Below are 45,359 nucleotides of genomic sequence, written 5' to 3' on the forward strand. Positions count from 1 at the left end.
AATTACATACAGATGGTATTGAATATCTTCGATTGAGCAATCATCTGGCAATTGGTTCAGCAGAGATTGAACTTTTTCTTTTGTGGTATTCATAGCCTGATTTTTAGTTCATTAATAAAGCAACTGAACGCTCTGGTCGGTTGTAGAGTCCGTGATTAACATTAATATAACTCCAATGTGGCATTGATAGCCTATCCATCATGATAAGCTATCAATACTCTGTTCTTCCTCTGAAAGATACCTAGAAGTTCTCGAAGTTAGCGATCGCTCTTTTCGACAAGTCTATTGGTCAAAAAACTTACTTCAAAGTTCCCAAAACGGGCGCTACCTCAACCTCGGAAATTTGTGGAACCAAGAATCCCTTCGCATAAATCTGGGGATTTGTTTGCGAAACTATGGCATAAGACTGGCGAAGATTAGCATTGACTGCGACAGTCTTCACGTCGTACATCTGCATCGCCATTTTGGGATAGAAACCAATACCAATAATCAACACCAGAAAACAGGCAGCGATAAACACCTCACGCGGTCTAGCATCGTCGTAGACTGCCTCTTCTGGCACGAAGCAGTCTGTACCAAAACAAACTGTTCCGTCATCTTCTTGATTTTCCAAGCCTGCATTATCAATGTCGCAGATGAGTGCTCCACCGTCACCATAAAATACCTCTCGCAGCATGGAAAGTAGATAGATAGGTGTGAGGATGACTCCAACTGCGGCGAGAAAAACCGTGACGGTGCAGAAAGTCGAACTGTAAACGTCACTGCTTGTCAGACCAACAAATACCGATAGTTCGCCAGGAAAGCCGCTCATACCCGGAAGTGCCAGGGATGCCATCGCGGAGATTGTAAACAGGGCAAAGACTTTGGGCATGGCTTGACCAACACCGCCCATATCTTTCATTACCATTGTGTGGGTGCGATCATAAGTAACACCTGCTAAAAAGAACAGCACCGATGCAATCAAACCATGCGAAATCATCTGCAACATCGCGCCGTTGATTCCCAAATCAGTGAAGGACGCAATCCCAAGCAGGACAAACCCCATGTGAGAAATCGACGAATAAGCTAAACGCCGCTTCATATTTGTCTGAGCAAAGGAGTTCAATGCACCATAGATAATATTCACAACACCCAGAATCGCTAAAACCGGCGCAAAGTAAATGTGTGCATCGGGAAGCAACTCAAGATTCAGGCGAATCAGCCCGTATCCGCCCATCTTCAGCAATACACCAGCCAAAATCATCGACACAGGAGAAGATGCTTCGCCGTGAGCATCAGGCAACCAGGTATGCATTGGGAAAACAGCAAGCTTGACACCAAATGCAATCAACAACCCTGCATAAAGTAGCAGTTGTAGACCAAGGGGATATTCTTTCCTGGCGAGGGCGGTTATATCAAATGTCATATCACCGCCGCCGTATAGCCCCATTGCTAGGGCTGCCACCAAAATAAATATAGAAGCTGCTGCGGTATACAACAAAAATTTCGTAGCCGCATACCGACGCCTTTGCCCACCCCAAATGCAGACTAGTAGGTAGACGGGAATCAACTCTACTTCCCACATAATGAAAAATAGGAGCAAGTCTTTGGCAACGAACACCCCTACCTGTGCGGAATACAGCACCAGCATCAAAAAATAAAAGAGGCGGGGTCGGTGATCAACTTGCCAAGCCGAAAACATCGAGAGTGTGGTGACAAATCCTGCTAGAAGCACAAAGGGAACTGAAAGTCCATCGACTGATACCGCCCAGTTCAAACCTAACTGAGGCACCCAAGCATAACTCTCTACGAGCTGAAAACTAGCACTACTGGCATCGTAATGCTTCCAAAACGCGTAGCACATTAAAGCAAAGTCTGCGATACCTACACCAAGTGCATACCACCGCACGCGCTTGCCATCTTTATCAGGTAGCACAGGGATGAGCAGGGAAGCAACGAGTGGCAGCAAGACAATCGCGGTAAGCCAGGGAAATTGATCCGCTATCATGTATATGAGGAAAAATACTTATTTGTCAATTATGTCATTCTACTAAACTTTGTAACAAATTCTTCATAAATATTTTTTCCAGTTAACCGCTTTTGGGGACTGGGGACTGGGGAAGAAAGATTATCGCCTGGTCTTGTGTACGCACTTGATGATGGCTATTTAGTTGCTCACGGTACTAATCCAGCCCGCAAAGCACGGACAGCAGCCTGTGTACGGTCAGCAACACAGAGTTTATTTAGAATACCTCGAACATGAGTTTTTACAGTACCGACTGTTAGATAAAGCCTTTTAGCAATTTCTGCATTGTCACACCCAGCGACAATCAACTCTAAAACATCCATCTCCCGATGAGTTAAAGGATAGCTGACTATACTTTTCTCAACATCTGGGTCAATACCTTCAATCAAGACTCTTTTTCCAGCTGCGCCTCTGCTACCATCGGGGAAATCTTGACGTATTTGCTGTAGTACAAGGTCTGCGATCGCTGGATCGATCCATGATGCACCTGCATAGGTCGTTCGCACAGCCTCAACTAGTCTTTCAGTTTCGATATCCTTCATGCAATAAGAATCTGCACCTGCTGCAAATGCTGCTAAAACTGCCTGTTCGCTATTTTGCATGGTTAAAATCAGCAGCTTTGTTGTATAATCTTCATTCTCTGCTTGATATTGCCTAAATGTGCGTGTTAGCTCAATACCATCCATGTCAGGCAAACCAATGTCAATAGTAGCAACATCAGGCTTGAGAGTTTTCAGAAGCTTGATGCCATCGGCTGCATTGGCTGCTTCACCAACAATGTTTAACTCTGGCTGGGTTTGCAAGGCAGCCCGTAAGCCGATTCTCGTAAGGTTGTGATCTTCAATCACGAGGATCTTGATTTCACTCATAGTTGCTTAATTTTACTGTTATCTATCTAAAGTACAGATTAAAATAATCTCGTTCTTCTATTCGGAATTTTATACAAAAAGCAATGCGTTTGGTATTATTCCCCTAAATTCATCTACCATTGGACATAAATAACCTGATCTCGGAAGTTTTTCTAAAGCAATTTCGATATAACAATCAATATAATTCAATCAAAAACCTGAGAATAGATGTTTTATGGTAAACAATTTTTCATTAGACATCTGAATATTTATTTGAATCATATCTGTCGTCGGGGCACAGCAATGCTCATTGGTGTCAACTTAAGCTAAAACTCCTTTTCAAACCTCGTTAAGAGCCGAATGGCTGGAAATGCACCTGATTGTGGTGCCGCCCCCCATTATCCATTAAGAGTCTGAGACTTCTTTTCGAGACAATCTTTAAATGCTCCTTCTAGACTAACTTTCACGTTAAGTTTACACGTATGAGCTTTTTCTGTGCCCCTACTGCGTAGTCTATTTAACTAAAAATAGCTGTTATTATCAATTCGTACATTAAATAAATAAAGCAACAGTATAATTACTTAAAAAGAAAAATATTTAATTCAGGAAACTTTAAACCCTTAATAATCTCAGCACTAGTCAAATAAGCTATTACTAGATTTGCTAGGGATAGCCAAGCACTTCTTTTTTTTATTTAGTAGCCATGTCTTTAACTAAAACTGTCAAAAAAGATAAAATTCTCGTTGTTGATGATGTTTTTGACAATTTACTGGTCTTAGAAGCAGTCCTAGAAGATAAGGACTATGAGATTAACTTGGTGGAAGATAGTAAAATTGCTCTGGCTATGGTTGAGGAGTCACCGCCAGACTTAATTCTCTTAGATGTGATGATGCCGGAGATCGATGGCTATGAATTTACTCGACGCGTCCGACAGAATCAGGCGTTGCCATTTATCCCTATTCTACTGCTCACGGCTCACTATGAGTCTAGCGTTGTTGAAGGACTCGATGCTGGTGCAGATGATTTTATTCGTAAACCATTCGATCCTGATGAACTACATGCACGAGTGCGATCGCTCCTGCGCCTCAAGCATAGTATCGACGAACGAGATCAGATGGCTAACCTGCGGGCAGATTTTGTCTCTCGTTTTACTCACGATTTACGTATACCCCTGGTAGCCTCCAACCGCGTATTAAAATTATTGCTGGAAGGCAGGTTTTGCGAAGTTTCGCCACAATTGCAAGAAATAATTGATACCATGATTGGCAGTAATCAAGACCTGCTGGAAATGGTAAATACCTTGCTAGAAGTTTATCGTCATGAAGCGGGCTGTAAAACTTTAAAAATTTCTCCCTGCAATATTCAAGAATTAGTTAGTGAAGTTTCCCAAGAATTAACTCCCTTAGCTGAAGAAAAAGGATTAGCTGTAAACCTTGATAAAAGTGAAACTGCAAGCACCGTCATGGGCGATCGCGTAGAACTGCGGCGAGTTTTTACAAATATCATCGGCAATGCCATCAAGTTTACAGATAAAGGTTCTGTATATATTCACTGTTATCATACTCCGGTAGCTGTGGCTATTGATATCCAAGATACAGGGCCAGGAATTTCTAAACAAGATCAGGCAATATTATTCGAGCGATTTCGCCAAGGTAAACACCAGCGTTCTGGTAGTGGTTTGGGACTATATCTATCTCGCTACATTATCGAAGCACATCAAGGCACAATCGATGTCACATCTGAACCAGGGCAGGGTAGTACATTCACTATCCGTCTACCTGTAGCTGGCGAAAACTAAAAAGTAGGCAGACAAAAAATTATTGGTATGGTGCTGCCCTTACAAACTTTTGTAGATACCTGCTTTTTATGATAAGTAGGTAAGCACAAACAAACCTAACTATCTAATGAAATACAAAATGTTTGAAACCTCTGCGATTTCTTCTCTACGAGACGCTTTGCTAACGTTTCACTTCTCTACGAGACGCTACCGCGAACGTTCTACTTGCAATGACCAAATAATTCATAATTCATAATTCATGATTCATAATTAAAGAATGGGTACAGTAGCCCACACTAATTTTTAATGAGCGTGGTCTTAAAGAGCGTGGAGGTTCATTAGCTCAGACTGATAGGGCAGTGCGAAGGAGCCTGCGAACGTCTTTAAATTATGAATTACTAATTATTAATTATGAATTACGTTGGTCTAGTTATGAATTTTCCCGCCTACCTACTTAATTAGAATTACTGTGCTATTTATTCAGCACTAACTTCTTTTTGTTGTATAAAACAAGTAATCCAAAAAAACCTAATCCTAATAAAGCTGAAGGTTCTGGCACGGAGATGTTTTGTGCTGTGAAGCTGGTTTCATAAGAAATAGTCAAATTCCCCTTAGATGGAAGTGAGTAGCTAGCCTCAATAGGCTGCTCTAGCCCTTTTTGAGTAATGGGTATGGAAAAAGTGCCATCTAAGTTTTTTGCTACTACTTGACCAAGATATTCTACTGTAACAGCATCGGTAATTGGTTTACCTTCAGATAATACCTGAACTAGTAAGCTTCCACCTGGAGCAATAGCTAAAGGGTTTTGTAGAGGTAGAATTTCTAATGGCAAATTGAATGGTTTGGCTAAAGCATCAGACCAATCATAAAAAGCCTTGGTGTATTTGAGGTAATGACCAACATTATCATACTTAGGAATGTCCTGTTCTGTGATGCGGAGAGATTCATTATTCGATAATGTGGCAAAATAGCCATTATCAAAAAAACCTTGGATAGCTGCTACATTTTTACCAGCAGTTAGAGATAAAGCATCTTGTTTTTGATTTAGATCAAAAGGAAGAACTTGTTTGTTAATATCATAAACTATTGCTTGTTTTAATCTAGAGATTTCATAAGGTTCTGGGCCATCTTCTGGATGTCCAAACAAAATATCATATTCGCCATTTTTGTAATCAAACCAGACAACATGCGCTGATGCTGGTTGGATAAAGCATGGCAAAATAGCTGCTGCTATGAGCAGCGTTTTAATTTTTGGCAGAAACATTCTAACTCCTCTAATTACTTGGTTTAATTTACTACTAACGTTTTCAGAAAACCACATTTTTTTTTACAGGGCAATCCCCCTAACAGGGATAAACTTTTAATATTTAGATTTTCTTAAGATTATTTAAATAAGTAATAAAGCAGATTTTAGTTTTTATATCTGAATTTTTATACCTAGTTTTTGGCGGAGGGTTTCAACCATCACAAGTTTGGTGGGTAATAGCACAGCTTCAACTCTTGCAAAGGCCGCGCCAACAAGTCCGCGTCCCTTGCGCTATGCTGCACTAGTAGTACTTGTGATTAATTTATGAGCAGGAACAAATATCCACCTTTATTTGTAGCTTCTTACTTGTAGGATTTGTGAAGGTATTTATGCGATCGCATTCTAGTACTCAACCAAATACAAACTCCCAATATGTAGACTCTAGGATGCAAGCTGATACATTTGTTAACATTTCATCGGATTTCCTATATTAATTCCAATGATTGTGTTTGCAGGGTTTAATATTTATAAGAAACACCGTGCTGCTCTTATTTGCCAATAAATTGCCTCTTGAGAGATGTGGTATTTGGATATAAATAAAAAAGAGCTTGAAGAAAAAGAATATAGACAATGAAGTACTTATTTATAGTTTGGGTGCTTATACTCTCTTTAGTCGCTCCTAGTGCAGCGATCGCTAACGACAAGCCGCTTTACGTCTACGCTCAAGCAAGACAGCCCTATACTTTAATACCTGGAGTTGGGACAATCCACCATCCAGTTTCCACTTCTAATCCCCAAGCGCAAGAGTTTTTCGATCAGGGATTAAATTTGATTTACGCCTTCAATCATGATGAGGCGGTGCGTTCTTTTCAATACGCTGCCAAACTCGATCCACATTTGGCGATCGCATATTGGGGTATTGCTCTGGCTCTAGGCCCTAATATTAACTTAGCAATCGACCCCAACCGAGAATTAGCTGCTTACCAAGCGGTACAGCAAGCTTTGGCACTTTCCACCCAAGCATCTGCCCAAGAACGAGACTACATTACCGCCTTAGCAAAACGTTACTCTCAAAATCCTGATGCAGACTTATATCAACTAGCGCTTTACTACGCAAAAGCAATGGCAACCCTAGTCAAGCGCTATCCTGATGATTTGGATGCGGCGACGCTTTACGCTGAAAGCTTGATGGATCTGCATCCTTGGCAGCACTGGACTAAAGATGGCAAGCCACAGCCAGATACAGAAGAAATTGTGGCTATTTTAGAATCTGTTCTCAAACGTAACCCGAATCATACCGGAGCTAATCATTACTATATTCATGCGGTGGAAGCCTCGCCTTTTCCAGAACGGGCGCTTGTGAGTGCCAAACGACTCCCAAGCCTAGCGCCAGGGGCGGGACACTTGCTACATATGCCTTCCCATATTTATTTTCCTCTGGGAGATTATCAAGGGGCAATGCAGGCAAATAAGCAGGCGATCGCTCAAGATGATATTTACATCAAAAAATATCAAGTCCAGGGCACTTACCCCATGATGTATTACAACCACAACGTATATTTTCTCATGGTGGCCAGCAGTATGGCAGGAAGATATAAAGATGCCCTGCAATCGGCAGAGACGTTAGTCGCAAATGCTACTGCTATTGACCCCTATGCACCAATGCTTGAGGGATTCCTGGGCAGCAAAATGCTGATTCAGACACGCTTTAGTGACTGGGATGCCATCTTGAAAACTCTTGCCCCCGATGAGAAATTGCCCACCACTACAGCACTTTGGCATTTTGCTCGCGGCATGGCAAGCGCAGCCACAGGCAAACTTGAAGATGCAGCAAGCGAAAGTCGGGCATTACTGGCTGCCAAACAGGTAATTTCCAACGAAGCAACTATTGGATTCAGTCCTGCCAGTCCTATTTTAGACATTGCCTCAAAAGTTCTAGATGCCAAAATCGCTAGAGAAAAGCATGATTATGAATCTGCCATCAAATTACTAGAAAAAGCAGTAGTAGCAGAAGATGCTCTCGATTACGCGGAACTACCAGACTGGTACTTTCCCACGCGGGAATCTTTGGGCGCTGTGCTTTTGGCTAAGGGCGACTATAAAGAGGCCGAGAAAGTCTTTCGTGCTGATCTAAGGGACTTCCAAATAAAAAAATACCCCAAAAACTGACGAAAAAACTCTCTCCTCCTCATTCCTCTGTGTCGCGCCAGTTGCTACAACGGGGAGCCACTGCGGTGGACGGGTTCCCCGGCATAAAGCAAGTGGCGTGGGAACCCCCGCAATGCACTGGCTTCTCTGTGCCTCTGTGGTTCGTTTATTTGAGTAATTTATTTCTTCGCGTCCAACTCTTGGAGAGGCTACGCGAACGCGTCCTTCTCCCTTGGCGTTAGCCTCTCCCTTTGGGAGAAGGGGAGACGCTAACGCGTAGCTTGTCCTCCGCAGGAGTACGCGGTTCGTTTTTCTTTCTTGTACTTAAATAGGACTTACGCAGCGATAACGTATTTCCGTCATTGCGACCGTAGGGAAGCAATCGCAAACCCTTTATTTTCGTTGCGAGTGCGTAAGTCCTATTAAATATGGTTTAGCGCATCTTCATACAGAATTGGTATAAGAGCAAGCCTACGGTGTACACACAAGTCCTAAAAAGCTAGCTTGATCAGGCTTGACTCGTTCCCATGTAGAGCATGGGAACCAGAGAACGAGCCTCTGACTCGTTGGCGCAGCCTAAAAACAGAAGAGGCTGCGCTATGTAACTCTCTTCTCTACCAGACGCGCAAGGGACAAAGCATGAATTTTGAATTTTGAATTGTTAATTGTTGCCTGACTTTGCCTTTCATATTAAAATTTTGGAGTAATGCTTTATGGTTAATGCAGTCAAAATTTCAATTCGGATATTAAAGATGCGCCCCTGCATGTCTGATTTCCTGTATCACCCTACAGAATTTATCTTCTTCCATTTCCAACCCTTTTTGCGGTGGGCTGTACTTATGGTAGGTGGGGGCGGGCGATCGCACCGAGGCGATCGCATCACTGGTTAACTATCTGTTAACTATCTACTGGATGCAGAGAGTTAGCTCGTATGTCATCCTAGATTAAGAGAGTTAATTGGGTGATATCTTTGATTTTAGTATTGAAAGGCTTTTTCCTTTTAGTATTTACAGACTTCCCAGAGAAATTAAAATCTCTACACAGTGATGATTTTGGAGAGAATCGATGTCAATTTATGTAGGTAACCTCTCTTATGACGTTACACAAGAAGATTTAAGTGGTATTTTTGCAGAATATGGTACTGTAAAGCGAGTTCAAGTACCTACTGACCGTGAAACAGGTCGTCCGCGAGGCTTTGCTTTTGTGGAAATGGGAACTGACGCTGAAGAAACAGCTGCCATTGAAGCTCTCGACGGTGCTGAGTGGATGGGTCGTGACCTGAAAGTGAATAAGGCTAAACCCAAGGAAGATAGAGGTGATAGAGGTTCCTTTGGTGGTGGTAACAGAGGAGGATACGGTGGCGGCGGTGGCGGACGCGGCGGACGCTACTAACCTTGGAAACAAAAAAATTTACCTAGAGTCTTAAGGTCAGACAAGGAGTCTGTCTTTTTTTTGCAATGTTACCGCCTGCATACCGATTGATTAAGTCAACTTAGTAGGAGAAATAATGACCCAAGTAATTGTAGGTGACAATGAACACATTGAGTCAGCCTTACGGCGATTTAAGCGAGAAGTTTCCAAGGCTGGAATTTTTCCAGACATGAGAAAGCATCGTCATTTTGAAACGCCCCTAGAAAAACGCAAGCGCAAAGAAGTTGCCAAGCATAGACAGAGTAAGAGAAGTTTTCGTAATTAAGGACTGATATAGATGTAAACGAATGCCCTCATAGATTCTATGAGGGTTTTCCTTTTGCCTATTTTAAAATCAGGAAACCTAAAGAAACGCTAAAATCAAGTCAGCCTTTGTATTGTAGCGGTTGTGTCCCACATCACTCAGAGGGCGGTTCACTGCATAAATCCTGATTGTCAACGTCCTTATCCTCAGCCTTGGGGAAACAAATTTTGCAACAGCTGTGGCGCACCGCTAGAGTTGTTAGACCGCTATGTTCCAATTCAGCCATTGGGATCGGGAGGATTTGCTCAAATTTACACGGTTTGGGATGAAAAAACTCAAACCGAGAAAGTGTTAAAAGTGTTGGTAGAAGATTCACCAAAGGCACTAGAATTATTTACCCAAGAGGCGGCGGTTTTATCTAGCTTGCAGCATCCGGGTGTCCCCAGAGTCGATGCTGACGGATATTTTCACGTAAAACTGTTTAATCCCAAACCGCATCAACTGCCTTGTCTGGTAATGGAAAAAATCAATGGGCGGACTTTAGAGGAGATATTAAAAAAGTTTCCCCAAGGGTGTCCAGAGGATTTGGTTTTAAACTGGTTTGCCCAAGCTATACAGATTTTACAGGAATTACACAAACGTCAGATTATTCACCGGGATATAAAACCTTCTAATTTAATGCTGGGCACCTCTTCGCCATCTGTAACCCTGCCTCAAGGGCAAACAGGGGGCGATCGCCTGGTACTAATTGATTTTGGCGGGGCAAAACAATTTAGCGCCTCTAAACTGCGTTCTCAGTCTAGTTCCACGCGTTTATTTTCTTCTGGGTACAGTCCACCAGAACAGGTGACTGGAGGTATTGTCGGGCCAAGTGCCGATTTTTATGCCCTTGGTCGAACGATAATTGAGCTACTAACAGGCAAGTACCCGCTAGAGTTGGAAGATCAGCAAACGGGGAAATTGCTCTGGCGAACTACGATAAATGTCAACCCCCAACTAGCAGATTTGCTAGATGAAATGGTGCAGGCGGATGTGCGATCGCGTCCGCCAAATGCAGCGATAATTCAAAAACGGTTGGCGAAGATTTCTCAACCATTACCGCCGCCAGGGTTGTTTTCTCAACTGCGGGACAACGTTAAGCAAGCTTCAACGCAAGCATCCCGGAGATTTACACTGCTAAGGCAAGCTATTGAACAAGCTTTAGCTAAGTTTAGCCAAGCTGTAACCAAAACCGTTATTTTCATCGCCAAGGCGATTATCAAAATTTTCCAAGCTTGTTTGGCGACGATTTGGGCGATGATCCTGAGTAGTATCGGCGCTTGTTTTGGTGCGATCGCAGGTTTTATTTTGGCATATCGCACCAGCTTGGGTCGTCAGGTTGTGGAATTTATTTGGAGTCAGCAAAACCAATTAGTGCCAAATACTCAACCTGTCTTCGGGGCAGATATTTTGGTATTCGTCGCAGCAGGCTGGGGAACCGCTTGGGGACTGACAGTATCCGGGTGTTTTGGTCAACGACGGCGGTTTTTAGTAGCGTCGCTGATGGGCATGATTAGCTATGGCTTCGGCTGGTTGATTTTGCAATTAATTACACCAAAAGATAGCGGCGAGGGCTTAGTGGCAGTGATTTTACTCGCAGTTTCCCTACTCACCTTGAGTTTAGGTCTTCGCAGCCATCACATAGTCTACGCTGTGTTCGCTGCCTTTGGTAGTGCGATCGCCTATGCAGTTTTGATTAGTTTGAGGTTAGCACCGACTATCTGGGAATTTTCTAGTCAACCAGGCTGGTCGGAGTTATACAAGCCTCTGATTTTTTTTGGTTCTGTAGGTTTGTTTATCAGCTTCTGGTTAGGAGTGAGTTACTACCTAATTGTCCCTGGATTGCGCCTTTTGGGATGGCGTTAAAATAATTCGTAATTAATCAAGTGCCCAAAAACAAGATCCCCCTAGTCGTATTTTTCATCGAGCTAGGGGGATCACATATCTAGTAGTCTATAATTGGTTCGGTATAGTTGCTTACGAATCGATTCTATAGCCTATATTTCAGTTTGAGTAGTTTTACGATTAGAATTCATAGTATTTTTACACCTTCTTAATCAATGCTTCATCCCTATTCTTCCTTAGGGAAGCGGTATATGTAAATATAACAGTATGCAATGTGCGTAAATTGTCCTTTTTGGGGATATCAGTAAAAAAGATGAAACTTAATATTGTTGCTACCGTCGTCCTGTTAGCTTGTTTTGGGTTTGCAGAGCAAGCCCTTGCATTAAATCAGCTAGACTTGGATCAATTGAAGGCAACAAGTGCCTGTCCCCGGTGTAATTTGAGTGGTGCTGACCTAACTCGATTGAATTTAGCTGGAGCAAATTTGCGAGGGGCTGACTTGAGCAGTGCTACATTATCTCAAGCTAATCTCACGAATGCCGATCTCACCGGTGCAAATTTAGAAGGTGCGATTCTGAATTCGGCGAATCTCAGTGGTGCTTCTTTAACAGGAGCAAATTTGAAATCAGCATCCCTGGAAAATGCCGATCTGTCTTATGCCGGTTTCATCAGCGCCAATTTGGAAGCAGCAAACTTAAAAGATGCTAAATTGCAGTTTACCAATTTTCGGGGGGCTAACTTCCGACTAACAACTATGGCTAATGGTGTCGTCACCTCCGAGAAAGCTTATGACTGGTCGTTAGAGCGTCAAAATCTTAGAATATGTAACCAGTTCAAACCCGAAAATACCTTAGGCACAACCTGTTATTCAAGATAAACTACTTTAATTGGGCATTGGGCATGGGGCATTGGATATTGGTTATTAATTCTTCTCCCCCTGCTTCCTCTGACCCTCTGCTTGTTCTCAACTATCCTTATATGGATGGCAAAGAGCATTTTGTTTGTTAACAATTCTTTATCATGGGAAAAAGCCTGTAGATTAATTGAATCCATGCTTACCCATATTAAAGACTTAGCAGCAAAACTAGCGCCCCGCTTAATTGAAATCCGCCGCCACATCCACTCTCACCCAGAACTTAGCGGTCAGGAGTACCAAACAGCAGCTTTCGTGGCTGGTGTTTTATCTTCCAGTGGTCTGCACGTACAAGAGGGAGTTGGCAAAACGGGCGTGATTGGAGAACTCCAAGGCACTAGCCAAAATGACCGTTTATTGGCAATTCGCACCGATATGGATGCCTTGCCAATTCAAGAGCGCACGAATTTGGAATATGCCTCTGGCGCAGAGGGTATTATGCACGCTTGTGGTCACGATGTCCACACCACCGTGGGGTTAGGAACAGCGATGGTACTGTCCCAAGTGGCAGAGGAGTTGGGTGGGAAAGTGCGGTTTTTATTTCAGCCCGCGGAGGAAATTGCTCAAGGGGCAAGCTGGATGGTGAAAGATGGGGCGATGGAAAACGTCTCGGCTATATTAGGGATTCATGTTTTCCCTTCTATCCCGGCAGGATCTATTGGCGTGCGTTACGGGGCATTGACAGCGGCCGCTGATAATTTAGAAATTCTGATTATGGGAGAATCTGGGCACGGGGCGCGTCCCCATGAGGCGATTGATGCAATTTGGATTGCTTGCCAAATCATTACTGCACTGCAACAAGCCATCAGCCGGACACAAAATCCCTTGCGTCCTGTAGTATTGAGCATAGGGAAAATTAACGGTGGCAGAGCGCCGAATATTATTGCTGATAAAGTGCAGTTATTGGGAACCGTGCGATCGCTCCATCCCGAAACCCGCGCCCATCTCCCGAACTGGATTGAAAACATTGTATCTAATGTCTGTCATACCTACGGGGCAAAGTATGAAGTTAATTATCGCCAGGGCGTACCCAGCGTCCAAAATGATTATACCTTGACGCAATTATTACAATCAGCCGCAGAAGAAGCTTGGAGTAGCGATCGCGTTCAAGTCTTACCCGAACCTTCTCTTGGTGCTGAAGATTTTTCTATGTATTTGGAACACGTCCCTGGTTCCATGTTTCGCTTGGGTGTCGGCTATAAAGAAAGAATCATTAACCACCCGTTACACCATCCCCAATTTGAAGTCGATGAATCTGCCATTATCACTGGCGTTGTAACTATGGCCTATGCCGCCTATAAATATTGTCAGCAAAATTCGTAAACAAAAACTCCCAGCACATAAATAAGCGCTGGGAGTTTTTGTTTAACTAACTTTTTTTAGCGGCTATAGAAAGCTCGAAAGCATCCTACACATTCGATTCGCTAACAACGCCCAATTTCTCTTGAATTCGGGTCTTAGCGGCTTTGAATTCAGTAGCCAGTTGCTCGGTTTGCTCAGTGCTCAAGTTGTTGCGAATCGCAGCAAACATTGTGCTTTCTTCTTGACGAATGTGGTCGCCAACAGCTTGCATAAGCTGTGTAACTTGATCTTTGAATTCAGATGAAGAAGGGCTGATACCCTTAATTTGCTCTAACACCCGCTTCATCTCAGCTTGCTCGTCAAACAGTTCTTGGGTGTTATCTTGACCGTAGAAAGGACGTACTCTTGGATATACTACTTCCTCTTCAGCTTCGGCGTGAGCAGTTAGATCCTTGTAAATTTGACCGAAATACTCTTGGATCTTCTGTGGATTGTCGCTTTGCAGAAGTTCGGTAAATAGGGTATTTACCTTGTTGTGATCGAGGCGGATGACATCCTGGATATTTAGATCCTTTTTATCACTGCTTTGGGTAACAGCACTACCTACTACACCACTTACCGCAGCCATAGCGTCTTGAACCCGTGCCCAAATTCCTTGATCTGCATCTTGTCCAGTTAGTTCACGGACACCCAGAATTTCCAGAATACCTTTGAGTTGTTCTTGATGAGCGCGGTTCTCAAAATTAACGGTATTCAAAGGTGTGATCGCTAGTAAAACGTCAGCACCAACTTTTTGAGCAGCCTTGTGAACTATCAAGCCACTCATTACTATTTGATGTTTCAGCAATTCATGCTGAGATACTTTTTCATACAGGCTTAACTCAGAACCTTTGAACAATTCACGAGCTATTTCAATGAATTCTGTAACATTTTTTTTGGGTTCAGCCTGAATTCCATACTGACCAATTACAGTTTCTAGAACGCCAAGATTTTTTTCGTCATCTTTGATGAAATTCCGAATGCGATCGCCAATCTCGGCATCAAGTCCTTGGCTCAAAAGCAATTGCTCATTTTCGATGACTAATTGTTGGAGGGCTTTGATACTTGCCAATTTTACAGCAATAGCATTGCGTTTCGTATCATCTAAAGTAGCTACCATCCGTGTTCTCCTCGGCAAAGTGTTCGTAATTCTTACTGATATAACCTTGACACAGAGGTTAGGGAGATTCCATCTTTCTTTTGAGCGATCGCGTTCACAACTCAGGGTAGAGAAACATAAATTTTCGTTACAATTTTTGTCTTTATACTTTTAGATAGATAATATTTAAATCTGCATTCTATCCCCAGGCGGATAAAATTCAGGCGGATAAAATATTAATAATCTAAGATTTCTTTAAGAACGCTCTTTAAATCCACCTCAGTAGGGCGTTTTTCAAATTGCTCGTGGCTATAAATCCACACAAGCTTGATTACACAATCAATTGTATTGACTAAATACATTAATCTAATTTGTCCTGAAGCGCCTTTGGATACCTTCAACTCTAGCTTGTGAAATGACCATCCTTGAGGTAATTCAATCTTTCTAGGCAAAGGTTCGTTACGAGAATTGATGGGATATTGATCATCAATTAAATCTTCCAAAACTTCTACGATACACTCAACAAAATCCGACCTATAGGCTTTTGCAAGTTTTTTGAAAGAACGGTTGAAATTATCGGATTTTTCAATCGAGAAGGGAGTTGAGCCAGTCACGCACTTCTCCTTTACGAATACGAGTTGATGATTCCGAAGTACAAGCGTCCTTTAAAATTTCTTGCATTACGAATTGATAAGCCGGATGGTCACGCTCTATTTGGTCTAGTTTCTGGTGTCCCAATGCTTTCAAGTCTTCAAGAAGAATTGCCTTTGTTGAGCTAGCTTCAGGTAGCAAACCCTTACGCGCCTTTTTCCAAGGAAACTCCAAGTGGGTCATACCACTAAGTTGATAAGCATGGTAGCCACCAAAATATTCCCATACTTCTTCTAGAAGTTGTCTCTTATCCTCAGGCATCTCTAACAGGAATTCTTGACTAGGAATAGGTAATTGTTTAGCTTCAAATTCACTATAAAACCTGTAAGCCGGAGGACAAACAGGCCCATAGCGCCATGCTTGTATTTCTTCTTCAAACAATGGCTCATCATACATCGCCAAATGTAAGCTTTGCGCGTAATACAAAAGCTTTTGAACCTTCATATTGGTCATTTCTGCTTCTATACTGTCTTCGTAAGCTCTGACGATGAAGTAGCGAGCCACATTTAGACAATCAATCATAATCAGACTCGCAAATTAAGACTGGTTAACTATCTTAGCTGTTTTTAACGATCACTTACACTTACTATTTTAGTACATTTTTACTATTGAAAATCAATTTACTACTACAGGACAGCGTAAATCCAGCTACCATCTCAATTAACTAGACCAGTTGCTGTGAGCAACTGGTTAAAGGTAAGCAAACTTCGGCATCAAGTCTCAATATTTCGGAACCCCTTTTAGGGTGACGTTTACTCAGGCGATCGCAATGCAGCCTTAACAAACCTCACCGCAATTGTGACGATTACGCTAGAATTGTTAAAGGTTCTTTACAGAGTTTGCTGATCATCCCCAATTCTGTTAAAACAGCCTAGCATTCAAATGTAAATCTTATAAACCCCCTCTAGAGTTCACCAAAAGCTTCTATGACGCTCCCAATTCGCAACGTCGCCATTATCGCCCACGTTGACCACGGCAAAACCACCCTGGTTGACGCACTCCTCAAACAATCCGGCATTTTCCGCGAAGGCGAAGACGTTCCGGATTGCGTTATGGACTCCAACGCCCTAGAACGGGAACGGGGTATTACTATCCTGTCCAAAAATACAGCAGTTCGCTACAAAGAAACACTAATCAATATTGTTGATACTCCTGGACACGCTGACTTTGGTGGTGAAGTTGAACGCGTACTCGGCATGGTTGACGGATGTCTTCTGATTGTCGATGCCAACGAAGGCCCCATGCCCCAAACACGCTTTGTTCTCAAAAAAGCTTTAGAAAAAGGGCTGCGCCCCATCGTTATCATCAACAAAATCGACCGTGGTCAAACTGACCCCCATGTTGCTGTCGATAAAGTATTGGATCTGTTCTTGGAATTAGGGGCAGATGAAGACCAGTGTGATTTTACCTATCTGTTTGCCTCCGGTATGGCAGGTTTCGCCAAAGAAAGCTTGGAAGCAGAATCGGTAGATATGCAACCCCTGTTTAACGCGATTCTGCAACACGTTCCACCACCAGTAGGTGACAGCAATAAGCCTCTACAATTGCAAGTCACAACCCTAGATTATTCTGAATATCTAGGACGGATTGTGATTGGCAGAATTCACAACGGTACTATCCGCTCAGGACAGCAAGCAGCTTTAGTAACAGAAGATGGTACTATTGTCAAGGGTAAGATTACCAAACTGATGGGCTTTGATGGACTGAAGCGCATAGAGATGGAAGAAGCAACCGCAGGTTATATTGTTGCGGTGGCTGGTTTCGCTGATGCTTATATTGGGGAAACGATTACTGACCCCAATGATCCGCAAGCTTTACCACTAATTAAAGTAGATGAACCAACCTTGCAAATGGCCTTCTGGGTGAATGATTCGCCCTTTGCTGGTCAAGAAGGCAAATTGGTGACATCAAGACAAATACGCGATCGCCTATTCCGCGAACTTGAAACCAACGTTGCTTTGCGTGTCGAAGAAACCGATTCTCCCGATAAATTCCTCGTTTCCGGTCGTGGTGAACTTCACCTGGGTATCTTAATTGAAACCATGCGTCGGGAAGGCTTCGAGTTTCAGGTATCTCAGCCACAGGTAATTTACCGCGAAATCAACGGTCAACCTTGCGAACCTTACGAACTCTTGGTGTTAGACATTCCTGCTGATGGTGTGGGTAGCTGTATTGAACGCCTGGGACAACGCAAAGGCGAAATGCAAGATATGCAACCAGGTAGTGGCGATCGCACCCAGTTAGAGTTTGTCATTCCCGCCCGTGGTTTGATTGGTTTCCGGGGTGAATTCATGCGGATGACTCGTGGCGAAGGCATCATGAACCACAGCTTCTTAGATTACCGTCAACTGAGTGGTGACATTGAAGCCCGTAACAAAGGCGTTTTAATCTCCTTTGAAGAAGGCGTTTCTACCTTCTACGCCATGAGAAATGCCGAAGATAGAGGAGCATTCTTTATTGTTCCCGGCACAAAGGTTTACAGAGGCATGATTGTGGGAGAACACACTCGTTCCCAAGATTTGGAACTAAATATCTGTAAGACCAAGCAGTTAACCAATCACCGGGCTGCTGGTGGCGATGAATTGGTGCAACTGCAAGCACCGATAGACATGAGCCTAGAGCGTGCTTTGGAATACATCGCCGCCGATGAATTGGTGGAAGTTACACCCCAATCGATTCGTCTGCGGAAGATGTCGAAGAAGTTGGCGAAACGCTAAGTTTAGTTACTTGATTGATTTAAAAAGCCCACTAATGTGGGCTTTTTACTTTGTTGTATTAGAAAGATGAGTATCCTGATAGTCAAGTGGGTAACATAGCACTAAATAACTTGTTATGTTCACACCTTAATGTCTATGTCGTGGAATTCTACAGTTTTTAGTGTCTGTGCTTCAGGCAATTCTTGGTTCTGGGCTGCTTGGTGTAATATTGATGATGCGTATAATTTTCTAGAGAAGCCTAAAAAGCAATTGGAGATGGATTGCTTATTCTTTGCTGAAGCTCCTTCCAAAGAAGATGCAATTAAAACAGCCCGTAAGCTATTAGGTACTGAAATTAAACAAATAGGCAATGGATGGGCAGCAGAAGTTTGCAAAGAGATTGACAAAAAACCTCACATTGATACTGATGAACCTAAAGTAGTCACTAAAGTAGTCACTAATGAGCTTCAGGAATGTCTACAGCAGCTTCACTCATTGACTGGATTGAGTGATGTGAAGTCTACCGTTCAGGAGTTGGTAAATATTGCAAAAGTAGCCCAGATGCAAGCTCAAGCAGGTATAAAAGCTCCTTTAATCACCAGACACCTTGTATTCACGGGAAATCCCGGAACAGGCAAAACTACAGTAGCTAGGATTCTAGGTGAAATATACAAAAATCTTGGTGTTCTATCAAAAGGACATTTTCTTGAGGTAGACCGGACTGATTTAGTTGCAGAATACTTGGGACAAACAGCACCTAAAACAGCAAAAGTAGTTGAATCTTCTCTAGGTGGTGTACTTTTTATTGATGAAGCCTACTCTCTTGTTCCAGATGGACATGGCGATATGTTTGGACAAGAGGCAATTAATACTCTCTTAAAAATGATGGAAGACCACAGAGAGGATCTGGTGATTATCGTTGCAGGATATAAGGAGGAAATGTCTCGATTTATTGAATCTAATCCTGGTCTAAAGTCCAGATTTGCCAGGTCAATTAATTTTGAAGACTTTTCTCCGCCTGAGTTAGCCGAGATTTTTAAAGTCAGGTGTGAACAGCACGGCTATCTGTTCTCAAAGAAAACTCTGGAAGCAGTGCGTCATTTAGTCAATCAATTTGAACGTCAAATCGGAGAACTTGGAAATGGTAGATTTGTGAGAAATATCTTTGATCGTTGTGTGGCTATTCAATGTAACCGTTTAGCAGCATTAGCCAAACCATCAAAGGAAGAACTGAAAACTTTCTTACCTGCTGACGTTCCTACTCATGAACAACTAGCGCAGTATCTTCTTTGAGAGTGTCAGTGTAGACCATATTAACTTATTAATTTATACGATATGTCAGCCCATGCAATGGAAGAAATGGCTGAGGATATGCTGACGATTTTAGATGTGGAAGAGGCAGTTATGAGAGGTCAAGTCATCCGGGTTAAAAAAGATGATCCGAGAGGAACAAAATATATAGTAGTAGGAACTGCATTAGATCAACAAACGCCTGTTGGGATTGTTGGGCGTTTCGCAAGCAACGGACGTATCTGATTATCACTGTTTATGAAATCATTGAGCTTGAAGGGTAGCCGTATGTATGAATATAAGATGCGAGTATTGCGAAGGAACTGTTCAACCTCGAATTGTCAAGCGCGAGGCATTTAAACATAGAGATGGATTCGTCATCCTGGAAGATGTGACGATTGGTGTTTGTGATACCTGTGGCAATCCGTACTATTCTGCCGATATTCTTCATGCGGTTCATGCTGTTGCAACTGGAGCGAAACCTCCTGAAAGAACCGAACAAATTCCGGTCACTCATCTAGAATCAGCATAATCAACGCCGCGTAATGTTAGATCCTCAAGTTGTTGGTAAAGACAAATTGCTAGCCAGTAAATATTTTTACGGAAACCATCGCCCTAGCCGTGCATTTAATCAAATCTTTGAGTAACAATGAAGACGACTGAAAAAGGCAATTATCATGACTATTCGTGAAACTACCATTGCAAAATTGCAGCAACTTTCCGAACCACTCCTGCAAGAAGTGACCGATTTCATTGATTTTGTTATCCACAAACATCAAGTTAAAATTGCTGACAGTCAGCCTGATGAAACGCTTGTGGGAAAATGGTCACAATGGTTTGAGGCTGTAGATTCTCTAGACGTATCTCCACCTGAACCAGTCAGCAACTATCAGCAACTCCTATTCAACAAGTATCGCCAACAAGGGTTAGAGCTATGATCCTGTGCGATGCAGGAGTCTTATTGTGTTTAGTTGATTCCACTCAGCCTCAGCACAATGCTTATAAAATTGCAGTAATACGTTTGGCAAAGCCTCTCGTCACAACCTGGTCATGCCTGACAGAAGCCATGTATCTTGCCCTGCATCGTGGCGGCTGGCAAATGCAAAAACAGTTGGGGCAACTTCTTTTAGATAAACTGCTGACCGTTTACGAGATTCAGGAGAGTGATTACAGCCGTTTGTTGGCGCTGATGGAACAATACCGCGATCGCCCAATGGATTTAGCAGATGCAACGTTGGTTTTGACGGCTGAAAAGACAGGGTATCGTCAAATTCTCACCCTCGATTCTGATTTCTTGTTTTATCGAATTGGTCATCAAGACACCTTTGAAATCATTTCAGTCTGAAGCAATGAGTAACCAAATCACGATTTAGATAAGGTTTAGCAACGCTAGGATGTCCGTTTGAATGAACTGCGCGTCACCGATAGCGAAGCGTTAGCGAGTCTTGCCTACGCAATGGAGTAAATCATAAAAGAGCGATCGAAAACAAATCAATTATTTTCAAAGCTTATAATAGTCATGCTGGCAAAGAGTATGTCACAATTCAGGCAGGGATTGCTAGAGGTGAACGCGATGCCCCCACTACTCGACCCAACTACCGACCAACGCATTGTCCATTATGGGACGTGGGAACAGTTTAAGTTCATCCAAAAGGGTTTTGACGGTTCTCCTGGTGTGCGACTGTTTTACTATGACGATACAATCGAGATTCTCATGCCGGGACGCGAACATGAAATTTTTGCAAGTATCATCGGTTATTTAGTGACAACCTTTCTCGTCGAAAAAGGCATTTTCTTTCAGCCAACCCGATCAATGACCCAGGAAAAAGAAGGGGTTGTCTCGGTTCAAGCGGATGAGTCCTACTGCATTGGCAGCGTTAAACCGATTCCAGATTTGTCCATCGAAGTCGTTTTTACCAGTGGTGGTATCAGCAAGTTAGAACGCTATAAAATTCTGGGAGTACTGGAAGTCTGGTTTTGGGAAGATGGGCTGTTAACGCTCTATCATCTGCATGACGGCAGCTATGAACGCGTCGATCGCAGCCAACTGCCCGGACTCAATGACCTCAATTTGGATTTACTGAGACGCTGCATTTTCATGGCTGAGACTGATGCTGGAGAAGCTATTAGAGCATTTCGTCAAGAGATTTAACGCGTAGGCGAGCTTTTCGTAGACATCGCTCTTTTGCATATTTTCACACAAAGCGATCGCCAAACATAGCATAGATTACAGTGCTGCATCTACGCCCGTCGTAGACATGGACTCTCACTACTGCTTTCATTTCACAAAAATCAGATAAGACTGATATTTTTAAGGTAAATAATTTTCATCTAATAATTGAACAAGAGTGTAAGGGCATTTTTCTAGAAAAATATTTAAATCGGTTTTAATTTTCACAAACTCAACCGCACTTTGATAAATATTCTCTAAATCATCCTGTAACTTTTTTGTTAAATTCGTTGTTAAATGATTATTTAAGTCATATCTAAAGGTTTTAATTTCTCCAATCCAATGACGATAGTTTCTTTCATATTCAATCTGCCAATATTGAAGTAATAATATATGAATAATGATTTGCCTTAAAAGACCTTTGCCTTTAGCTAAATCTCTTCTACCCAAACTGATTAATTCCTCAATTAAGTTTTCTAAATCAAGTTGGCTAAACTGTTTTTGTTTTAATAATTCAATAGTTTCTTCTAACCATAAATTTTCATCGGTTTCATAGAGTTGTTTTAATTTGGTAGTAATTGTCATATTTTTACCTTCTACTTATCTTCCATCATTTAATCATCATATACAATTATAAATTTACAGATGCAAACGACCAAAATACAGAAAACTGGTTAGATTGTGCATACAATTCCTAACTGACTCCACCAAAATGCTTTTGAAGATGCAAGTTTTTCAATGGTGCTTTAATTTCACACAAACTCGACACGTCCCACCATCTCTTCAGGTGTCATCACCTCATACATCAAAACCAAAGTTTCAATGATTTCACCAATTGAACGAGTTCCTTTCTTGCAGTAGGTAATACCAGGATGATCAAGCCTAGAACTTGCAATAATCAAAAAATCTGCATCTTGGGTGAATAGTACTCGCTGTGCTTCCTGAATAAAGGCTAACTGGACTTCATCGCTTTGAGTACGTAATTCCACATCATTGGTTGTTGTCACATCAATTCCATAACGGCGCAAGCCAAGGGCAATTGCAGGATCGACATTTTCATCAAGATGAAAGCGAATTCGCTCACTCATTCCTCAACTGTCTGAGTTTCTCTTGAAGACGCGACGGATGATTTTGCTTCAGTATCTCAACTAACTCATTCTCTTCTGCTGTACGGCGATCAATCTCGTCTCGGTGATCAAAGTAATAAGCCATTGCTGCATAAACAGATGCCAGTGACAGGTCATACTTACCAGCAATCTCTACCAAGGAATATCCTAGCTTTAAATGCATCATCGCCACATCTTCTACAGCAATGCGTGTATCAGTAATGCGGGGCTTCCCACTCCGCACATCAGAAGAGATTTCAATATGCTCCCGACTGACTAACTGCATCAAAGAATCTTCCACCTCTATTCCATATCTTAATAATATGTGATTGCTCCTCGCCGTTGATATTCTGGTGAGTTTTTTAACTTAAAATGGTGAATAATCTGAATAGAGGTTTTCTATGAGCATCAGTCTCACACCCGATCAAGAACGCTTTATTCAAACCAAGCTCCAGTCTGGGAAATATCGCTCCGCAGAAGAAGCCCTTGAAATTGCCTTACGGTTGCTTGATGAATACGATCGCGCCGATGCTAAATGGATCGAAGATGTGCGAGAAAAAATTGATGCGGCGATTTTAGCTTCAGATAAAACGCCTCCTATTGATGGAGAGACATTCGTAAACCAAGTTCTAGAGCGGTTTCGACAAGGACATCAGGCGCAAGCATGAGTCGCTACGTCATCAACATTCTTGCCAGCCGAGATAAGTAGAGCGGTGTGAATAATTCAAGGTTTGTAGTGAGGGCTTCAGCCATCATTTGAGGACTTTAGTCCTCACTACGAACTAATCTCAAGATTTTTTACATTACTTAATCTAGTTTGATTTATTCTCACCGACTTACTTATCAATGAAATTGCCGATTACTTTGCTGAAACTAGCGTTGAAGCAGGAGAACGATTTTTCAGTGAATTCAACCGCAAGTGCCAACAACTTGTTGCCTTTCCAAACAGTGGTAAAAGTTACGCAAAAATTCGTCCAGACCTCCGAGGTGTATCCTTGCAAGGCTATATCGTTTTCTACAAAGTGCTAGATGATGGTATTGAAATTCTACGGGTTGTAAGTGGTCGTCGTAATTTTCCATCTCTTTTTGAGGAATCCAACTAAAAGCTTTTTTGCCGAACCCCTGAGACACTGTGAATTTCGGGTGGTATTGGGTTAAAAAAGAAACATGAAAATCATCAAACCCATCACCAATTGGTTAGAAACCCGCGCTTGTACCCCTGCATACGGCGGTTGGATACTAGCAGCAACGGCTATTTGTTTTTTTGGGGCAGGTATCAATACGATGGCTGGCTGGCTGTACGCCATTAGCGGCATTAGTTTTGCTCTTTTAGGTGTAGCAGCCATCTTACCGCCGCGATCGCTCACAGGTCTATCCATCACCCGCCGTCCCATTCAACCTGTATCAGCAGGCGACGATCTGATGGTGGAATTAGAAATCCGCAATCAGACACAGCAGCCTGTAAGTTTATTGAAAGTTGAGGATATACTACCCTTCGTCTTAGGGAAACCAGTACAAAAGGCAATCGAAACAATTTCTAGCCAAGGTAGTTACCGTTGGCTATATTACCACCCTACCCAGCGCCGGGGCGTATATCGCTGGAATACAGTAGAACTGGGTTCTGGTGCGCCTTTGGGATTATTCTGGTGTCGCCGTCAGCGTGATTGTGCTGCAATGGCGATCGTCTATCCTACAGTGTTACCCTTGGTTACATGCCCCCTAGTAGACGAAATGGGGCAAGAAGAGAGCAAAAAAGGCGATCCTCGTGGTAGACCCTTGCAGACAGCGACAACGGGGCTGGTGCGATCGCTACGCCCTTATCGTATAGGAGATCCTACCCGTCTGATCCACTGGCGGACTAGCGCCCGCTATGGAGAATTAAGGGTGCGGGAGTTAGAAATGGTCACAGGTGGACAAGAAATAGTTATTGCCCTTGACAGCGCTAGTAATTGGGAAGAAGAAAACTTTGAACAAGCAGTAATTGCCGCAGCTTCACTGTATTTTTATGCACAGCAACAGCAATTAGAGGTGCAACTCTGGACAGCATCAACAAATTTAATTAAAGGCGATCGCTTTGTACTAGAAACCTTAGCAGCAACCACAGCCCTAGAAGATGCCAGTTCAGTAGTTCCTAAAAGCTATCCCTTGATTTGGCTGACTCAAAACCCCCTGAGCCTTGCTACTCTTCCTCAAGGCAGTCGCTGGGTTTTGTGGCCAAATATTTCCTCACCACTAGAACCAGAGGTAATCAATTGGGAGCATCCTGGTATAGTTTTACAAAGCGATGTCTCCGACGGGCTACGCCTACACGCACTACAACCCCAACTGCAAAAAACATTAAATTCGTATTAATCAATACCTTCACCAAAAAACCATACCCTAGAAGGGCTATACGAACAAAGCCTACCTCCCAAGATTGTAAAGCTTTTAGCTTACGGAGGTGTAGCTCTTGTTTGTATAGCCACGACTTCTAGTTATTCGCGCAAGGTGCAAGGTTTGAGTTAACTTTGCTTTAGCTGTTTACGTCTTAATACTGAACCAGCACTTAAAGTAGCTATTGTCAGTAGCGCTGGTAGAAATGTAGGTTCAGGAACAGATGTAACTTTTTCATTAAAGGTAAAGTTATCTAGTGCAAACTGTGTCCCGCCACCACCCGTCTTTATCAGATAATCTGGCTCAACTCCACCAAATGACGTAAACTTTAATTCATCAACACCAAAATAATCAAAATTAACTAAAGTTGGCTGTGTCGTATCTACAACCACAGTTTTTGAATACAAGGTTGCACCGCTCTTTAAACCTTGTACAGTAACCGAAAGACCATTATTCCAAGTAGCTGATAGGTAAAGACTGTTGAAGTCAAAAACACTATCACTTACTAGGGCTGGGTTTCCAAATCCGTTGAAAGCCACATAGTCTCCTGAAACTCTGCCATTGTCTTCGCCTGTACGTGTAACTTTAGAACTTGAGCCATTTACATAGTAAAAATTATCCCAATTAAATCCTCCGTAACCATTAGGAATCGGCTCATAATATGAAATAGGCGCTATATCGTCAAATGTTAAAACAGTTGCTTGTGCTACGGCTCCTATTCCCAAAACGATGACTGTTGCTGCGATCGCAGCAGTCGATAACTTTTTCGCAACAGTTGAAATACTCATATGGTAGTAGTTGTAACTCTTGATAAGTTTGTGCTTTTTTTTGTCACACATTTCACAATATACACTAACTCGCAAAAAGCAAGTATTATTACTTAGTTATTTCATGAAGTCTCATAAAGTTATGATCAAGAGAATTCAGCAAAATGTATAAATAAACAAAGCCTGACATAAGTCTGCTTAAAGGATCGCCCTTGGCATCTTGCCTTAGAGGCATCACAGCGTCGTTTGTTGATGAGAATAAATCAACCTCTTGACTTTTAAATTCTGCCTGAAGATGCAACTTGAATTTTGATTAGCTTATAAGTTAGGCTTGTAAGATTTCTGAGATTTTGTCTGATCCCAGCACCCCGGACATATCAGCCTTCGTAGCAAAGTAAAACAATTTGAGCAAGTAAAGTTGGGGAAATACACCCAGTAATCCCTTAGTGAGGCTGAGGTACAATGCAAAGAAATATTTAAATTATGAGCGACATGATCACATCAGAACATAACACAAAATCCAGCGATAAAAGCCTAGAGGCAATGCGGCATTTTTCCGAACAATACGCCAAGCGTACTGGAACCTACTTCTGTTCTGAACCTTCTGTCACCGCAGTTGTGATTGAAGGACTAGCCAAACATAAAGACGAACTAGGTGCGCCTTTATGTCCCTGTCGCCACTACGAAGATAAAGAAGCTGAGGTTCACGCCACATATTGGAACTGTCCCTGTGTGCCAATGAGAGAACGCAAAGAGTGCCATTGCATGTTGTTCCTCACCTCTGACAACGAGTTTGCTGGAGAAAAGCAAGAAATCTCTCTCGAAACAATTAAAGAAGTACGAGAGAGCATGGGATGAGCGAAATCATGCCCCAAGAGTTTTGGCAAGGCGTAGAACAGTTCAATTCTGGTCAGTTCTATGCCTGTCATGACACTTTAGAGGCTCTGTGGATTGAAGCTGGCGAACCAGAAAAAACCTTTTATCAAGGCATTCTCCAGATTGCTGTGGCACTGTATCATTTGGAGAATCTTAACTGGCGAGGTGCAGTAATTCTACTGGGAGAAGGCAGCAATCGCTTGCAGCGTTACCCATCTAGTTACGGCGGGATTGACGTAGATGAGCTATTGAGTCAGAGCGCAGTGTTGTTGGCGACATTACAAAAAATAGGGCCAGACAAGATTGCCGATAGTGATTTAGGTGAAAATCAAGTCTTATCTTTGCCTAGAATTGTGCTAACGACTGATTAGACATAGGAGCGAAATTAATTTCCGTTGCCCGAAATCCTTGGTAGGCACAATTCATGTAGACGCATTCGCAAAGCGTCTCGTAGAGAAGCCGCTTAAGGCAGGGTATTGTGCCTACGTCATTTTCACTGCGATGTCTATTAGTAAAGCTTACTCAGATGATTTCGATTAGTGTTTGGGGGATGTTTGAAAAGTATGTATTATTGTTAACACCAAAATATCCTAAACCTCACGCCCTATAAGGGGCAGGGCTGATTCATTCCCCAAAGAGCTTTAAAAATCAAGGGTTATAGCGATTAAAAATTAGTTATTTTGTTACCGACGTGCCGATGAAACCAACTATTTTACTGATATTTCAGTGCTTAAATGTTCATCTCTTCGTCACGCTTACTTACAATTTTCTTGCTAACCATCTTGACAAATCCTGTTTGAAATGGAATGAATCAGCCCTGCTATAAGGGGGGTTTCAAAGCCTCTCGACCTTTCTCTTAGAGGAATGGAATCGGGGTTTTTTACTATACTTTATAGACTTTTAAAACAACCTTTTGGAGGAAAACTTCACCTCTGCACTCTGCTCCATGGCTGTTTTCCCCTACCTTGCTTAGTGAAAAGTTGAAGTTTGAAAAAGTAGCTGCAATATTCGGCAGAATACCTAATTTTTTAACTTACCGCATTTTGAGCTTGGATGTTTGGGTATAGATATTGGCATTCCGAGTTCAGAGCATGGAGTTTCGAGTTCTGAAACTCAAGTTCCGAGTTCTGAAGCTGAAGTTCCGAGTTCCAATATATATAAGCTGTAGTGCATTTCATACCAATTACCTGAAACCTTGAGGTTGGGGGTAACGTCACTATTTGAGGCAGTAGTTATCGTAAATCACTCCAGATTGTATATTTCATATCTGGATAAAGTACTTGAGATAATTAGAATACAAGCTCAAATCCTGAATCCCAAATTGCTATGATGCCCTGCTATCAATTGCCAATATCACAGATGCGTCGCTTTGGATTAGCTTTAATGCTGCCAGTTGCACTCTTGGGCACTTTTGTCTTCCCTAACCAAGTGCAAACCGCTACTGGACAAACATCTGGAGGAAATCGCCCCCTGACTATCCGCGCTGATGTGCAAGAATATGACGCTAAAAATCAAGTAATCACCGCTCGCGGTAATGTGCAAATGTCGTATCCTGCTCGCCAGATTCAGGCAACATCTGCCCAAGCACAGTACTTTAGTAAAGAACGCCGAATTGATTTCAGTGGTAACGTCTATATTTTGCAACAGGGGGGTAACAGTATCCGGGCGGAGAAAGTAACCTATTTAATTGACGAAGGACGATTTGTTGCCTTACCCCAATCCAACCGTCAGGTAGAGTCCATCTACATGGTGCAGGAATCAGATAATGATGGACAAACTGCGACACCTGCCCCAAAGACACCAGGATTCAAGCGTTCTAATTAGCATTTACCACCAAGAAAGAGTGCCTCCAGCGTGAAAATTGTTTTAGAGAATATTCACAAATCTTACGGCAAGCGAGTAATTGTCAATCGTGTCAATCTTTCTGTTGCTCAGGGCGAAGTCGTTGGTTTACTAGGCCCCAATGGGGCTGGTAAAACGACGACCTTTTACATTGCCACAGGTTTAGAAAAACCCAATCAAGGAAAAGTCTGGCTAGGTAATCTGGACGTTACGGCAATGCCAATGCACGAAAGGGCGCGACTGGGTATTGGCTATCTAGCACAAGAACCAAGTGTTTTCCGCCAACTCTCGGTAGAGGATAATATTCTGCTGGTGCTAGAGCAAACTAATGTGCCACGATGGGAGTGGTCAAGACGACTCAAAACTTTACTGCGGGAGTTTCGCTTGGAAAAATTAGCCAATAGCAAAGGAATTCAACTTTCTGGTGGTGAGCGACGGCGGACGGAATTAGCAAGGTCTTTAGCTGCTGGACAAGAAGGGCCAAAATTTTTACTTTTGGATGAACCATTTGCCGGAGTTGATCCGATCGCAGTCTCAGAAATTCAGCAAATTGTGGCACAACTGCGCGATCGCGGCATGGGAATCTTAATTACAGATCATAATGTCCGCGAAACCCTAGCGATCACCGATCGCGCCTACATCATGCGCGAGGGACAAATTCTCGCTTTTGGCGCTGCTGACGAACTCTACAGCAACCCCCTCGTGCGGCAATATTATTTAGGGGATAATTTCCAAGTCTAAATTAACAATTATTTAGTTAATATTTTCAAAGGATATTTTTATTGTTTCTTCTTAAGCAGAAATTTCTTAATTATAGGACTTACGCAAAAATCGCCAACTGCGCTTAATTTATCGAACCGCCAAGACGCCAATAACCCCAAGAATCATAGAGTGTGCGTAAGTCCTAAATTAATTTTATTCTGCTTTCTCAGATATTGAGAATTGAATTTTGATATAAAACATAAACTTTGCTTTACCAGGGTTTGCCAATTTTTAACTTTTCAAGTCGCTTATGATATCAAAGAAGCTCACGTCTTTCTACAGCCTCCATTCGCTGCTGCCTCTGACGATCATGGATCGCTATCTTGCCAGCGAATTGTTAGCGCCGTTTTTTTTTGGTGTCGGAGCTTTTTCATCACTTGGCGTTACCATTGATGCTGTATTTGATCTCATCAGAAAAATCGTAGAATCTGGGCTACCCATAGACATTGCTATTCAAGTTTTTTTGTTAAAATTTCCCAACTTTATCGTTTTAGCCTTCCCCATGTCTACGCTGCTGGCTACTTTGATGACCTACAGTCGTCTTTCTAGCGACAGCGAACTAATTGCCCTGCGTAGTTGTGGAGTCAGCGTCTATCGCATGGTGCTAACTGCTGTGATGTTGAGTCTTGTGGTTACAGGAATGACATTTGTATTTAACGAACAAATTGCACCAGCAGCAAATTATCAAGCGGCGATGACTCTGGATAAAGCTCTCAAATCAGACAAGCCAACTTTTAAACAGCAAAATATTTTCTATCCTGAATACCAGGATGCTGTCCAGCCGGATGGCTCTAAGAATAGGATATTGACACGCTTGTTTTACGCCGACCAATTTGATGGTAAGCGGATGAAAGGTTTGACGATTATAGACCGTTCAACAAAAAATCTGAATCAAATTGTGGTATCAGAATCTGCCCAGTGGAATCCTTCTCAAAATGTCTGGGATTTTTACAACGGTACGATCTATTTTGTCGCTGCCGATCGCTCTTATCGCAACATTGTCAAATTTGAACACCAACAACTGCAACTACCGCGCACGCCCTTAAGTCTGGCAGAAAAAAGCCGCGATTATGGTGAGATGAATATTGCCGAAGCACTAGATCAACTACAAGTAGAACTTCTCGGTGGCGATCGCCAAAAAATTCGTAAACTCGAAGTGCGGATTCAACAAAAAATCTCCTTACCTTTTGTCTGCGTAGTTTTTGGCTTGGTAGGTGCAGCGATGGGAAGTATACCGCAGCGAACTGGAAGAGGCACCAGCTTTGGGATTAGTGTCATAGTTATATTTTCGTATTACTTAATTTTCTTTATTAGTGGTGCGATCGGGCAAGCAGGTGTCCTCTCTCCCTTTATGGGGGCTTGGTTGCCCAACTTTCTTTTTTTGGGAATAGGTCTATTTTTATTGATCCGAGTTGCCAAACGGTAAATTGAGGAAGTGCTACAAATAAAAACCTCACCCTATCCTGACTTTAATCCCTCTCCTTACCAAGGAGAGGGACAGGTTTTGCGTAGCATAACCAGGGTGAGGTTTTCTTAAGCTATTCAATAAACCGTAAATTGCGTCCAGAGAAACTTGTGTGTACACCGTAGCCTTCTAAAAGAGAGGTCAAATTCCAGCCATCGAACTCACATTCAATTACGGATGATAATTTCGACATTCCGGTGCATCTGGGTTTTCCTTACAATATTCTTCAAAAGAGACCTTGGCTGATACCATACCCTCAGCTTTCTGATGAGCTGCTTCTGCCTGGAGTTCTTCTACCTCATCCCAGGCAAGTGCACAGGGTTTAGAATAAGCACCTTGGGATGTGCAAATAGCACGAGCCTGCTCAATTGCTTTTTGAATTCTCTCCTCCAGCAGCAGCGCTTGTGGCGCTTCCACAAAGTCGCTTTTGGTCAAAATGTCGGTAATCGAGATGATGCCCAACAGCTTGCCTTGAATCACAGGTGCCCTGTGGATACCAGTGTTAGCAAATAACCGCGCTACATATTCCACACCCAAATCAGGATTTACCACAATGCAAGGTTTACTCATAATTTCGTAAACCCGCACTTGCTTCGGGTCTTTACCGTAGGCTGCTATTTTATAGACAATATCCGTTTCTGTGACAATACCATAAGCATCATTGTCATAGCGACGATCCACAACCAGCGATCGCAATCCTTTTTCTTTCATCAGCCCCACTGCTTCAGCAACAGTCGCCGAACCGCGAATGGTAACTACATCTTTGGTCATGATATCTTCAGCTTTCATCATTGCTGTAGTCTCCTGGTTAATAGTCCGGTGCAGCACAGCGCCCTCAGAGGCATATCAAAGCATTGCAGCGCACAGTTTGCTAACTAGAAAGTAAAAAGTTGAACTTTTGTCCAGCCACAACAATAAATTAGACCAGTTGTCAACTCCTGATGTTATCCAGTGTTACCGATACCCAAAAACTAACCATAAATTGCCATAAGTTTCTAGAAAATCTTGCCAAAGGACTCCAGCCGCTAAAAAGTAAATTTTTGACTACTACATGTCTATGGGTAATGACTAATAACTTATGGAGAAGTTAGGATGAAATCACCATTAAAAGTTAAGTTGAGATATTTCCTGTTGAGGAAAGCAAAAGCTTTAAACAGCAACCTCTTCAGCTTCCATGAAGTTTTCCCGATTTCGAGTAAATTTCAATTACCTATCCCATGCCACATCGTTATTATCCTCCCGCCTACTTACGCTATCTCAGAGCCAGGTTATGGAATCTTGGGCGACCTCGTTTTTGGGGAACTGCAATTTTTTTATCTGTAGTAGGGCTAGTAGCCTGGGAATATCGGTCAAACCCAGATATTTTCGTTTATAAGCAAAAAAACGAAGTCGTTTCACAAAAGCCTACTGATTCCTCACTGTCAGAAGAAAACAGAGCTATTGCAGCGGATATTGATAACTTGCCAGTTTTATTTAATGACTTTCAGCAAGGAACTCTCTCAGTAACAGCAAATACCCCTAAGGAAAACACTAACGGAAAAAAGAGCAAAGACTTATTAGGGGATGTAATTAACACACAAAAGTCTGCTAGTGATACCAAATTAAATCCTGGTTTAGGCGTTAACGGCGGCACCTCGCCAGCCGTGGAAAATCCCTTTGTTGTACAAACAGAAAATCTATTGCGTACTGGGACGGTTGATACTAATAACCAGTTTCTAGGTCTCAAGACCTCAAAGGCGGCGTCTGAACCAACAGGGGGGGAACAAACATCCTCTAGCCTGGATAGTCTGGGTATTGGATTGACTAATCAAACCAACAAGAATCAAAATTCTTTATCTATCACCCCTCTGCAAGCGGCGCTCAACCAATCGACAAACCAGAAATTGTCTAACTTGAATGGTAGCGCAATTCAGACAAATGCCTTGGGCCGCGTCTCTGATCCAGGAGTAACGCTAATGCCACCCATCAACAGCTTACCCAGTCAGAATTCTCTACCAAGTACTGGGTTAACTGCTGGGACAGGCTACACGTCAACGGGTACGAACTTACCACAAAATCCCTACAGTAATTTAAATAAGGGTCAGGTATTACCTAGTAATGGGCTAACTACTGGTACAGGTTATACTTCAACGGGTACGAACTTACCGCAAAATCCCTACAATAATTTAAATAGTGGTCAGGTAGTGCCTAATGTATCACCAGTGACACCCCCAGTCACCCCTCTGGCACCAACTAATATTGCACCTTACTCTAGCCAGAGTCCAAGTCAAGGCGTTGTCACCCCTACAAACCCTGTAGGATATGGGAATTATGGTATGCAGCAGCCGACGCAACTACCACAGTCATATGGGAATTATGGTATGCAGCAGCCGACGCAACTACCACAGTCATATGGGAATTATGGTATGCAGCAGCCGACGCAACTACCACAGTCATATGGGAATTATGGTATGCAGCAGCCGACGCAACTACCACAGTCATATGGGAATTATGGTATGCAGCAGCCGCCACAACTACCACAGTCTAATTACCAATATCTTCGCCAGCTTCAACAGAAGTATACAGGTAATGGACAAAGGTAATTTTAACAAGGTAATGGGGTTTAATTCCCCAGCAAGACAGGCAGCAAGTATGTAAGTCTTGTTCTAAATCCCCTATGCATTACTTAATTACGAATTACGAATTACGAATTACGAATTATTTAAGCACGTTGGCTGGATAAATTCTAGCTAAGGTGATTGTGGGCTATTTGGAATAATCGGAACTTCTGGTGTTTCGGGTTGTTGCTGTTGTCGTTGTAAATATTTACTCAATACATAAGCCATATCCCCACGGGTAATGGGTTTTAATGGGGAAATATTGCCTTGAGCATCTGTATTGAGAAATCCCTCAGTAGCTACTGTAGCGATCGCTTTTCTAGCCCAAGCTGGGATAGACTTTTCATCTGGATGTGAAGCAAGAATCTCATTAACAGCGTCATCGGAAAACTGAAATACACCATAAGCCTGGGCGAAAATAGCCAGAGCTTCTGCCCTTGTCACCTTTTGATTAGGGAAGAATTCATTGCCCCGATAGCCTTTCATGATGTCAGTTTTTAAGACTGTCTGTATATCATTAAATGCCCAATAAGAACGAGGAACATCTGGAATAGTTAAATTTTCTTTGTTAACAGCTTGTCGTTTATCTAGCCGAAATGTTTTTACCATAATCGACGCTAATTCTGCCCTACTCAGTAACCTTTCTGGATAAAATTTGCCATCGGAAAAGTTTGTCATCCATTTGACAGCAGTTACCTGTTGAATGGAATCAGATGTTATTCCAGAAGTAGGTTCTGGCACTTGAGCCTGAGCAATTGCTGGGGAGTTTTGTAGTAGTGCTACTAAAGATAGAGTAATTGAAAGCTGACGCATCATAATAACCACTTTTAGCTGCTAAATGAATTTAAAAAACTATGTTACTGAGGTTAACGCAAAATTTGGTGTTCCTAATAACCTGTAACTCAGTTAGTGACGAACTTTGGCTGGGCAATGTTGCATATCTGCTTGTTGTGGGTTATGTGTTTAGACTGCGAGTACCAAGTGAAACGTGAGGCTGACTTGAAAAAGTTTTGAGTAGGGTGTGCAGCCTAGCCCTTTTAAGGTGGGTGCAAGTATGGTGAAACCCTTATTTTTCAAGCTAATTTATTTTGCGATCGCTTGTAGTTAGTCACTTAATTTTATTCCTAATTCACGCAAGTATTTATTAATACACTTCTCAGCTTCAGCACGTTGAGCCTCTAATTCGCGCAGCTTGATAATCTCCGCCTCAATATCAATTTTGTCATTTTCATCCTTGGGGGTTAGGACATAGCGGTTGATATTGAGAATATATTCATTAGCAGCTAGTTCTTCCAGAGCTACGACTTTAGCATATCCCTCTTCATCTTGAAAGGCTTGGTAAGCTGTGATTATGTGAGTGATATCTTCTTCACGCAAGTAATTTTGATTACGGCTCTTTTGATATTCATTACTAGCATTAATGAACAAAACTTTATTTCTACGGTTTTCTTGCTTATCTCGATTAAAAATTAAAATCGCTGTAGCAATACCAATGCCGTAAAGTATGTTTGGTGCAAGACCAATTACTGCTTCAATAAAGTTAGATTCAATAATCCTTCTGCGAATAACACCCTCAGAGGCTCCACGAAATAAGACTCCAAGTGGCACTAATACCCCAGCTTTGCCAGTATTTTGGAGTGTTGCTAGTATGTGTTGAATAAAAGCAAAGTCACCGCTTCCTTTAGGAGGTATTCCATAGCGAAAGCGGTCATAAACATCAAATTTAGCTAGCTCATCACCCCAATTACGGATGCTAAAGGGAGGATTAGAAATTACCCTGTTAAAAAGCATTAAGTTACCGTTTTCTATCAGTTGTGGTTCACGGATAGTATTTCCCAAGTGAATATCAAAATCAAAAATGTCGTGCAAAAGTAAATTAATTTTGGCAAGGCTAAAAGTATTCTGGTTTATATCTTGTCCATAAAGTAGTAAATCATTTTGCTTACTTCCCAAATGTTTTATTTGCTTGATAGATTCAGTTAACATACCTCCCAATCCACAAAAAGGATCACAAATACTCATTCCTGGTTGTAGTTCAAGCAGATGCACTAATAGTTGTGCTACCTTCTGCGGAGTATGGAATGCTCCATATTCTTTTCCCAGATTATCTGCAAACTTTTCTAGGAGGGAGTCACAAACCTTTCCCAGTAAGTCTGTTTCAACAAAGTAGCTATTCTGGAGTTTGATATACGATAAATAAAAAATGAACTCACTTAGGACTTTATCCTGCTCTCTCAAACTAACTCGACTGCTTATATTTTCAAAGTCATAACTAATAAAAATCCCTTGTAGTTCTTTTAGCTTTGTGTTGTAGGTCTCAATAGCTCTACCAGCTTCATTAAGTACCTTGCCAATATTTCCAGTTATTTGCTGCAAATAATTCCACTGCGAAATTACAGGAATAAAAAAGCGTGGTTTGGCTTTATAAGATTCTTCCTCAAATAAATCAGATAAACGCTTGATAAGCAAAATTCTGAAAAAACAGTTAATACAATCACTCGGACTAAAAACATTCTGTAGGATAACAGCCCCAGACCAAAGTCTGTCTTCTAAATTTTCTAAAGTAATCATTGCTGTCCTTCCAAAGTTTGAAAAAGAGTAAATTCTGATAAATTATTTCGTGTGTCTAAAATTTCCAAGGTAATGCGGTTAGCTCGTTCAGTAGCTAAAAAGAGTTTAGCTAATTTATTTTGAGTCTCCAAATTAGGTAATGGAATCTTGAGACTACGTAATTGAGAAATTGGAATCAACTGAATGGTAGAAGATTGCAAGTATAAAGTGACTAGTTGCTGTTCTAGCCATTTTGAACGCATCAAAACTGCCAAATATACAGGATCAATTTGTACTATGGGGCGGATAACAGCCACGTTATTACTCGCCAAGCTACCTTCTAATTTATCTGTAACTACTGACGCCTTCAGGAGTGTACCTCGGTTGGAAATTACCACATCACCAGTTTTTATTCGATACCGCTCATGATCAGATAAGCGTAACTGAACCACACTTGGGTTACGTTCAATGTATAGGTACTCAAGATCAGACAAGCTAACAACGCGCTCTAGTATACCGTTATCGTCTGTGTAACGGCTAAGTGTAATTCCTTGGAATATTTCCCCTATTTTCTGAAGAGGGAGAACTAAATGAGACATAAATTTTCTAGGCTACTGCTAAACCATTTTTTGAATTAATCTTATTATTGCACAAAGTAGTTCGATTACTGTGTTGACACTTTAGCACAGAGCTTGCTAGTATATCCCCAAGCAGATTGTAAAACCATGAAAAAACGCAACCGGAGTAGCAGTCCAGCAGCGTTGTCTTATTTCAAAAGTTTGTAATTTGGTTGTCCATCCATTAACGGTCAGGCGCAGTGCTTGTTGACCGTCAATTTAATATGAGGAAAAAACTTTTATGATCTCTCCACCAAATAATCCTAACTCAGATGACTTTCAGTCAGACCCTTTGACATTTTTATCTATGGTGATTAACCGAGAAGACGGGCGCGAGTTTCTCAATAAATCCGTCGAATTTCTCGCGCGGATTAGCTATATCCAGCAAGACCAGGCCGAGATTCTACGCCAAAAAAAGGCTGAGGCTGAGGTACACCAAAAGATTGAAACTGAGGCTAAGGCTTGTAAAATCCTCATGGCAATAACCATAGAACACGCCAAGAGTCAGGGACTTGACCCTTATAAAGACTTGGACAAACTCCAAAGCAAAAGCTATAACCAGCTTTGTGCTTACGTTAAGCAGCGTTTTCCAGAACTGAATAATCGTATCCCTCTATCTCCCGCTTAACGTTTCATAATTTTTACTATGGAACACCAAGATGTCTCACAAATGACACCTTGGTGTTCCATTTTCACCAGCAAAAATTATTCACAAGCTTTTGAATGTAAAACCTCTAGTCTTATTAAAGATAGAAATTTCAATGCATCTTTAAACTTGAAAAAGTATCTTTCTTTCGCTTGGCTCGACCGAAAACACCTGTCGATAAAGTGTCGCTGACGGTCTTTTCTGAAGCTAAAAATAAACAGTAAAAGGTGTGTAACTTAGGTTATGTTCATCTAAGATAAGTTTTATGGAGCAGTTTTGGGAATGACAGCAGCAGCAGATCCCGTAAAGTTGATGAAGCAAGAAGTTGGCAAAGCCGCCGCAGCCCTAGTCAAGTCGGGTTCCATTGTGGGGTTGGGTACGGGGTCAACTACAGCATATACGATTCAGTATTTAGGCGATCGCCTCAAGTCTGGTGAACTCAAAGATATTATTGGTATACCTACCTCGTTTCAGTCAGAAGTGCTGGCGAAGCAATACGGTATCCCTCTCGCCACCTTAGATGCTATTGACCACATCGATATTGCCATTGATGGGGCAGATGAAGTCGATCCGCAGAAGAATTTGATTAAAGGCGGTGGTGCAGCACATACCCGCGAAAAAGTCGTAGACTACCTGGCAGAACAGTTCATCGTCGTGGTAGATAGTGGAAAGTTAGTAGACCGATTAGGTTCTAGTTTCGCTGTACCCGTGGAAGTGATTCCAATGGCAATTACTCCTGTTACCAATGCCATCAAAAAACTCGGTGGCAAACCAGAACTCCGCATGGGTGTAAAAAAAGCTGGCCCAGTGATTACTGACCAAGGGAATTTTGTCTTAGATGTCAGATTTGACTCCATTGAAGATCCAGTCAGCTTAGAAAAGACATTGAATAACATTCCTGGCGTTCTGGAAAATGGTATCTTCGTTAACTGTGTCGATTTAGTTTTGATTGGTGAAGTCAAAGATGGTCAGCCATTAGTGCGGCAACTGTAAGAGTTCTAGATTTTGGATTTTAGATTTCAGAGACATCTAAAATCCAAAATTAAGCAATCGATCCAGTTCATCGAAACACCAATCTAACTATCAATATTCGGTTGACCAAATAATTATTAATTCATAATTCATAATTCATAATTAAATGGGTTCAAGCTCCCACTGATAGCGAACGCGCAGAGCGTCTGGTAGAGAAGCCTCTTCGAGTCCGCGTACTCCTGCGGAGGACAAGCTAGCAAGAGCGTCTGTCTGCGACACCCTGCGCGAACGTAGAGAGCGTCTTGCAATTATGAATTAGTAATTATTAATTATGAATTAGATTGACATCCTCCCACGTCTAAAGGCGATAGGATTCCAAGAATCACTATCAATTTTGGCTAGAGTAACCCAAAATTTATAGTCTTCATCGCCCGAATATGCGATCGCTGCTTTGCCCACATCTTGCCCAATAATTATTAAATCGCCCTTTTCGTCAACTCTGGGTTAATGAATCGTGAAGTTTCTCCCCATTCTTCAAAAAGCCTAATTTTAGCTGAGGTGGTTTGGCAGCCGTCTTTGGTGATAATTTTCTGTCTGCATTGAATCTACTGCCCATGTTATTTTCTTAGAGAAAGGTGGGCAGTGTTCACCAATACGCTTTGGATCAGATAATCTACATACCAATAACTTCTGTAGAGACCGTAATTTTACAGTCTCTACACGTATGAAATTTTTACCAACAATCTTAACCGATATAAATTTGGATTTTTGAATTAAGTACAGGAGTGGACTACTTCGGCTGAATTGGTGTTAGGGCTACACCTTGATAATAATGTCCCAAAATTTGCAGGTGGTTTACTCCTTGCCGAGCCAGATTATAAGCTCCCCACTGACTCATGCCTAAACCATGACCAAAGCCAAGCCCTTGCAGTACAAAACTACCATCGGCTCCCTTGGTGACGGTAAAGCGGGTACTTTTTAACTTCAGGGCTGTCCGCACTTCCTCGCCCTGTAGCACCTTCGTACCCTTGTTGCCGACAATTTTCAAGACTTTAACACTGCGGAAAGGCGAGTATGTCTCTGGAATCATATCCTTGACATTGCCCACCTCAGGAAATTTAGCGCTAATTTCAGTAGGTGAGAAGGTTTTCACCCAATTACACTCGCGGATATTTTGATCGTAGTCTTGAACAGCACGTAGGTAAGGTTCGTTGCTTCCCCAAACGTCTTCTACGTTTTCGGTGTGTCCTCCAGAACAAGCGTGGAAGACTGAGAGAATAATCCGGTTTTTGTAAGTTAGTACCTGCCCTAATGTGGAATCAACTGCGGCGTAAGTAGCAGGAGATTCACTAATCACACCTTTGTAAATTTGCCAACGATCCGGGGTATTGCCTAAATCGTAAACGGGATTATTCCGTTGTTTTTCACGTTCGTAGAGGGCATAAGTACGGGCTGCGATCGCTTGGGCTTTTAAAGCTTCTTGGGGCCAGCTAGCATCCATTTCGCCACCAAGAACGCTGTAGAGATATTCTTGGTCATCAACCCAGTTAACAGCGGTTAAGCCTTTTTCTGTGGGGACAACCAGAGTTCTACCCCGATACCAGCGTGAGCCTATATAAACGTATCCTTTACCAGTTGGCTCAATCCAAAATAAACCAGACTGCCACTTATCTAAAGCAACTCCGCCAGGAATGGCTTGGGCATAATATGCACTCATGGCTGGCAACTGTCCGAGAGTCCGGCCGGTACTATCCTTGACGATTCCAGTGGTGGAACTGCCCACTTTTACCTGATTAACCCCTCTCTCAATTGCCACACGCAGGATTACAGATGCTTGGGCTGGGGCAACCAAAGCTATCCACAAAAGGATACTTACCCACGAATGACGTACTTTAATCTGGGAAAATAAAGAGCCTAAGTAAAGTTGGAATTTCATGCTGATCATCTAATCACACTAGTATCTAATTGACGCTCTGGATTATGGCGTCTACTACTTTAAGATGAGACACTTCTCCAACGTAGGAGGTTGCCACCTCCTACTAATTATGCATTTGGCTTTAGCTATAAGGTAGAAATCAGTTAATCTTGACACTGCTCTTGGCAAAAGTGTCTATCTCTGGTATGTGCGATCGCAAATACCAGAAGTTCCCAGAGGTACTTCATCCTACAAATATCAGCGCGGTTGCATTTAAAAACCGTCCAAAAGGGACGCGGGCATACGGGGAAATTACTCTTTGCATCCCCCGAAATTCTGAGCGACAAAAGCCGGCGCCCAGACTTCTCTTCGCGTCTTTGCGTCTTCTTCGCTCTACGATGCCAATACCTTTTGAGAATTGCTCACTTCATTAGCGATAATTCCAATTAAATTCAACTTACTCAAAATTTCTGTAGCTTGAATCAGTTCAGTTCGGGTCACTTTCCCCATACGCTCCACCATCACAATACCATTGCAAAAAGATGCCACAATCCTGGCATCAACCGTGCCTAAAATAGGTGGAGCATCTATCAGTACTAGGTCATAACTTTGCTCAAACAACTCTATTAGTTCTTTCATCCGTTGAGAACTGAGCAACTTCACCGTATCTTCTGGTTCGGGCCCAGCAGTCAAAATATCAATAGAGGGGTGAATGGGCTGGATGTAATCTTGAAAATGAGTAGTTGTCTCATCAACTAATAACAGAGATAGTCCCCAGTCATTGGATAGTTCCAGGATTTTGTGCAGGCTAGGATTCTGCAAATTAGCATCAATAACTAATACCCGTCGATGCATCCGGGTAGCGCTAGCCACAAGCCCTAATACTAAGGTTGTCTTCCCTTCCCCTGGTAGTGCTGAAGTAAACATCAGCGACTTGAAGGGTAAGGGATATTTTAATATTTGAATATTTTGGTAGATCATGTCCAGGGTTTCATGGACGGGCAATCTAGTACTGGCTTCTATTACAGAGTCATCTGAGCTTCGCCGCCCATTCCAAGGCAAGCCCAGTCGCCGCTTTTTGACACCATACAACGGTAGTTTTGGTACTGACCCCAGTACACGTAGGTTCGTCAGTTTCTTTAAATCTCCCGCACAATAAATAGCGTCATTAAACTTTTCCAAAATCAGGGCTGCTAAGATACCTAAAATCGGCCCAATTACTGCTCCTCCAACCAAAAGTAATAATCTGTTGCTCCCCATATAAGTACCCAGAGCAGGTTCTGCCAAAACTTGCCAGTTATATCCTTCCTGAGCAATTTTCAGTCCCAAGGACTGTTGCGCTTGGAGTAGTTGTTCAAGGGTTTTGCGACTAGTTTCTACCTTTGGCAGCAGACGGTTATATTCTGCTATTAAGCTTGGGTATTTGTTTAGCTCAGAGCGGAGTCGCTGTTCGGACTCGGCTAGATTCTTTTCATTGGCAGTTAGTCCTAAAACAGTTGTCTGCACCAGAATTAACTCGTCTACTAGCTTTGGCTCAACCCCTACTATTTGCTCTTTTAAGAGCGGTTCTCCATTACTGTTAGTAGTAATAGCTTTCACCTCTTGTCGTAATAGCGACAATTGACTTTGGCGTTGCTGCTTTAGTTTTTGTACCGATGGGTAATCGTCTGTATACCGCAGCCGCTCCTTAGCCAACGCTAGTTCCGTCTTTTGAATTTCACTCAATAGTGTTTGGTAGCGACTTGACTGATTTAAACTAGAAGAAATTAGTGCATTCTGCTGGGACGAAGACGCTATTTGTTGCTCTAGGTTATCGTAGCGAGCGTTTACATCTTGAAGGTTGGCACGAGTGGTTTGTAGCTGTTTTTGAATATCGGCTAGAGATTCTAGCAGGATCTTACTTTGGACTTCGGGATCGAGTAATTTATGTTTCTTGCGAAACTGTTCCAAATTTTTATCAGCTTTACTCACCTCTTTTTTTATCTCAGGTAGGCGAGCGTTTACAAAAGCCAGTCCCTGATTCAGACGTTCTTTTTTTTGCTCTTTGTTATAGTTTTGATAGACTTCCTGTAGAGCTTGAAGTACTCTTTGTACTTTGACTGGATCGTCATCATTGAAAGAAACTTCAAATACTTGACTAAAAACTTTATTAGCTCCTATGCTCCCCTGTTCTGGAGTCACTTCCAGGGGTGCTTTTTTATTCTGTTCTGTTTGACCATTGATATCCTCTAAGGTAAAATCAGGATAATCAGAATGAAGTAAATATACGGCTTTCTGAAGCAGCTTAGAACTCAGCATGAGTTTCATCTGAGTAGTGGAATCAACAACTTGAGAATTGGAATCAGTAACCTGAGTATCTGCCCGTACTGGGATATTATTTGACTGTGCCCCTTGAGATAAATTGGAACTCACCAATATCTGCATATTGCTCTGGTAAGTAGGTTTGGCAATGACAGCCAAGAGGCTAGCAGCTGACATAACTACACAGGAAACACCCAAGATTAGAAAGCGTCGGCGAAGCAAAATAGTAGATAGTTGTCTGATGTCAACTGCGCCTTGTGCTGAAGTAGTAACCTGTTGCTCTTGATTCAGACTAGTTTTAGCCACTATCAAACTCCTCTAATATCGAAAGGCTATATTTCTTTGGAAGATTTATGATAAATGTAATGATTTTTTACACCTATAACCGCAATAGCATACTTAATTATTCTTCCAACGATGACAAGCTCACTTGGCACAATATTATGCCAACTGGCGCTTTCATGTTCATCAATTCATGCATATAAATTCTTAATCAGTGTTGCAAGAATAAATTTTCAATAAATATTTTATTTAAGGAAGAAAAATCTTGACGAAAAATTAATTATTTTTCCTAAGTCTTTAAGTAAAAAATTCTCTGATTCCCAACAAAAACATATGTTAAATTAATTAAATTAGGTTTTGTATAAATAAAACTTATAAATGGGTGTGCTAAACTCTAAGATAGAGCCTGGTTAATTTTAGATTTTAGATTAGAAGGGTTTCAATAGGAAATCTGTCTTGGAAAGTTCTGTTCGCCCTTGGCATTGGCAAAGCCATCGGATAGCGAGTCGGCGACCGTCGGAAACCTCCGCTCAGACTTTCTGCAAAATCCAAAATTTAAATGGCTACGTTAGTTAACTCTACTTCCCGTCGCCTGGGTACTTCATGAATCATGAAATCGTAAGCCATGTCAGTACGGGGAAAAATAGCACGGGCTTCCTGAAGCAGATCCTTCAATTCCAAGGTATTGCCGGGAGCATAGCGGGGACTGAAATGACTCATAATCAGTCTATGTGCCCCAGCAGCTAAAGCTGTTTGTGCTGCCATTGTGGTTGTGGAATGCAATCGCTGAAAAGCCATGTCTGCATCTTGATGGGCAAAGGTTGCTTCGTGAATTAATACATCTGCATCATGAGCTAATTCCACTGCACCACCACAATAGATTGTGTCTGTACAATAGGCAATCTTTCGACCAATTTCTGTAGGCCCGCATAATTGGATGCCATCAATCATCCGTCCGTCGGCAAGGGTAACAGTTTCACCGCGCTTGAGTTGACCGTAAATGCGACCAGGAGGAATTTGCAACGCCTTGGCTTTTTCCACATCAAAGCGTCCTGCTCGGTCTTTTTCGGCTACGCGGTAGCCGAAAGCTGTAATGCGGTGATGCAAATTACCGCAGCTAACAGTGAAGTGCTCGTCTTCATAAATTACCCCTGGACGGATGGCGTGAACTTTGATCGGGTAAGAAAAGTGCGTGTAGGAGTAACGTGAGGCGGCTTGAATGTAATCATTTAATCCAGGTGGCCCATAGATATCAATTCGTTCCACATTGCCAGCCAAGCCGCAAGTAGCAAGAAGTCCCATCAAGCCAAAGATGTGGTCGCCGTGCATATGGGTGATAAAAATTCGGGAGAGTTGACTGATTTTCAATTCACTCCGCATAATTTGATGCTGAGTACCTTCGCCACAATCAAATAACCACAGTTCTGCCCTTTGGGGTAATCTCAGGGCGACACTGGAAACATTGCGCGATCGTGTGGGTACACCGGAACTCGTCCCTAAGAATGTTATTTGCACAGCGTTCTTTAGTCTTCCTATTGCTCAATTTGCAGCTCTATTTTCTATAGTGACACGCTTAATGAGCAAAATACTTTTGAGAGGGAGTTGCCTTTTTGAACCCAACACCCAACACTGAGATTATAAAAGCCTAATATTTCCTGCTCATCAGTTGAAGTAGTAATTATGACAACAGGAATGCACTTAAGATTTCGTTCGACAATTTTTTTGCAGATATAGCAACCGCCAAGGCGGTTTGGGCATAAACTGGAAATAAATAGTTACTTTCCTTTTGCTGCGGAGGGCGATCGCTGTACATATGCCTAAACTCTACAGTTACGACCTTCGCCAAAGCTCATCCAAGCCATCGAACTCAATGGCTTAAAGAAAAGCCAAGCAAGTCTTCTGTTCAATATCAGTCGCAATACCATAGACTTATGGCTGAAGCGACGAGCCGAAACAGGCGACTTCCAAGCCTTGCCCAATAAGCCTGCCGATAGATAATGGTGATAAAATCTAATAGCTCCCTTCACCTGTGAAGGAGCGTGTAATCGAATGGTGTTTGAAACGAGGGAAAGAAACTTGTTTGCTTCCAGCACTCGAACCTGGACAATTTGTAGTAATGGATAATGCAACATTCCACAAAGGTGAGCGCATTCAACAACTCCCAAGAGGATGCAGGATGTGAAATTCTCTACCTACCGCCTTATTCTCCTGACCTTAACAAGATTGAGAAATCCTGGTCTTGGTTAAAAAGTCGAATTCCCAAAAAACTAGACCAGTTTCATTGTTTACGAGATGCCATTGAGCATATCTTATCTTAAATATTGCGTCCTAACCACCTTGGCGGTTGCTATAGCTAGACTGATACCAATTCTCTATGAAGTTGCACAAAAAAGATAACTAAATGGCAAAAATTGGCACAGTCAAAACTTGACGATTTTCAGCAATAACAAAAGCCTCCTAATGATAATTTAAGGAGGCTTGAGTTGAATAATAAAACCTGGCATCGAGCTATTTTTGCGTAGGGCTACCCCTAAACTATCGTGGC

Annotated in this window: 45 protein-coding genes and 1 pseudogene (1 of these 46 only partly in view); 27 read left to right on the forward strand and 19 right to left on the reverse strand. The window is 42.2% G+C overall.

What is annotated here, in order from left to right:
• From HWQ23_RS19885 to HWQ23_RS19895, 3 genes are all read right to left on the reverse strand, one after another.
• A protein-coding gene (locus tag HWQ23_RS19885; protein WP_292831634.1) for a hypothetical protein crosses the window boundary here: on the reverse strand, window positions 1-93 show its start. The gene continues 96 nt to the left of window position 1, outside the view; 93 of the gene's 189 nt are visible here — the first part of the coding sequence; it begins with the start codon at window positions 91-93; its stop codon lies beyond the left edge, outside the window.
• A gap of 205 nt (window positions 94-298) precedes the next feature.
• Window positions 299-1,987, reverse strand: coding sequence for an NAD(P)H-quinone oxidoreductase subunit 4 (locus HWQ23_RS19890; RefSeq protein ID WP_292831637.1), 1,689 nt, complete (start codon window positions 1,985-1,987; stop codon window positions 299-301).
• 167 nt (window positions 1,988-2,154) lie between these two features.
• A complete protein-coding gene (locus HWQ23_RS19895; RefSeq protein ID WP_292831640.1) occupies window positions 2,155-2,874 on the reverse strand; it encodes a response regulator in 720 nt (239 codons plus the stop codon).
• A gap of 682 nt (window positions 2,875-3,556) precedes the next feature.
• Between HWQ23_RS19895 and HWQ23_RS19900 the strand changes: the two genes are divergently transcribed.
• Window positions 3,557-4,651, forward strand: coding sequence for a hybrid sensor histidine kinase/response regulator (locus tag HWQ23_RS19900; protein ID WP_292831642.1), 1,095 nt, complete (start codon window positions 3,557-3,559; stop codon window positions 4,649-4,651).
• Between the two features lie 451 nt (window positions 4,652-5,102).
• Here the strand turns inward: HWQ23_RS19900 and HWQ23_RS19905 are convergent, their stop codons facing one another.
• Window positions 5,103-5,951, reverse strand: coding sequence for a DUF4198 domain-containing protein (locus HWQ23_RS19905; protein WP_292831645.1), 849 nt, complete (start codon window positions 5,949-5,951; stop codon window positions 5,103-5,105).
• Between the two features lie 555 nt (window positions 5,952-6,506).
• On the opposite strand from HWQ23_RS19905, the gene HWQ23_RS19910 reads away from it, so the two are divergent.
• The 7 genes from HWQ23_RS19910 to HWQ23_RS19940 all read left to right on the forward strand — a co-directional run bounded on the left by HWQ23_RS19910 (window position 6,507) and on the right by HWQ23_RS19940 (window position 13,819).
• Window positions 6,507-8,045 carry a tetratricopeptide repeat protein gene (locus HWQ23_RS19910; protein WP_292831648.1) on the forward strand — a complete coding sequence of 513 codons (1,539 nt, stop codon included), beginning with the start codon at window positions 6,507-6,509 and terminating at the stop codon, window positions 8,043-8,045.
• A 692-nt stretch (window positions 8,046-8,737) separates the two neighbouring features.
• Window positions 8,738-8,914 (forward strand): hypothetical protein, encoded by a 177-nt coding sequence (locus HWQ23_RS19915; RefSeq protein WP_292831651.1) that lies wholly within the window; start codon window positions 8,738-8,740, stop codon window positions 8,912-8,914.
• A gap of 175 nt (window positions 8,915-9,089) precedes the next feature.
• Window positions 9,090-9,416, forward strand: a complete 327-nt coding sequence (locus tag HWQ23_RS19920; RefSeq protein ID WP_292831654.1) for an RNA recognition motif domain-containing protein — start codon at window positions 9,090-9,092, stop codon at window positions 9,414-9,416.
• Between the two features lie 115 nt (window positions 9,417-9,531).
• The gene (gene rpsU / locus HWQ23_RS19925) at window positions 9,532-9,720 is read left to right on the forward strand and encodes a 30S ribosomal protein S21 (protein WP_012407716.1); all 189 of its coding nucleotides are present in this window, start codon (window positions 9,532-9,534) and stop codon (window positions 9,718-9,720) included.
• A gap of 123 nt (window positions 9,721-9,843) precedes the next feature.
• Window positions 9,844-11,604: a serine/threonine protein kinase gene (locus tag HWQ23_RS19930; protein ID WP_292831657.1), complete on the forward strand. Its 1,761-nt coding sequence runs from the start codon at window positions 9,844-9,846 to the stop codon at window positions 11,602-11,604.
• 292 nt (window positions 11,605-11,896) lie between these two features.
• Window positions 11,897-12,460 (forward strand): pentapeptide repeat-containing protein, encoded by a 564-nt coding sequence (locus HWQ23_RS19935; RefSeq protein WP_292831660.1) that lies wholly within the window; start codon window positions 11,897-11,899, stop codon window positions 12,458-12,460.
• 174 nt (window positions 12,461-12,634) lie between these two features.
• Window positions 12,635-13,819, forward strand: coding sequence for a M20 family metallopeptidase (locus HWQ23_RS19940; RefSeq protein WP_292831663.1), 1,185 nt, complete (start codon window positions 12,635-12,637; stop codon window positions 13,817-13,819).
• Between the two features lie 85 nt (window positions 13,820-13,904).
• Here the strand turns inward: HWQ23_RS19940 and HWQ23_RS19945 are convergent, their stop codons facing one another.
• The 3 genes from HWQ23_RS19945 to HWQ23_RS19955 all read right to left on the reverse strand — a co-directional run bounded on the left by HWQ23_RS19945 (window position 13,905) and on the right by HWQ23_RS19955 (window position 16,109).
• The gene (locus HWQ23_RS19945) at window positions 13,905-14,957 is read right to left on the reverse strand and encodes a hemerythrin domain-containing protein (RefSeq protein WP_292831666.1); all 1,053 of its coding nucleotides are present in this window, start codon (window positions 14,955-14,957) and stop codon (window positions 13,905-13,907) included.
• Window positions 14,958-15,172: 215 nt separating this feature from the next.
• Window positions 15,173-15,550, reverse strand: coding sequence for a hypothetical protein (locus HWQ23_RS19950; RefSeq protein WP_292831669.1), 378 nt, complete (start codon window positions 15,548-15,550; stop codon window positions 15,173-15,175).
• Window positions 15,522-16,109 carry a Panacea domain-containing protein gene (locus HWQ23_RS19955; RefSeq protein ID WP_292831672.1) on the reverse strand — a complete coding sequence of 196 codons (588 nt, stop codon included), beginning with the start codon at window positions 16,107-16,109 and terminating at the stop codon, window positions 15,522-15,524. The genes HWQ23_RS19950 and HWQ23_RS19955 overlap by 29 nt, the downstream gene beginning before the upstream one ends.
• Before the next feature lie 404 nt (window positions 16,110-16,513).
• Here HWQ23_RS19955 and typA point away from each other — a divergent pair, with 404 nt between their 5' ends.
• The 7 genes from typA (at window position 16,514) to HWQ23_RS19990 (ending at window position 21,725) form a co-directional block, all read left to right on the forward strand.
• The gene (gene typA / locus HWQ23_RS19960) at window positions 16,514-18,304 is read left to right on the forward strand and encodes a translational GTPase TypA (RefSeq protein WP_292831675.1); all 1,791 of its coding nucleotides are present in this window, start codon (window positions 16,514-16,516) and stop codon (window positions 18,302-18,304) included.
• Between the two features lie 135 nt (window positions 18,305-18,439).
• Complete coding sequence (locus HWQ23_RS19965; protein WP_292831678.1) at window positions 18,440-19,576, forward strand: AAA family ATPase; 1,137 nt, start codon at window positions 18,440-18,442, stop codon at window positions 19,574-19,576.
• Window positions 19,577-19,618: 42 nt separating this feature from the next.
• Entirely contained in the window at window positions 19,619-19,819 is a 201-nt protein-coding gene (locus HWQ23_RS19970; RefSeq protein WP_292831681.1) for a DUF4258 domain-containing protein, read from the forward strand.
• Window positions 19,820-19,865: 46 nt separating this feature from the next.
• Complete coding sequence (locus HWQ23_RS19975) at window positions 19,866-20,105, forward strand: YgiT-type zinc finger protein (protein ID WP_292831684.1); 240 nt, start codon at window positions 19,866-19,868, stop codon at window positions 20,103-20,105.
• 145 nt (window positions 20,106-20,250) lie between these two features.
• Entirely contained in the window at window positions 20,251-20,511 is a 261-nt protein-coding gene (locus HWQ23_RS19980; protein ID WP_292831687.1) for a DUF2281 domain-containing protein, read from the forward strand.
• Entirely contained in the window at window positions 20,508-20,918 is a 411-nt protein-coding gene (locus HWQ23_RS19985; RefSeq protein WP_292831690.1) for a type II toxin-antitoxin system VapC family toxin, read from the forward strand. Before HWQ23_RS19980 ends, HWQ23_RS19985 begins: the two co-directional genes overlap by 4 nt.
• A gap of 189 nt (window positions 20,919-21,107) precedes the next feature.
• Complete coding sequence (locus HWQ23_RS19990) at window positions 21,108-21,725, forward strand: Uma2 family endonuclease (protein WP_292831693.1); 618 nt, start codon at window positions 21,108-21,110, stop codon at window positions 21,723-21,725.
• Between the two features lie 159 nt (window positions 21,726-21,884).
• On the opposite strand, the gene HWQ23_RS19995 is transcribed toward HWQ23_RS19990, so the two are convergent.
• The 3 genes from HWQ23_RS19995 to HWQ23_RS20005 all read right to left on the reverse strand — a co-directional run bounded on the left by HWQ23_RS19995 (window position 21,885) and on the right by HWQ23_RS20005 (window position 23,135).
• Complete coding sequence (locus HWQ23_RS19995; RefSeq protein WP_292831695.1) at window positions 21,885-22,328, reverse strand: DUF29 domain-containing protein; 444 nt, start codon at window positions 22,326-22,328, stop codon at window positions 21,885-21,887.
• 167 nt (window positions 22,329-22,495) lie between these two features.
• Complete coding sequence (locus tag HWQ23_RS20000) at window positions 22,496-22,831, reverse strand: DUF5615 family PIN-like protein (RefSeq protein ID WP_292831698.1); 336 nt, start codon at window positions 22,829-22,831, stop codon at window positions 22,496-22,498.
• Entirely contained in the window at window positions 22,824-23,135 is a 312-nt protein-coding gene (locus HWQ23_RS20005) for a DUF433 domain-containing protein (RefSeq protein WP_292831701.1), read from the reverse strand. The genes HWQ23_RS20000 and HWQ23_RS20005 overlap by 8 nt, the downstream gene beginning before the upstream one ends.
• A 115-nt stretch (window positions 23,136-23,250) precedes the next feature.
• Between HWQ23_RS20005 and HWQ23_RS20010 the strand changes: the two genes are divergently transcribed.
• The 3 genes from HWQ23_RS20010 (at window position 23,251) to HWQ23_RS20020 (ending at window position 25,201) form a co-directional block, all read left to right on the forward strand.
• Complete coding sequence (locus HWQ23_RS20010; protein ID WP_292831704.1) at window positions 23,251-23,517, forward strand: ribbon-helix-helix domain-containing protein; 267 nt, start codon at window positions 23,251-23,253, stop codon at window positions 23,515-23,517.
• 183 nt (window positions 23,518-23,700) lie between these two features.
• Entirely contained in the window at window positions 23,701-23,952 is a 252-nt protein-coding gene (locus HWQ23_RS20015; protein ID WP_292831757.1) for a type II toxin-antitoxin system RelE/ParE family toxin, read from the forward strand.
• 64 nt (window positions 23,953-24,016) lie between these two features.
• Window positions 24,017-25,201 (forward strand): DUF58 domain-containing protein, encoded by a 1,185-nt coding sequence (locus HWQ23_RS20020; protein WP_292831707.1) that lies wholly within the window; start codon window positions 24,017-24,019, stop codon window positions 25,199-25,201.
• 149 nt (window positions 25,202-25,350) lie between these two features.
• Here the strand turns inward: HWQ23_RS20020 and HWQ23_RS20025 are convergent, their stop codons facing one another.
• The gene (locus HWQ23_RS20025) at window positions 25,351-26,010 is read right to left on the reverse strand and encodes a PEP-CTERM sorting domain-containing protein (RefSeq protein ID WP_292831710.1); all 660 of its coding nucleotides are present in this window, start codon (window positions 26,008-26,010) and stop codon (window positions 25,351-25,353) included.
• Window positions 26,011-26,481: 471 nt separating this feature from the next.
• Here HWQ23_RS20025 and HWQ23_RS20030 point away from each other — a divergent pair, with 471 nt between their 5' ends.
• The 5 genes from HWQ23_RS20030 (at window position 26,482) to HWQ23_RS20050 (ending at window position 30,895) form a co-directional block, all read left to right on the forward strand.
• Complete coding sequence (locus tag HWQ23_RS20030; protein WP_292831760.1) at window positions 26,482-26,847, forward strand: ferredoxin thioredoxin reductase catalytic beta subunit; 366 nt, start codon at window positions 26,482-26,484, stop codon at window positions 26,845-26,847.
• Window positions 26,844-27,236 carry a DUF309 domain-containing protein gene (locus HWQ23_RS20035; RefSeq protein WP_292831713.1) on the forward strand — a complete coding sequence of 131 codons (393 nt, stop codon included), beginning with the start codon at window positions 26,844-26,846 and terminating at the stop codon, window positions 27,234-27,236. The genes HWQ23_RS20030 and HWQ23_RS20035 overlap by 4 nt, the downstream gene beginning before the upstream one ends.
• Before the next feature lie 955 nt (window positions 27,237-28,191).
• Complete coding sequence (locus HWQ23_RS20040; RefSeq protein ID WP_292831716.1) at window positions 28,192-28,689, forward strand: LptA/OstA family protein; 498 nt, start codon at window positions 28,192-28,194, stop codon at window positions 28,687-28,689.
• Between the two features lie 30 nt (window positions 28,690-28,719).
• Window positions 28,720-29,448, forward strand: a complete 729-nt coding sequence (gene lptB / locus HWQ23_RS20045; RefSeq protein WP_292831719.1) for an LPS export ABC transporter ATP-binding protein — start codon at window positions 28,720-28,722, stop codon at window positions 29,446-29,448.
• Between the two features lie 331 nt (window positions 29,449-29,779).
• Window positions 29,780-30,895 (forward strand): LptF/LptG family permease, encoded by a 1,116-nt coding sequence (locus tag HWQ23_RS20050; protein WP_375466704.1) that lies wholly within the window; start codon window positions 29,780-29,782, stop codon window positions 30,893-30,895.
• A 210-nt stretch (window positions 30,896-31,105) separates the two neighbouring features.
• Here the strand turns inward: HWQ23_RS20050 and HWQ23_RS20055 are convergent, their stop codons facing one another.
• Window positions 31,106-31,726 (reverse strand): CP12 domain-containing protein, encoded by a 621-nt coding sequence (locus tag HWQ23_RS20055; RefSeq protein WP_292831725.1) that lies wholly within the window; start codon window positions 31,724-31,726, stop codon window positions 31,106-31,108.
• 425 nt (window positions 31,727-32,151) lie between these two features.
• Here HWQ23_RS20055 and HWQ23_RS20060 point away from each other — a divergent pair, with 425 nt between their 5' ends.
• Window positions 32,152-33,516 (forward strand): hypothetical protein, encoded by a 1,365-nt coding sequence (locus HWQ23_RS20060; protein WP_292831728.1) that lies wholly within the window; start codon window positions 32,152-32,154, stop codon window positions 33,514-33,516.
• Between the two features lie 147 nt (window positions 33,517-33,663).
• Here HWQ23_RS20060 and HWQ23_RS20065 read toward each other — a convergent pair whose 3' ends face one another.
• The 3 genes from HWQ23_RS20065 to HWQ23_RS20075 form a co-directional block, all read right to left on the reverse strand.
• Window positions 33,664-34,344: an S-layer homology domain-containing protein gene (locus tag HWQ23_RS20065; protein WP_292831764.1), complete on the reverse strand. Its 681-nt coding sequence runs from the start codon at window positions 34,342-34,344 to the stop codon at window positions 33,664-33,666.
• 291 nt (window positions 34,345-34,635) lie between these two features.
• On the reverse strand, window positions 34,636-36,102 hold the full coding sequence (locus tag HWQ23_RS20070; protein WP_292831731.1) for an N-6 DNA methylase: 1,467 nt from the start codon (window positions 36,100-36,102) through the stop codon (window positions 34,636-34,638).
• On the reverse strand, window positions 36,099-36,680 hold the full coding sequence (locus HWQ23_RS20075; protein ID WP_099104278.1) for a restriction endonuclease subunit S: 582 nt from the start codon (window positions 36,678-36,680) through the stop codon (window positions 36,099-36,101). The genes HWQ23_RS20070 and HWQ23_RS20075 overlap by 4 nt, the downstream gene beginning before the upstream one ends.
• Window positions 36,681-36,939: 259 nt before the next feature.
• On the opposite strand from HWQ23_RS20075, the gene HWQ23_RS20080 reads away from it, so the two are divergent.
• Both HWQ23_RS20080 and rpiA read left to right on the forward strand, forming a co-directional pair.
• Window positions 36,940-37,326, forward strand: coding sequence for a hypothetical protein (locus tag HWQ23_RS20080; protein ID WP_292831739.1), 387 nt, complete (start codon window positions 36,940-36,942; stop codon window positions 37,324-37,326).
• Between the two features lie 300 nt (window positions 37,327-37,626).
• Entirely contained in the window at window positions 37,627-38,337 is a 711-nt protein-coding gene (rpiA, locus tag HWQ23_RS20085) for a ribose-5-phosphate isomerase RpiA (protein ID WP_292831742.1), read from the forward strand.
• A gap of 769 nt (window positions 38,338-39,106) precedes the next feature.
• Here rpiA and HWQ23_RS20090 read toward each other — a convergent pair.
• The 4 genes from HWQ23_RS20090 to HWQ23_RS33700 all read right to left on the reverse strand — a co-directional run bounded on the left by HWQ23_RS20090 (window position 39,107) and on the right by HWQ23_RS33700 (window position 44,660).
• Window positions 39,107-40,252 (reverse strand): SpoIID/LytB domain-containing protein, encoded by a 1,146-nt coding sequence (locus tag HWQ23_RS20090; protein WP_292831745.1) that lies wholly within the window; start codon window positions 40,250-40,252, stop codon window positions 39,107-39,109.
• A gap of 372 nt (window positions 40,253-40,624) precedes the next feature.
• Window positions 40,625-42,838, reverse strand: coding sequence for a GumC family protein (locus tag HWQ23_RS20095; RefSeq protein WP_292831748.1), 2,214 nt, complete (start codon window positions 42,836-42,838; stop codon window positions 40,625-40,627).
• A gap of 531 nt (window positions 42,839-43,369) precedes the next feature.
• Window positions 43,370-44,329 (reverse strand): ribonuclease Z, encoded by a 960-nt coding sequence (locus HWQ23_RS20100; RefSeq protein WP_292831751.1) that lies wholly within the window; start codon window positions 44,327-44,329, stop codon window positions 43,370-43,372.
• Between the two features lie 163 nt (window positions 44,330-44,492).
• Window positions 44,493-44,660 (reverse strand): hypothetical protein, encoded by a 168-nt coding sequence (locus HWQ23_RS33700; protein WP_442938116.1) that lies wholly within the window; start codon window positions 44,658-44,660, stop codon window positions 44,493-44,495.
• 164 nt (window positions 44,661-44,824) lie between these two features.
• On the opposite strand from HWQ23_RS33700, the pseudogene HWQ23_RS33705 reads away from it, so the two are divergent.
• Window positions 44,825-45,132 (forward strand): annotated as a pseudogene (locus HWQ23_RS33705) (transposase); the annotation flags it as partial.
• Between the last annotated feature and the right edge of the window lie 227 nt (window positions 45,133-45,359).

Origin of the sequence: Nostoc sp. JL33 (assembly GCF_017114985.1) — a bacterium.
Classification (GTDB): domain Bacteria; phylum Cyanobacteriota; class Cyanobacteriia; order Cyanobacteriales; family Nostocaceae; genus Nostoc.

Excerpts from the sequence above, each read along its gene's own strand:
- HWQ23_RS20005 (WP_292831701.1), bottom strand. The coding sequence starts at position 23,135 with ATGCAGTTAGTCAGTCGGGAGCATATTGAAATCTCTTCTGATGTGCGG.
- HWQ23_RS19965 (WP_292831678.1), top strand. The coding sequence starts at position 18,440 with ATGTCGTGGAATTCTACAGTTTTTAGTGTCTGTGCTTCAGGCAATTCT.
- HWQ23_RS19905 (WP_292831645.1), bottom strand. The coding sequence starts at position 5,951 with ATGTGGTTTTCTGAAAACGTTAGTAGTAAATTAAACCAAGTAATTAGA.
- HWQ23_RS19940 (WP_292831663.1), top strand. The coding sequence starts at position 12,635 with ATGCTTACCCATATTAAAGACTTAGCAGCAAAACTAGCGCCCCGCTTA.
- HWQ23_RS19895 (WP_292831640.1), bottom strand. The coding sequence starts at position 2,874 with ATGAGTGAAATCAAGATCCTCGTGATTGAAGATCACAACCTTACGAGA.
- HWQ23_RS19985 (WP_292831690.1), top strand. The coding sequence starts at position 20,508 with ATGATCCTGTGCGATGCAGGAGTCTTATTGTGTTTAGTTGATTCCACT.
- HWQ23_RS19945 (WP_292831666.1), bottom strand. The coding sequence starts at position 14,957 with ATGGTAGCTACTTTAGATGATACGAAACGCAATGCTATTGCTGTAAAA.
- HWQ23_RS19915 (WP_292831651.1), top strand. The coding sequence starts at position 8,738 with ATGGTTAATGCAGTCAAAATTTCAATTCGGATATTAAAGATGCGCCCC.
- HWQ23_RS20010 (WP_292831704.1), top strand. The coding sequence starts at position 23,251 with ATGAGCATCAGTCTCACACCCGATCAAGAACGCTTTATTCAAACCAAG.
- HWQ23_RS20075 (WP_099104278.1), bottom strand. The coding sequence starts at position 36,680 with ATGTCTCATTTAGTTCTCCCTCTTCAGAAAATAGGGGAAATATTCCAA.
- HWQ23_RS19995 (WP_292831695.1), bottom strand. The coding sequence starts at position 22,328 with ATGACAATTACTACCAAATTAAAACAACTCTATGAAACCGATGAAAAT.
- HWQ23_RS20040 (WP_292831716.1), top strand. The coding sequence starts at position 28,192 with ATGATGCCCTGCTATCAATTGCCAATATCACAGATGCGTCGCTTTGGA.
- HWQ23_RS19935 (WP_292831660.1), top strand. The coding sequence starts at position 11,897 with ATGAAACTTAATATTGTTGCTACCGTCGTCCTGTTAGCTTGTTTTGGG.
- HWQ23_RS20025 (WP_292831710.1), bottom strand. The coding sequence starts at position 26,010 with ATGAGTATTTCAACTGTTGCGAAAAAGTTATCGACTGCTGCGATCGCA.
- HWQ23_RS19890 (WP_292831637.1), bottom strand. The coding sequence starts at position 1,987 with ATGATAGCGGATCAATTTCCCTGGCTTACCGCGATTGTCTTGCTGCCA.
- HWQ23_RS20065 (WP_292831764.1), bottom strand. The coding sequence starts at position 34,344 with ATGCGTCAGCTTTCAATTACTCTATCTTTAGTAGCACTACTACAAAAC.
- HWQ23_RS19920 (WP_292831654.1), top strand. The coding sequence starts at position 9,090 with ATGTCAATTTATGTAGGTAACCTCTCTTATGACGTTACACAAGAAGAT.
- HWQ23_RS20080 (WP_292831739.1), top strand. The coding sequence starts at position 36,940 with ATGATCTCTCCACCAAATAATCCTAACTCAGATGACTTTCAGTCAGAC.
- HWQ23_RS20090 (WP_292831745.1), bottom strand. The coding sequence starts at position 40,252 with ATGAAATTCCAACTTTACTTAGGCTCTTTATTTTCCCAGATTAAAGTA.
- HWQ23_RS20060 (WP_292831728.1), top strand. The coding sequence starts at position 32,152 with ATGCCACATCGTTATTATCCTCCCGCCTACTTACGCTATCTCAGAGCC.
- HWQ23_RS19980 (WP_292831687.1), top strand. The coding sequence starts at position 20,251 with ATGACTATTCGTGAAACTACCATTGCAAAATTGCAGCAACTTTCCGAA.
- HWQ23_RS19910 (WP_292831648.1), top strand. The coding sequence starts at position 6,507 with ATGAAGTACTTATTTATAGTTTGGGTGCTTATACTCTCTTTAGTCGCT.
- rpsU (WP_012407716.1), top strand. The coding sequence starts at position 9,532 with ATGACCCAAGTAATTGTAGGTGACAATGAACACATTGAGTCAGCCTTA.
- HWQ23_RS20020 (WP_292831707.1), top strand. The coding sequence starts at position 24,017 with ATGAAAATCATCAAACCCATCACCAATTGGTTAGAAACCCGCGCTTGT.
- HWQ23_RS19955 (WP_292831672.1), bottom strand. The coding sequence starts at position 16,109 with ATGATTGATTGTCTAAATGTGGCTCGCTACTTCATCGTCAGAGCTTAC.
- HWQ23_RS20050 (WP_375466704.1), top strand. The coding sequence starts at position 29,780 with ATGGATCGCTATCTTGCCAGCGAATTGTTAGCGCCGTTTTTTTTTGGT.
- HWQ23_RS20030 (WP_292831760.1), top strand. The coding sequence starts at position 26,482 with ATGATCACATCAGAACATAACACAAAATCCAGCGATAAAAGCCTAGAG.
- HWQ23_RS19990 (WP_292831693.1), top strand. The coding sequence starts at position 21,108 with ATGTCACAATTCAGGCAGGGATTGCTAGAGGTGAACGCGATGCCCCCA.
- HWQ23_RS19970 (WP_292831681.1), top strand. The coding sequence starts at position 19,619 with ATGTCAGCCCATGCAATGGAAGAAATGGCTGAGGATATGCTGACGATT.
- rpiA (WP_292831742.1), top strand. The coding sequence starts at position 37,627 with ATGACAGCAGCAGCAGATCCCGTAAAGTTGATGAAGCAAGAAGTTGGC.
- typA (WP_292831675.1), top strand. The coding sequence starts at position 16,514 with ATGACGCTCCCAATTCGCAACGTCGCCATTATCGCCCACGTTGACCAC.
- HWQ23_RS20035 (WP_292831713.1), top strand. The coding sequence starts at position 26,844 with ATGAGCGAAATCATGCCCCAAGAGTTTTGGCAAGGCGTAGAACAGTTC.
- HWQ23_RS20000 (WP_292831698.1), bottom strand. The coding sequence starts at position 22,831 with ATGAGTGAGCGAATTCGCTTTCATCTTGATGAAAATGTCGATCCTGCA.
- HWQ23_RS19900 (WP_292831642.1), top strand. The coding sequence starts at position 3,557 with ATGTCTTTAACTAAAACTGTCAAAAAAGATAAAATTCTCGTTGTTGAT.
- HWQ23_RS19975 (WP_292831684.1), top strand. The coding sequence starts at position 19,866 with ATGAATATAAGATGCGAGTATTGCGAAGGAACTGTTCAACCTCGAATT.
- HWQ23_RS20055 (WP_292831725.1), bottom strand. The coding sequence starts at position 31,726 with ATGATGAAAGCTGAAGATATCATGACCAAAGATGTAGTTACCATTCGC.
- HWQ23_RS20070 (WP_292831731.1), bottom strand. The coding sequence starts at position 36,102 with ATGATTACTTTAGAAAATTTAGAAGACAGACTTTGGTCTGGGGCTGTT.